This is a genomic window from Streptomyces sp. NBC_01451 (assembly GCF_036227485.1).
Taxonomy (GTDB): Bacteria; Actinomycetota; Actinomycetes; order Streptomycetales; family Streptomycetaceae; genus Streptomyces.
Genome location: NZ_CP109479.1, coordinates 5843491 through 5901161, shown reverse-complemented (window position 1 = coordinate 5901161; position 57671 = coordinate 5843491). Strand labels below are relative to the sequence as shown.

52 protein-coding genes and 1 riboswitch (2 of these 53 only partly in view) are annotated in these 57671 nt (G+C 69.5%); of the genes, 17 read left to right on the top strand and 35 right to left on the bottom strand.

Translation table 11 applies throughout. The features are described from left to right. From OG595_RS25855 to OG595_RS25820, 8 genes are all read right to left on the bottom strand, one after another. Positions 1 to 502 carry the beginning of an NADH-quinone oxidoreductase subunit 5 family protein gene (locus tag OG595_RS25855; RefSeq protein WP_329275998.1) on the bottom strand. It extends 1493 nt beyond the left edge of the window, so the window shows 502 of its 1995 coding nt (coding positions 1–502); the start codon lies at positions 500 to 502; its stop codon lies beyond the left edge, outside the window. Next, positions 499 to 891 carry an NADH-quinone oxidoreductase subunit NuoK gene (gene nuoK, locus OG595_RS25850; RefSeq protein WP_329275995.1) on the bottom strand — a complete coding sequence of 131 codons (393 nt, stop codon included), beginning with the start codon at positions 889 to 891 and terminating at the stop codon, positions 499 to 501. The genes OG595_RS25855 and nuoK (OG595_RS25850) overlap by 4 nt, the downstream gene beginning before the upstream one ends. Then, complete coding sequence (locus OG595_RS25845; RefSeq protein ID WP_329275992.1) at positions 891 to 1493, bottom strand: NADH-quinone oxidoreductase subunit J family protein; 603 nt, start codon at positions 1491 to 1493, stop codon at positions 891 to 893. Before OG595_RS25845 ends, nuoK (OG595_RS25850) begins: the two co-directional genes overlap by 1 nt. Next, positions 1490 to 2065 carry a 4Fe-4S binding protein gene (locus tag OG595_RS25840; RefSeq protein WP_329283202.1) on the bottom strand — a complete coding sequence of 192 codons (576 nt, stop codon included), beginning with the start codon at positions 2063 to 2065 and terminating at the stop codon, positions 1490 to 1492. Before OG595_RS25840 ends, OG595_RS25845 begins: the two co-directional genes overlap by 4 nt. Positions 2066 to 2148: 83 nt before the next feature. After that, positions 2149 to 3117 (bottom strand): complex I subunit 1/NuoH family protein, encoded by a 969-nt coding sequence (locus OG595_RS25835; protein WP_329275990.1) that lies wholly within the window; start codon positions 3115 to 3117, stop codon positions 2149 to 2151. Beyond that, a complete protein-coding gene (locus OG595_RS25830) occupies positions 3114 to 4124 on the bottom strand; it encodes an NADH-quinone oxidoreductase subunit C (RefSeq protein WP_329275988.1) in 1011 nt (336 codons plus the stop codon). Before OG595_RS25830 ends, OG595_RS25835 begins: the two co-directional genes overlap by 4 nt. After that, positions 4121 to 4762, bottom strand: coding sequence for an NADH-quinone oxidoreductase subunit B (locus OG595_RS25825; protein ID WP_329275986.1), 642 nt, complete (start codon positions 4760 to 4762; stop codon positions 4121 to 4123). The genes OG595_RS25830 and OG595_RS25825 overlap by 4 nt, the downstream gene beginning before the upstream one ends. Next, entirely contained in the window at positions 4753 to 5166 is a 414-nt protein-coding gene (locus tag OG595_RS25820) for an NADH-quinone oxidoreductase subunit A (RefSeq protein ID WP_329275984.1), read from the bottom strand. Before OG595_RS25820 ends, OG595_RS25825 begins: the two co-directional genes overlap by 10 nt. A gap of 219 nt (positions 5167 to 5385) precedes the next feature. On the opposite strand from OG595_RS25820, the gene OG595_RS25815 reads away from it, so the two are divergent. The 5 genes from OG595_RS25815 to OG595_RS25795 all read left to right on the top strand — a co-directional run bounded on the left by OG595_RS25815 (position 5386) and on the right by OG595_RS25795 (position 12346). Beyond that, positions 5386 to 6597, top strand: coding sequence for a sensor histidine kinase (locus OG595_RS25815; protein ID WP_329275983.1), 1212 nt, complete (start codon positions 5386 to 5388; stop codon positions 6595 to 6597). A gap of 227 nt (positions 6598 to 6824) precedes the next feature. Next, positions 6825 to 8195 (top strand): sensor histidine kinase, encoded by a 1371-nt coding sequence (locus OG595_RS25810; protein WP_329275981.1) that lies wholly within the window; start codon positions 6825 to 6827, stop codon positions 8193 to 8195. 257 nt (positions 8196 to 8452) lie between these two features. Further along, positions 8453 to 9112 (top strand): response regulator transcription factor, encoded by a 660-nt coding sequence (locus OG595_RS25805; protein WP_329283200.1) that lies wholly within the window; start codon positions 8453 to 8455, stop codon positions 9110 to 9112. Between the two features lie 194 nt (positions 9113 to 9306). Continuing rightward, positions 9307 to 11268, top strand: coding sequence for a 2-oxoacid:acceptor oxidoreductase subunit alpha (locus OG595_RS25800; protein ID WP_329275979.1), 1962 nt, complete (start codon positions 9307 to 9309; stop codon positions 11266 to 11268). Continuing rightward, positions 11261 to 12346: a 2-oxoacid:ferredoxin oxidoreductase subunit beta gene (locus OG595_RS25795; protein WP_329275976.1), complete on the top strand. Its 1086-nt coding sequence runs from the start codon at positions 11261 to 11263 to the stop codon at positions 12344 to 12346. Before OG595_RS25800 ends, OG595_RS25795 begins: the two co-directional genes overlap by 8 nt. A gap of 15 nt (positions 12347 to 12361) precedes the next feature. Here the strand turns inward: OG595_RS25795 and OG595_RS25790 are convergent, their stop codons facing one another. Beyond that, entirely contained in the window at positions 12362 to 12754 is a 393-nt protein-coding gene (locus tag OG595_RS25790) for a winged helix-turn-helix transcriptional regulator (RefSeq protein WP_329275973.1), read from the bottom strand. 90 nt (positions 12755 to 12844) lie between these two features. Between OG595_RS25790 and OG595_RS25785 the strand changes: the two genes are divergently transcribed. The 5 genes from OG595_RS25785 (at position 12845) to OG595_RS25765 (ending at position 18183) form a co-directional block, all read left to right on the top strand. After that, positions 12845 to 13696: an NAD(P)H-binding protein gene (locus OG595_RS25785; protein ID WP_329275971.1), complete on the top strand. Its 852-nt coding sequence runs from the start codon at positions 12845 to 12847 to the stop codon at positions 13694 to 13696. 183 nt (positions 13697 to 13879) lie between these two features. Then, positions 13880 to 14848, top strand: coding sequence for an EamA family transporter RarD (gene rarD, locus OG595_RS25780; RefSeq protein WP_329275968.1), 969 nt, complete (start codon positions 13880 to 13882; stop codon positions 14846 to 14848). A 205-nt stretch (positions 14849 to 15053) separates the two neighbouring features. Next, on the top strand, positions 15054 to 16046 hold the full coding sequence (locus OG595_RS25775) for a M28 family metallopeptidase (RefSeq protein WP_329275965.1): 993 nt from the start codon (positions 15054 to 15056) through the stop codon (positions 16044 to 16046). Between the two features lie 198 nt (positions 16047 to 16244). After that, complete coding sequence (locus OG595_RS25770; protein ID WP_329275963.1) at positions 16245 to 17504, top strand: amidase; 1260 nt, start codon at positions 16245 to 16247, stop codon at positions 17502 to 17504. A 112-nt stretch (positions 17505 to 17616) separates the two neighbouring features. Next, positions 17617 to 18183, top strand: a complete 567-nt coding sequence (locus OG595_RS25765; protein ID WP_329275961.1) for a flavodoxin family protein — start codon at positions 17617 to 17619, stop codon at positions 18181 to 18183. Here the strand turns inward: OG595_RS25765 and OG595_RS25760 are convergent. The 4 genes from OG595_RS25760 to OG595_RS25745 form a co-directional block, all read right to left on the bottom strand. Then, complete coding sequence (locus OG595_RS25760; protein ID WP_329275958.1) at positions 18173 to 19093, bottom strand: ABC transporter permease; 921 nt, start codon at positions 19091 to 19093, stop codon at positions 18173 to 18175. The two genes, OG595_RS25765 and OG595_RS25760, sit on opposite strands and share 11 nt — an antisense overlap. Next, complete coding sequence (locus OG595_RS25755) at positions 19080 to 20078, bottom strand: ABC transporter ATP-binding protein (RefSeq protein WP_329275956.1); 999 nt, start codon at positions 20076 to 20078, stop codon at positions 19080 to 19082. Before OG595_RS25755 ends, OG595_RS25760 begins: the two co-directional genes overlap by 14 nt. Before the next feature lie 46 nt (positions 20079 to 20124). Next, positions 20125 to 21465 carry a DUF2092 domain-containing protein gene (locus OG595_RS25750; RefSeq protein ID WP_329275954.1) on the bottom strand — a complete coding sequence of 447 codons (1341 nt, stop codon included), beginning with the start codon at positions 21463 to 21465 and terminating at the stop codon, positions 20125 to 20127. A gap of 340 nt (positions 21466 to 21805) precedes the next feature. Continuing rightward, positions 21806 to 22816 carry a polyprenyl synthetase family protein gene (locus OG595_RS25745; RefSeq protein ID WP_329275951.1) on the bottom strand — a complete coding sequence of 337 codons (1011 nt, stop codon included), beginning with the start codon at positions 22814 to 22816 and terminating at the stop codon, positions 21806 to 21808. Between the two features lie 646 nt (positions 22817 to 23462). Beyond that, positions 23463 to 23624, top strand: a riboswitch (cyclic di-AMP (ydaO/yuaA leader). A 1-nt stretch (position 23625) separates the two neighbouring features. Here OG595_RS25745 and OG595_RS25740 point away from each other — a divergent pair. Then, positions 23626 to 24117 (top strand): transglycosylase SLT domain-containing protein, encoded by a 492-nt coding sequence (locus tag OG595_RS25740; RefSeq protein ID WP_329275948.1) that lies wholly within the window; start codon positions 23626 to 23628, stop codon positions 24115 to 24117. A 68-nt stretch (positions 24118 to 24185) separates the two neighbouring features. On the opposite strand, the gene OG595_RS25735 is transcribed toward OG595_RS25740, so the two are convergent. The 3 genes from OG595_RS25735 to OG595_RS25725 form a co-directional block, all read right to left on the bottom strand. Continuing rightward, positions 24186 to 25007 carry an HAD family hydrolase gene (locus tag OG595_RS25735; RefSeq protein ID WP_329275945.1) on the bottom strand — a complete coding sequence of 274 codons (822 nt, stop codon included), beginning with the start codon at positions 25005 to 25007 and terminating at the stop codon, positions 24186 to 24188. Positions 25008 to 25189: 182 nt separating this feature from the next. Further along, positions 25190 to 26539, bottom strand: coding sequence for an FAD-dependent oxidoreductase (locus OG595_RS25730; RefSeq protein WP_329275943.1), 1350 nt, complete (start codon positions 26537 to 26539; stop codon positions 25190 to 25192). A 60-nt stretch (positions 26540 to 26599) separates the two neighbouring features. Then, complete coding sequence (locus tag OG595_RS25725) at positions 26600 to 27832, bottom strand: carboxylate--amine ligase (RefSeq protein ID WP_329275941.1); 1233 nt, start codon at positions 27830 to 27832, stop codon at positions 26600 to 26602. A gap of 222 nt (positions 27833 to 28054) precedes the next feature. Here OG595_RS25725 and fahA point away from each other — a divergent pair, with 222 nt between their 5' ends. Further along, on the top strand, positions 28055 to 29269 hold the full coding sequence (fahA, locus tag OG595_RS25720) for a fumarylacetoacetase (protein WP_329275939.1): 1215 nt from the start codon (positions 28055 to 28057) through the stop codon (positions 29267 to 29269). 169 nt (positions 29270 to 29438) lie between these two features. Here fahA and recQ read toward each other — a convergent pair whose 3' ends face one another. Next, entirely contained in the window at positions 29439 to 31517 is a 2079-nt protein-coding gene (gene recQ / locus OG595_RS25715; protein WP_329283197.1) for a DNA helicase RecQ, read from the bottom strand. Positions 31518 to 31826: 309 nt separating this feature from the next. Here recQ and OG595_RS25710 point away from each other — a divergent pair, with 309 nt between their 5' ends. Continuing rightward, entirely contained in the window at positions 31827 to 32471 is a 645-nt protein-coding gene (locus OG595_RS25710; RefSeq protein ID WP_329275937.1) for a hypothetical protein, read from the top strand. A 64-nt stretch (positions 32472 to 32535) separates the two neighbouring features. Here OG595_RS25710 and nuoN read toward each other — a convergent pair whose 3' ends face one another. From nuoN to OG595_RS25640, 14 genes are read right to left on the bottom strand one after another with little or no spacing between them, the layout of a single operon-like run. After that, positions 32536 to 34185 (bottom strand): NADH-quinone oxidoreductase subunit NuoN, encoded by a 1650-nt coding sequence (gene nuoN, locus OG595_RS25705; RefSeq protein ID WP_329275935.1) that lies wholly within the window; start codon positions 34183 to 34185, stop codon positions 32536 to 32538. Continuing rightward, positions 34182 to 35753 (bottom strand): NADH-quinone oxidoreductase subunit M, encoded by a 1572-nt coding sequence (locus OG595_RS25700; RefSeq protein ID WP_329275933.1) that lies wholly within the window; start codon positions 35751 to 35753, stop codon positions 34182 to 34184. Before OG595_RS25700 ends, nuoN begins: the two co-directional genes overlap by 4 nt. Positions 35754 to 35758: 5 nt before the next feature. Continuing rightward, on the bottom strand, positions 35759 to 37660 hold the full coding sequence (nuoL, locus tag OG595_RS25695; protein WP_329275930.1) for an NADH-quinone oxidoreductase subunit L: 1902 nt from the start codon (positions 37658 to 37660) through the stop codon (positions 35759 to 35761). 14 nt (positions 37661 to 37674) lie between these two features. After that, complete coding sequence (gene nuoK, locus OG595_RS25690) at positions 37675 to 37974, bottom strand: NADH-quinone oxidoreductase subunit NuoK (protein ID WP_006382214.1); 300 nt, start codon at positions 37972 to 37974, stop codon at positions 37675 to 37677. Next, positions 37971 to 38825 (bottom strand): NADH-quinone oxidoreductase subunit J, encoded by an 855-nt coding sequence (locus OG595_RS25685; RefSeq protein WP_329275925.1) that lies wholly within the window; start codon positions 38823 to 38825, stop codon positions 37971 to 37973. Before OG595_RS25685 ends, nuoK (OG595_RS25690) begins: the two co-directional genes overlap by 4 nt. After that, positions 38822 to 39460, bottom strand: coding sequence for an NADH-quinone oxidoreductase subunit NuoI (gene nuoI, locus OG595_RS25680; RefSeq protein ID WP_329275921.1), 639 nt, complete (start codon positions 39458 to 39460; stop codon positions 38822 to 38824). Before nuoI ends, OG595_RS25685 begins: the two co-directional genes overlap by 4 nt. After that, positions 39453 to 40817, bottom strand: coding sequence for an NADH-quinone oxidoreductase subunit NuoH (gene nuoH, locus OG595_RS25675; protein ID WP_329275918.1), 1365 nt, complete (start codon positions 40815 to 40817; stop codon positions 39453 to 39455). The genes nuoI and nuoH overlap by 8 nt, the downstream gene beginning before the upstream one ends. Further along, positions 40814 to 43318 carry an NADH-quinone oxidoreductase subunit G gene (locus tag OG595_RS25670; RefSeq protein ID WP_329275916.1) on the bottom strand — a complete coding sequence of 835 codons (2505 nt, stop codon included), beginning with the start codon at positions 43316 to 43318 and terminating at the stop codon, positions 40814 to 40816. Before OG595_RS25670 ends, nuoH begins: the two co-directional genes overlap by 4 nt. After that, positions 43315 to 44664 carry an NADH-quinone oxidoreductase subunit NuoF gene (gene nuoF, locus OG595_RS25665; RefSeq protein ID WP_329275915.1) on the bottom strand — a complete coding sequence of 450 codons (1350 nt, stop codon included), beginning with the start codon at positions 44662 to 44664 and terminating at the stop codon, positions 43315 to 43317. The genes OG595_RS25670 and nuoF overlap by 4 nt, the downstream gene beginning before the upstream one ends. Then, positions 44661 to 45479, bottom strand: a complete 819-nt coding sequence (gene nuoE / locus OG595_RS25660) for an NADH-quinone oxidoreductase subunit NuoE (protein ID WP_329283195.1) — start codon at positions 45477 to 45479, stop codon at positions 44661 to 44663. The genes nuoF and nuoE overlap by 4 nt, the downstream gene beginning before the upstream one ends. Before the next feature lie 29 nt (positions 45480 to 45508). Further along, positions 45509 to 46831 (bottom strand): NADH-quinone oxidoreductase subunit D, encoded by a 1323-nt coding sequence (locus OG595_RS25655; protein ID WP_329275912.1) that lies wholly within the window; start codon positions 46829 to 46831, stop codon positions 45509 to 45511. Beyond that, positions 46828 to 47589: an NADH-quinone oxidoreductase subunit C gene (locus OG595_RS25650; RefSeq protein WP_329275910.1), complete on the bottom strand. Its 762-nt coding sequence runs from the start codon at positions 47587 to 47589 to the stop codon at positions 46828 to 46830. Before OG595_RS25650 ends, OG595_RS25655 begins: the two co-directional genes overlap by 4 nt. After that, positions 47586 to 48140 carry a NuoB/complex I 20 kDa subunit family protein gene (locus tag OG595_RS25645; protein ID WP_006382209.1) on the bottom strand — a complete coding sequence of 185 codons (555 nt, stop codon included), beginning with the start codon at positions 48138 to 48140 and terminating at the stop codon, positions 47586 to 47588. The genes OG595_RS25650 and OG595_RS25645 overlap by 4 nt, the downstream gene beginning before the upstream one ends. A gap of 14 nt (positions 48141 to 48154) precedes the next feature. Continuing rightward, positions 48155 to 48514, bottom strand: coding sequence for an NADH-quinone oxidoreductase subunit A (locus OG595_RS25640; RefSeq protein ID WP_005476348.1), 360 nt, complete (start codon positions 48512 to 48514; stop codon positions 48155 to 48157). A 722-nt stretch (positions 48515 to 49236) separates the two neighbouring features. Between OG595_RS25640 and OG595_RS25635 the strand changes: the two genes are divergently transcribed. Both OG595_RS25635 and def read left to right on the top strand, forming a co-directional pair. Then, positions 49237 to 50091, top strand: a complete 855-nt coding sequence (locus OG595_RS25635; RefSeq protein ID WP_329275907.1) for a C40 family peptidase — start codon at positions 49237 to 49239, stop codon at positions 50089 to 50091. A 280-nt stretch (positions 50092 to 50371) separates the two neighbouring features. Then, positions 50372 to 50998 (top strand): peptide deformylase, encoded by a 627-nt coding sequence (gene def, locus OG595_RS25630; protein ID WP_329275905.1) that lies wholly within the window; start codon positions 50372 to 50374, stop codon positions 50996 to 50998. A 36-nt stretch (positions 50999 to 51034) separates the two neighbouring features. Here the strand turns inward: def and OG595_RS25625 are convergent, their stop codons facing one another. After that, positions 51035 to 52315, bottom strand: a complete 1281-nt coding sequence (locus OG595_RS25625) for a geranylgeranyl reductase family protein (protein ID WP_329275904.1) — start codon at positions 52313 to 52315, stop codon at positions 51035 to 51037. Positions 52316 to 52413: 98 nt separating this feature from the next. Here OG595_RS25625 and OG595_RS25620 point away from each other — a divergent pair, with 98 nt between their 5' ends. Next, positions 52414 to 52920, top strand: a complete 507-nt coding sequence (locus OG595_RS25620) for a GNAT family N-acetyltransferase (protein ID WP_329275902.1) — start codon at positions 52414 to 52416, stop codon at positions 52918 to 52920. A 138-nt stretch (positions 52921 to 53058) separates the two neighbouring features. Then, positions 53059 to 53397 carry a PASTA domain-containing protein gene (locus OG595_RS25615; protein WP_329275899.1) on the top strand — a complete coding sequence of 113 codons (339 nt, stop codon included), beginning with the start codon at positions 53059 to 53061 and terminating at the stop codon, positions 53395 to 53397. 123 nt (positions 53398 to 53520) lie between these two features. On the opposite strand, the gene OG595_RS25610 is transcribed toward OG595_RS25615, so the two are convergent. From OG595_RS25610 to OG595_RS25600, 3 genes are all read right to left on the bottom strand, one after another. Next, a complete protein-coding gene (locus OG595_RS25610) occupies positions 53521 to 54216 on the bottom strand; it encodes a demethylmenaquinone methyltransferase (RefSeq protein ID WP_329275896.1) in 696 nt (231 codons plus the stop codon). Positions 54217 to 54320: 104 nt separating this feature from the next. Continuing rightward, positions 54321 to 55754 (bottom strand): acyltransferase family protein, encoded by a 1434-nt coding sequence (locus OG595_RS25605; RefSeq protein WP_329275894.1) that lies wholly within the window; start codon positions 55752 to 55754, stop codon positions 54321 to 54323. Beyond that, positions 55754 to 57671, bottom strand: the 3' portion of a protein-coding gene (locus tag OG595_RS25600; RefSeq protein ID WP_329275892.1) for a bifunctional polysaccharide deacetylase/glycosyltransferase family 2 protein. It continues 524 nt past the right edge of the window; only the last 1918 of its 2442 coding nucleotides appear in the window; its start codon lies off the right edge, out of view — the gene reads right to left on this strand; the stop codon is at positions 55754 to 55756. The genes OG595_RS25605 and OG595_RS25600 overlap by 1 nt, the downstream gene beginning before the upstream one ends.

Genomic DNA, 57671 nt, shown 5'->3' with positions numbered 1-57671 from the left:
TGAGGGAGGCGGCGCGGGCTTCCGGCGTCTCCCAGTAGTGGCCGACCAGGAAGTACGAGCAGATGCCCATGATCTCCCAGCCGACCAGCAGCACCATCAGGTCGCCGGAGTAGACGACGAGCAGCATCGCGGAGGTGAAGAGGGAGACGAGAGCGGCGTACGAGGGGTAGCGCGGGTCGTCGCGGAGATAGCCCGTCGAGTAGATCTGCACACAGGTCGCGACCAGGGCGACCAGGACGGCGACGAGGGCGGCGAAGCCGTCGATGTGCAGGGCGAGTTCGACGGGGACCGAGCCGGTGGGCGTGAGCTCGGTGGCGGCGTCGACGGCCCGGTCGCCGCCCTGGCGTACGGCGACGACCACGGCGAGGGCGAGCGCCGTGAGCGGCGGCAGTACGGCGAGGGGGCGTACGAAGCCGGGGGCCGTGCGGCCCAGGAGCAGGCCGGCGGCGGCGCCCAGGAACGGGAGGAGGGGGACGAGGACGGCGAGGGTGGTCGTGGTCACGCGGTGGCCTCAGCCTTCTCGTCTTCCGTGGCTTTCGTGGCTTCCGTGACGGTGGCTTCGTCGGGCCCGTGCGGCTCGGCGGTGTCGCGGAGCCTGTCGATGTCCGCGGTGCCGCGGTTGCGGTGGACGGCGAGGACGATCGCCAGGCCGATGCCGATCTCTGCGGCGGCGATGGCGATGGTGAACAGGGTGAGGGCCTGGCCGGAGTGCAGGGTCTCGCGGGCGGTCCTGCTGAGCCAGACGTCGAAGGCGACGAGGTTGAGGTTGACGGCGTTGAGCATCAGCTCGACGGACATCAGGACCAGGATCGCGTTGCGGCGGGCCAGGACGCCGTAGATGCCGGTGCAGAAGAGGAGGGCGGAGAGCACGGCGGGATAGGCGAGGTGCATCAGAGGGCGCCTTCCTTGCCGGCTTCGGCGTCCTTGGCAGAGGTTCCGGCAGCTGTCGCCGTGTTCGCCTTCGCCTTGCGGGACAGGACGATCGCGCCGACCAGGGCGGCGAGGAGGAGGACGGAGAGGGCCTCGAAGGGGAGGACCCAGTTCTGGAAGAGGCTCGCTCCGGTGACGGCGGTGGAGCCCGCGGCGGCGCCGTCCAGGTCGATCCAGGTCGTGCGGAAGGCGTCGACGACGACCCAGACCAGGGCGACGGCGGAGGCCAGCGCCACGGCGAGGGCGGCCCACCGGTTGGCGGAGTCGGCGTCCGGGGAGCGGCCGATGGGGGCCCTGGTGAGCATCAGGCCGAAGAGGAGGAGGACGACGACGGAACCGACGTAGATGAGGACCTGTACCCAGGCGATGAACTCGGCCGTGAGGAGGAGGTATTCGACGGCGAGGCCGCCCAGGGTCACCACGAGCCACAGGGCGGCGTGCACCAGTTGCCGGGTGGTGACGGTGACGAGCGCGGCGCCGAAGGTGACGAGGCCGACGAGGAGGAAGGCGATCTCGACGCCGGTCGGGGAGAGGAAGCCGTGGCTTGCGGCGGCGAGTCTCACGACGTTCCCTCCTGCGGCTCGGCGGGCCCAGTGGGCTCGGTGCGATCGGCGGGCTCGGTGGGCTCGTTCGGCGTGGCCTGGGTGGCCTGCGTGGCCTGCGTGGCCTGCGTGGCTGCCAGTTTCTCCGCCGTCTTGCGGGCGGTGGCGATCTCCTTGGGCTCCTCGGCGGCGGGGTCGAGGGCGGGCGGCGCCGGGACCGTCCACATCCACTCGCGGAGCTTGTCGCGTTCGTGGGTGAGTTCGTGGATGTCGGTCTCGGCGTACTCGAACTCCGGTGACCAGAAGAGGGCGTCGAAGGGGCACACCTCGATGCAGATACCGCAGTACATGCAGAGGGAGAAGTCGATGGCGAAGCGGTCGAGGACGTTGCGGCTGCGCTCGCGGCCACCGGGGGCGGCGGCCGGGACCGTCTCCTTGTGGGAGTCGATGTAGATGCACCAGTCCGGGCACTCGCGGGCGCACAGCATGCAGACCGTGCAGTTCTCCTCGAAGAGGCCGATGACTCCGCGGGAGCGGGGCGGAAGGTCGGGCTGGACGTCCGGGTACTGCGCGGTGACGGTCTTCTTCGTCATCGTGCGGAGGGTGACTGCCAGGCCCTTGGCCAGGCCGATGCCGGGGATGCGGGACCTGGCGGGCGGGAGAGGCTCGGCCGTGGTCACGAGATCACCACCTTCACGATGCCGGTGAGGGCGATCTGGGCGAGGGAGAGGGGGACGAGGAGGGTCCAGGAGAGCTTCTGGAGCTGGTCCTCGCGCAGGCGTGGATAGGTGACGCGCAGCCAGATCACGACGAAGGCCAGCACTGCCGTCTTCAGGAGGGTCCAGACCCAGCCGAGGCCGTCGGTGGCCCAGGGGCCGTGCCAGCCGCCCAGGAAGAGGACGGTGGTCAGGCCGCACAGGACGACGATCCCGGCGTACTCGGCGAGGAGGAAGAGGGCGAAGCGGAGGCCGGTGTACTCGGTGTAGGCGCCGAAGATGATCTCCGAGTCGGCCACCGGCATGTCGAAGGGGGGCCGTTGGAGTTCGGCGAGGCCGGCCACGAAGAAGATGACCGCGCCGGCGATCTGCCAGGGCAGCCACCACCACTCGAAGGCGTCGAGGATGCCGGGGATCGACACCGTTCCCGCAGCCATCGCGACCGAGGCGGCGGTGAGGAGCATCGGGAGTTCGTAGGCGAGGAGTTGGGCGGCGGTGCGCAGGCCGCCGAGGAGGGAGAACTTGTTGGCCGACGCCCAGCCGGCCATGAGCGAGCCGAGGACGCCCACGCCCATGACGGCGAGGACGAAGAAGATGCCCGCGTCGACGGCCTCTCCGACGGCGCCGTCGCCCGGGCCGATCGGGATGGCGAGGAGGACGAGGAGGTACGGGAGGAGGGCCACGGCGGGGGCGAGCTGGAAGATACGGCGGTCGGCTCCGGCCGGGACGATGTCCTCCTTCTGCGCGAACTTCACGCCGTCGGCGACCAGTTGGGCCCAGCCGTGGAAGCCGCCGGCGTACATCGGGCCGAGGCGGCCCTGCATGTGGGCCATCACCTTGTGCTCGGCCTGACCGACGATCAGGGGGAAGGTGAGGAAGACGACGAAGACGATCAGGAGTCGCAGGGCGACGTCGAGCGCGTCGTTCACTCCGAGCCTCCTGGCGGGTTGTCGGGCGCGGGGTTCTCGGGGGTGGGGTTCTCGGGGGTGGGGTTCTCGGGGGTGGGGTTCTCGGGGGTGGGTTCGTCGAAGGCCGGCCGGGCGTGGTGCCAAGGGGCGTCCGGCGTGGGTGGTGGCTGGGTGGCCTCGGTCGCCGGATTCCGCGGTTGCTGCGGTTGCTGCGGTTGCTGCTGCGATGCCGAACCCTGGCTCACGCTGCGCGCCCGGCGAGGTGCGGCCGTCGGGGCCTGGGCAGCGGGCGGAGGCGAAGCCGGCGGGGCCTCCGTGGGAGTGCCCTCCGGTGCCGGGGTCTCGCCTGCCGGGGGCCGGCTTGCCGAGCCGTCCGATGCCGTGCGGGTGCGGCGTACCGGGCGGTCGCCGGTCGCGCGGCCGGCGGCGGCGCGGGCCGGGCGGGTCGGGGCCGGACGGAGCTGGCCCTTCAGGGGGCCCCACTCGTTGGGGTCGGGGACGCCGGGCGGGAGCATCTGGCGGCGCTTGGGCCCGCCGTGTTCCGACTCCCCCGGTTCCTTCGCGCCCGGCCAGGCCTTGGCGACGCGGGCCGCCAGCACGAAGTCCTTGCGGAGGGGGTGGCCCTCGAAGGTCTCCGGGAGGAGGAGGTGGTCGAGGCCCGGGTGGCCCTCGAAACGTACGCCGAACATCTCGTGCGTCTCGCGCTCGTGCCAGGCGGCGCCCGCGTAGACGTTCACCAGGGAGGGCAGTACGGCGGACTCGTGCGGGACCGTCGTCCGTACGAGGAGGCGGCGGACCGGGGAGAGGGCGACCACGTGGGCGGCGACGCGGAAGCCCGTGCCCGGTTCGTCGACCGCGCTGAGCCAGTCGAAGTAGGTGCAGGAGAGGCGGTCGCGTGCGGTCTCCAGCGCGGAGGTCCAGGACGTCGGGGGTACGTCGACGGTCAGGACGTCGTAGGACTCCTCGGCCGTGGCCTCCGTACCGAAGAGTTCCTCGGTGGAGGCGGGCAGCCAGCCGGTGGCCGTCAACTTGCCTCCCCCGCGGTCGGCGGCTGCACCAGGGGGCTCTGGAGCGCGGCCGGTGAGGGACGCGTCGCCGGTCCGGACGCGTAGCGGTCGCCCAGGGACTCCCGGGCGATCTTCTCCTGGAGCTTGAGGATGCCCTGGAGCAGCGCCTCGGGCCGGGGCGGGCACCCGGGGACGTAGACATCGACCGGGATGATCTGGTCGACGCCCTTCGTCACGGAGTAGGAGTCCCAGTACGGGCCGCCGCAGTTGCTGCACGCACCGAAGGAGATGACGTATTTCGGCTCGGGCATCTGTTCGTACAGGCGCCGTACCGCCGGGGCCATCTTGTCCGTGACCGTGCCCGAGACCACCATCAGGTCGGCCTGGCGCGGCCCGGGGGCGAAGGGGATCACGCCGAGGCGGATGAAGTCGTGGCGGGCCATGGACGCGGCGATGAACTCGATCGCGCAGCAGGCGAGGCCGAAGTTGAAGACCCAGAGCGAGTAGCGGCGGCCCCAGTTCAGGACCACCTTCATCGGCTCGGGGGCCAGGCGGGCGAGGGCGCCCAGCCGTTTCGGCTCCGGCAGCAGCACAGGCACAGGCGCCGGAACGGGTGCCGGCACGGGCGCCGGCGAATTCGCTTCTGGCGTCACGTCCATGTCAGGACGCCCTTCTTGTATGCGTAGAGCAGGCCCACGGCCAGGAAGCCGAGGAAGACGAACATCTCGACGAGGGTGGCCGCGCCGTAGCCGGGAGCCGCGAAGACGGTCGCCCAGGGGAACAGGAAGATCGAGTCGACGGCGAAGATGACGTAGAGGAAGGCGTAGACGTAGTAGCGGACCTGGGTGTGGGCCCAGCCCTCGCCGACGGGGTCGACACCGCACTCGTACGTCATGAGCTTCTCGGGGGTCGGGACCACGGGGCGCAGCAGGCGCCCGGCCCCGAAGGCGACCGCGACGAAGAGCACGCCGACGGCGGCGAGCAGTCCGACGACGGAGTAGGACTGGAAGTACTCCGACGCTGCGATGTGCTCCGTCGTGGCTACGGCGGTCGGTGCCGGCATGCCCGTCCCTCGCTCCCTGGCCTCGTGACATCTCGCCCCTGGTCTTCGGCGATCTGTACGGACGGGAGTCTAGGGCCTGCTAAAGAGACCGTAAGCAGCCCGTCACACATGGCCATGTCCGGCTGGTGTGCAAGTGGTGTGCAAGGTGGGGTTTTCCCCCGGGTCGCCGGGCGGTCCGCCTCATGGCGCCGTGGCGCGGCGGCGGGCAGGCTGGCGGGCATGACCGCACGTATCACCGCCACCAGCGCGGAAACCGAGGGCGACCGACTGCCCCCTGTCCGTTTCGCCCTCGAACCGCAGACGTGGAAGGAGATCGCCCACCTCCTGGCCAACCTGCCGATGGCGCTGTTCGGTTTCGTGTACGTGGTGACCGTGGTGAGCACCGGTGCCTTCCTCACGCTCACGGTCGTCGGTCTTCCGATGCTCGCCGCCGGACTGATGGGCGCGCGTCTGCTGGGCCGGTTCGAGCGGGCGCGGGCCAGGGTGCTTCTCGGGGTGCGGGTGGACGAGCCGAGTCCGCTGCCGCTGGGCGGCGGTCGCGGCGCCCGTGGCCGTGAGCTCGGGTTCTTCGGGCAGATGATGCTGGCGCTGAAGGACCCGGTGGGCTGGCGCACCATCCTGTACGACTTCGTCCGGCTGCCCTGGGGCATCCTCACCTTCACCCTGACGCTCGTGTCGCTCTTCGTGCTGTGGCCGGTGCTGCCCTTCCTGGCACGGGGGCTCACGAACGTGGACCGGGCGATGGTGCGCGGGCTGCTGTCGCCCTCCGACGAGCTGGAACGCCGTATCGCCGAACTGGAGTCCGACCGGGGGGTCGTGGTCGACACCGCCGCGGCTGACCTGCGGCGTATCGAGCGCGATCTGCACGACGGGGCGCAGGCCCGGCTCGTGAACCTCGCGATGGGGCTCGGGCTGGCCAAGGAGAAGATCCTGGAGGGCCAGGCCGACGAGCACGTGGCGGCGATGGTCGAGGAGGCGCACGGCGAGGTGAAGCTCGCACTGCAGGAGCTGCGGGATCTGGCGCGCGGGATCCACCCTGCCGTACTGACCGACCGTGGGCTGGACGCGGCGCTGTCCTCGGTGGCCTCGCGGTGCACCGTGCCGGTGAAGGTGACCGCCGACCTGCCGGCCAGGCCGGCCGCCGCCATCGAGGGCATCGCCTACTTCACGGTCTCCGAGCTGCTCCAGAACATCAGCAAGCACAGCGGGGCACGCAACGCGTCCGTCGACGTCTGGCGGACCGACGACCGGCTGCTGATCCAGGTATGGGACGACGGGCGCGGCGGTGCGCGGCTCGACGGCGGTACGGGGATGGTGGGGCTCGCGGACCGGCTGGGCGCGGTGGACGGGCTGTTCGTCATCGACTCGCCCGAGGGCGGCCCCACGACGGTCACGGCCGAGCTGCCCTGGCGGGAACGGGTCGAGGCGTAGGCGCAATCGCCGAGGTGCCGAGGCGTAGGTAGGGAAAACCCCCGGAGGAAGACGCCTACGTGCTCCATGGTCCGGGGCGCCCCCTGCGAGCAGGCTGATGACACACGAGCAGGACACCGGCGGGCAGCCGGACAGACAGCCGGCCATTCGGTTGGCCGGCCGGCCGCCCGGCTGAGCCGACTGAGCTGACTGGCTGATGAGCCGACCTAGTAGAACGGACTGGACCGATGGCCACGGAGTACGGGCAGGGGTACGGGCGACAGGGCGGCCCCGGGGCCGGATTCCACGGCACGGCCGACGGGGGCGCCGGGGAGCGGCGGCATCGGCTGCCGACCGCCTTGCGGGCGCCCGTCGAGGCGCGCAGCCGGCGTGAGTTCGCGTACGTGCTGCTGAGCCTGCCGGTCAGCGTGCTGGTGTTCTCGTACGCCGTCACCCTGGCCTTCACCGGCTCGCTTCTCCTCATCACCTTCCTCGGGATTCCGGTGCTGGCCGTGGGGCTCGCGGGGTGCCGGGGGTTCGGTGTGCTGGAGCGGAAGATGGCGCGCGGGCTGCTCGGGCTGGACGTCGCCGAACCGGAGCCGGCACGGGGGCGCAAGCCCGGGGCGGCGGCCTGGATGGGCGCCGTGCTCAAGAGCGGGACCTCGTGGCGGCATCTGCTGTACTCGGTGCTGCACATGCCGTGGGCGGTGTTCTCGTTCACGGTCTCGGTGATCTTCTGGGTGTACGGGTGGGCACTGCTCACGTATCCGGTGTGGTTCTGGCTCTTCCCGATGTACGGCGGGCAGGACGGCCTCCAGCTGTACGGCGACGAGACGCACAGCATCTACCTCGACAACCCGTTCGAGATCACGGTGACCGCGCTGGTCGGGCTGCTGTTCACCATGGCCACGCCCTGGATCGTGCGGGCGCTGACCTCCGTGGACCGGGTGATGGTGCGGGGGCTGCTCGGGCCGACGCGGCTGGCGACACGCGTGGTCGAGCTGGAGTCCGACCGGGGGGTCGTGGTCGACACCGCCGCGGCTGACCTGCGTCGTATCGAGCGGGATCTGCACGACGGGGCGCAGGCGCGGCTGGTGGCGCTGGCCATGGATCTGGGGCTCGCGAAGGAGAAGCTCGCGGAGGATCCGCAGGCGGCGGCGCGGATGGTGGGCGAGGCGCACGGTGAGGTGAAGACGGCGTTGCAGGAGCTGCGGGATCTGGCGCGCGGGATTCATCCGGCGGTGCTGACGGACCGGGGGCTGGACGCGGCACTGTCCGCGGTGGCCTCGCGGTGTGTGGTGCCGGTACGGGTGGAGGTGGATCTGGTGGAGCGGCCGGCCGCGGCGATCGAGGGGATCGCGTACTTCACGGTGTCGGAGCTGCTACAGAACATCAGCAAGCACGCGCGGGCGACGGGGGCGTCGGTGGATGTTTGGCGGGTGGAGAACCGGCTGATGTTGCAGGTGGTGGATGACGGGGTGGGGGGTGCGGATGCCTCCGGCGGTTCCGGGTTGGCGGGGCTGGCGGGGCGGCTCGATGCGGTGGACGGGATTCTGGTGGTGGATTCGCCGGTGGGTGGGCCCACCCGGGTGACCGCGGAGTTGCCCTGGCGGGGGTGAGGTTGGTGAGGGGCGGGTTTGTTTCGCCCCCGCCGCACCTACCCGTCCCCTCCTGAACCTGGGGGCTGCGCCCCCCAGCCCCCCTTTCGCGCTGAACGCGCTCGTCCTCAAGCGCCGGACGGGCTGAAAAGCGCCGGATCGCCCTGGAAGGGGCTCGGGGAAAACCCATCGACAACAACCCCTTCCTCGTCCGAATACTGGGATGCTTGAGCCTGGTGTTCGGACGGGGTGGGGAGCCGGGAATCGTGGAGGACAGGGTGCGCGTGGTCATCGCCGAGGATTCAGTGCTGCTGAGAGAGGGCCTGACCCGGTTGTTGACCGACCGTGGGCATGATGTCGTCGCCGGTGTGGGTGACGGGGGCGCGCTGATCAAGACCATTACCGAGCTCGCCGCGCAGGACGAGCTCCCGGATGTCGTCGTGGCGGATGTGCGGATGCCGCCCACCCATACCGACGAAGGGGTCCGGGCCGCCGTACAGCTGCGGAAATCGCATCCGGGACTGGGTGTGCTCGTGCTGTCGCAGTACGTCGAGGAGCGGTACGCGACCGAGCTGCTCGCGGGGTCCAGCCGGGGCGTCGGGTATCTGCTGAAGGACCGGGTAGCCGAGGTGCGGGAGTTCGTGGACGCGGTGGTGCGGGTGGCCCAGGGGGGTACCGCGCTCGATCCGGAGGTCGTGGCCCAGTTGCTGGGCCGCAGCCGTAAGCAGGACGTGCTCGCCGGGCTCACTCCCCGGGAGCGCGAGGTGCTGGGGCTCATGGCGGAGGGCCGGACGAATTCGGCCATCGCACGGCAGCTCGTGGTGAGTGACGGGGCCGTCGAGAAGCACGTCAGCAACATATTCCTGAAGCTGGGACTCTCCCCCAGCGACGGCGACCACCGGCGTGTTCTGGCCGTTCTGACCTACCTCAACACCTGACCACTTGACACCTGACACCCTGTCAGTGCCACGGGGCAGGAAATCATGACAAGTCCGGGCGCCACACCGTCTCAAAATGGCGTCCATCATGCGATCAGTCCCGGGAAGGCCACCCTTACCGACGTACTGTTGATCCTGGGAGGGTCCGCGGGAGGGCCGGTCCCAGGCCGCCGCCTCGAAGGAGGTCCAGTTCAGTGACCAGCCAGGTCAGCAGTCCAGCGGAGAGTTCAGCGGAGAAGGCCGGCTCGGACGTCGGAGCCGTCGGAGCCGTCGTGGGAGAGCAGCGCAATCCGGCGGGCGTGAAGGACGTACGCCGCCTCGATCGGGTGATTATTCGGTTCGCGGGGGACTCCGGGGACGGTATGCAGCTCACGGGGGACCGCTTCACCTCCGAGACCGCGTCCTTCGGGAACGATCTGTCCACCCTGCCGAACTTCCCCGCCGAGATCCGGGCGCCCGCAGGAACCCTGCCGGGCGTTTCCTCGTTCCAGCTGCATTTCGCCGACCACGACATCCTCACGCCCGGCGACGCGCCCAATGTGCTCGTCGCGATGAATCCGGCAGCGCTGAAGGCGAACATCGCCGATGTGCCGCGCGGCGCGGAGATCATCGTCAACACGGACGAGTTCACCAAGCGGGCCATGCAGAAGGTGGGGTACGCGGCCTCGCCGTTGGAGGACGGCTCGCTCGACGGGTACAGCCTGCATCCGGTGCCACTGACCACCCTCACGGTGGAGGCACTCAAGGAGTTCGCGCTGACCCGCAAGGAGGCCGAGCGCAGCAAGAACATGTTCGCGCTGGGCCTGTTGAGCTGGATGTACCACCGGCCCACCGAGGGCACCGAGAAGTTCCTGGCCGCGAAGTTCGCCAAGAAGCCCGACATCGCTGCCGCCAACCTGGCCGCGTTCAGGGCCGGTTGGAACTTCGGGGAGACGACCGAGGACTTCGCGGTCAGTTACGAGGTCGCACCGGCCTCCACCGCGTTCCCCACCGGCACCTATCGCAACATCTCGGGGAACCTGGCCCTGTCGTACGGGCTGATCGCGGCCGGTCAACAGGCTGATCTGCCGCTGTACCTGGGGTCCTATCCGATCACGCCGGCCTCCGACATCCTGCACGAGCTGAGCAGGCACAAGAACTTCGGTGTCCGCACCTTCCAGGCCGAGGACGAGATCGCGGGTATCGGGGCCGCGCTGGGCGCCGCCTTCGGCGGGTCGCTGGCCGTCACCACCACCTCGGGGCCCGGCGTGGCCCTGAAGTCCGAGACCATCGGGCTGGCGGTGTCGATGGAACTGCCGTTGCTGGTCATCGACATCCAGCGCGGCGGGCCCTCCACCGGGCTGCCGACCAAGACCGAGCAGGCGGATCTGCTTCAGGCCATGTTCGGCCGCAACGGCGAGGCCCCGGTCCCGATCGTGGCCCCGTGCACACCCGCCGACTGTTTCGACGCCGCCATCGAAGCCGCCCGTATCGCCCTCACCTACCGGACCCCGGTCTTCCTGCTCTCCGACGGGTACCTCGCCAACGGCTCCGAGCCCTGGCGCATCCCCGACGTCGACGAACTCCCGGATCTACGGGTCCAGTTCGCCCAGGGACCCAACCACACCCTCGACGACGGCACCGAGGTCTTCTGGCCCTACAAGCGGGACCCGCAGTCCCTCGCCCGCCCCTGGGCCATTCCCGGCACCCCCGGGCTCGAACACCGCATCGGCGGCATCGAGAAGCAGGACGGCACGGGCAACATCTCCTACGATCCCGCCAACCACGACCTGATGGTGCGTACCCGTCAGGCCAAGATCGACGGCATCGACGTACCGGATCTGGTGGTCGACGAGCCGTCCGGCACGGCCAACGCCCTTGTGCTGGGCTGGGGTTCGACCTACGGGCCGATCACCGCGGCGGTACGCCGGCTGCGGGCGGCGGGCGAGTCGATCGCGCAGGCCCATCTGCGTCACCTCAATCCGTTCCCGAGGAATCTCGGCGAGGTGCTGCGGCGCTACGACAAGGTCGTCATCCCGGAGATGAACCTCGGCCAGCTCGCCACGCTGATCCGGGCGAAGTACCTGGTGGACGCCCACTCGTACAACCAGGTCAACGGTATGCCGTTCAAGGCCGAACAGCTCGCCACGGCTCTCAAGGAGGCCATCGATGGCTGAGACGTCCACGGAAGGCGCCGGTACCGGCTCGATCGAGGCACTCACTCTGGTGCCCAAGGCCGAGGCCAGGCAGTCCATGAAGGACTTCAAGTCCGACCAGGAAGTGCGCTGGTGCCCCGGCTGCGGGGACTACGCGGTCCTCGCCGCCGTGCAGGGCTTCATGCCCGAACTCGGCCTGGCGAAGGAGAACATCGTCTTCGTGTCGGGGATCGGGTGCTCCTCCCGCTTCCCGTACTACATGAACACCTACGGGATGCATTCGATTCACGGGCGGGCACCCGCCATCGCGACCGGCCTCGCCTCCAGTCGGCGCGATCTGTCCGTCTGGGTGGTCACCGGGGACGGAGACGCGCTCTCCATCGGCGGCAACCATCTGATCCACGCCCTGCGGCGCAACGTGAACCTCAAGATCCTGCTGTTCAACAACCGGATCTACGGGCTGACCAAGGGCCAGTACAGCCCGACGTCGGAGGTCGGCAAGATCACCAAGTCGACGCCGATGGGGTCACTGGACGCGCCCTTCAACCCGGTGTCGCTGGCGATCGGCGCGGAGGCCTCCTTCGTCGCCCGGACCGTCGACTCCGACCGCAAGCACCTCACGAGCGTGCTGCGCGAGGCCGCCGCCCACCCCGGGACGGCGCTCGTCGAGATCTACCAGAACTGCAACATCTTCAACGACGGCGCCTTCGAGGTCCTCAAGGACAGGCAGCAGGCCGAGGAGGCGGTGATCCGGCTGGAGCACGGGCAGCCGATCCGGTTCGGGGCCGACGGCGCCAAGGGTGTCGTACGGGACCGGGCGACCGGCGACCTGAAGGTGGTCGCCGTCACCGCCGACAACGAGGGCGAGGTGCTCGTGCACGACGCCCGCTCCGCGTCTCCGACCACCGCGTTCGCGCTCTCCCGGCTAGCCGACCCGGACACCCTGCACCACACGCCCATCGGCGTCTTCCGCTCCGTCGACCGGCCCGTCTACGACACGCAGATGGCCGAGCAGCTCGACACGGCGATCGTCCAGAACGGCAAGGGCGACCTGGGCGCTCTGCTCGCCGGCGGCGACACCTGGACCGTCGTCGGCTGAGCGGTCAGGCGACGCTCACCGGGCCCGGGCCTTGTCGGCCCGGGCCTTGTCGTATGTCCGGCGGGCCTCGTCCACGTCCGGCATGCGCTCCGCCGTCCAGTCGGCCAGAGCCTTGACCTGGGCGGCGGCCTCGCGGCCGAGGTCGGTGAGCGAGTAGTCGACGCGGGGCGGGATGACCGGCTTCGCGTCCCGGTGGACCAGGCCGTCGCGCTCCAGCGTCTGGAGGGTCTGCGTCAGCATCTTCTCGCTGACCCTGCCGATGGCCCGGCGCAGCTCGCTGAAGCGGTACGGGCGCTCCAGCAGCTCCATCAGGACGAGCACACCCCAGCGACTGGTGACGTGCTCCAGGACCAGGCGGTACGGACACATGCCTTCGGCTTCGCCACTCACAGCTGCGCTTACTTCCATGTAAGTACCTTACTTGAAAGTGGGTACTTTCCTGAAGTTAGCGCTTCTCCTATGGTTAGTGCCAGCCCGCACCCCACAAGGAGATTCGCAATGAGCATCGTCGTCACCGGAGCCACCGGCCACCTCGGTCGTCACGTAGTCGAGCAGCTGCTGGAGAAGGTTCCGGCCGACCAGATCACCGCCGTCGTGCGCGACGCGGAGAAGGCGTCCGGCTTCGCGGCCCGCGGTGTGAGGATCGCGGTCGCCAACTACAACGAGCCGGAGACCTTCGACGGTGTCATAGCCGCCGGCGACAAGGTGCTGCTCATCTCCGGCAACGAGTTCGACAAGGGCCGCGTCGGCCAGCACCAGGTCGTCATCGACGCCGCCAAGGCCGCGGGTGCCGCGCTGCTCGCGTACACCAGCGCCCCGGGCTCCCTGACGGCCGCTCTCGCCGACGACCACAAGGGCACCGAGGCCGCCGTCCTCGCCTCCGGCGTCCCGTACTCGCTGCTGCGCAACGGCTGGTACAACGAGAACTACACCGAGCAGCTCGCCGTCGCCCTTGAGCACGGCGTCACCCAGGCCGCCGGTGAAGGCCGGGTCGCCTCCGCCTCACGCGCCGACTACGCCGCCGCCGCTGTCGCGGTGCTGACCGGCGAGGGCCACGAGAACTCGACGTACGAGCTGAGCGGCGACACCAACTGGAGCTTCGCCGAGTACGCGGCCGAGGTGTCCAAGCAGTCCGGCAAGGACGTCGCCTACAACGCCGTCTCCGTCGAGGTCCTGGTCGGCATCCTGACCGGCGTCGGCCTGCCCGAGGGCCTCGCCACGATCCTCGCGGGCGTGGACGCGTCCATCGAGCAGGGCGAGCTGGCCGGCACCCCGGGCGACCTGTCCCGGCTGACCGGCCGCCCGACCACGCCGATCGCCGAGTCGATCGCCGCCGCGCTCAAGGGCTGACCCCCTGGACCCTCCACCCCCATACCCCTCAGGGGCGCGCACTCCCCCGTGGCGCCCCTGAGGACGCCCGCCCCCGCCTGTCATGACCGTATGCCGATACGAACATGACAGCCGGGGGCGCTCGGCGTTACCGTCGTGGACGCACATCCATATGGTCATGTGCTGGTACGAGGGGAGACGCCGGTGGCCGGCAAGCCGAGGGGCGAGCAGCGCACAGGTCTGCTGAACGGCTTCGCGGCATACGGGATGTGGGGCCTCGTCCCGCTCTTCTGGCCCCTGCTGAAGCCGTCCGGGGCGGTCGAGATCCTGGCCCACCGGATGGTGTGGTCCCTCGCCGCCGTCGGCATCGCCCTGCTGGCGATGCGCCGCTGGGCCTGGGCGGGCGAGTTGCTGCGGCAACCGCGCCGGCTGGCGCTGGTCACGGTCGCCGCGGGGTTCATCACGGTCAACTGGGGTGTCTACATCTGGGCCGTGAACACCGGGCACGTGGTCGAGGCCTCGCTCGGCTACTTCATCAACCCGCTCGTCACCATCGCCATGGGTGTGCTCCTGCTGAAGGAACGGCTGCGGCCGGTGCAGTGGACGGCGGTCGGCGTCTGCCTGGCCGCGGTCCTCGTCCTGACGATCGGCTACGGCCGGCCGCCCTGGATCTCCCTCTGTCTGGCCTTCTCCTTCGCCACGTACGGCCTGGTGAAGAAGAAGGTCAACCTGGGCGGGGTGGAGTCGCTGGCCGCCGAGACCGCGGTCCAGTTCCTGCCCGCGCTGGCGTATCTGCTGTGGCTGGGCGGCCGGGGCGAGGCGACCTTCGGCGCGCACGGCGCCGGGCACGCGGCCCTGCTCGCGGCGACCGGGATCGTGACCGCGCTCCCGCTGGTCTGCTTCGGCGCGGCGGCGATAAGGGTGCCTCTGTCGACGCTGGGCCTGCTCCAGTACCTGGCCCCCGTCTTCCAGTTCCTCCTCGGCATCTTCTACTTCCACGAGGCCATGCCGCCGGAGCGCTGGGCCGGGTTCGCGCTGGTGTGGCTGGCCCTGGTCCTGCTGACGTGGGACGCGCTGCGGGCGGCCCGGCGGGGAGCGCGGGTGCTCAGGGCGGCGCCCGATCCGGTCCTCGTTCCGCAGACGGTGGAGGCCGCGCAGGACGTACGCCACTGACAGCGGGCGTGCGGCGGGGCGCTGTCGGCGGGGCGCGTCGTACCGCCTCCGATACCGCGCACACTGGTCATGTCCATGTTCATCCGGTATGCGAACTCCCTGTCCTGATAGCGCTCTTGACGAACCGTTAGCCAGAGCTTCACCATCCAGGCACCTGTCCACTGTGGAATCCCTGTGATTCCCGAAGGAATTCGGAGCCCCCCACATGAAGCTCTCGGTTCCCGGACGCGCCGCAGCCACCGCTGTGGCCGTCACCGTGCTCGCCTCCACCGCGCTCCTCACCACGGGCACGGCGGCCGGCGCGGCCTCCGCTCCCGACACCACGACCTCCACGTCGTCCGCGTCGTCCGTCGGGCTCGCCGCAGCACCCGGCCTGCCCGTGGCCAACGTCAAGGCGCATCTGACCCAGTTGCAGTCCATAGCCACCGCCAACGGCGGCAACCGGGCACACGGCAGAACCGGCTACCGCGCCTCGCTCGACTATGTGAAGGCCAAGCTGGACGCCGCCGGGTTCACCACGACCATCCAGCAGTTCACCGCGTCCAGCCGTACCGGCTACAACCTGATCGCCGACTGGCCCGGTGGCGACACCAACCAGGTGATCATGGCGGGCTCGCACCTCGACAGCGTGACCGCCGGCGCCGGCATCAACGACAACGGCAGTGGCTCGGCGGCCGTCCTGGAGATCGCGCTCGCCGTCTCCCGCGCCCAGTACCAGCCCACCAAGCATCTGAGATTCGGCTGGTGGGGAGCGGAGGAACTGGGCATGGTCGGGTCGAAGTACTACGTCAACAACCTCTCCTCCGCGAACCGTTCACGCGTCAAGGGCTATCTGAACTTCGACATGATCGGCTCGCCGAACCCCGGCTACTTCGTCTACGACGACGACCCGACCATCGAGCAGACCTTCAAGGACTACTACGCGGGCATCGGCGTGGCCACCGAGATCGAGACCGAGGGCGACGGCCGCTCCGACCACGCGCCCTTCAAGAACGTGGGCATACCCGTCGGCGGTCTGTTCAGCGGCGCCGACTACATCAAGACGGCGGCACAGGCGGCCAAGTGGGGCGGCACGTCGGGCCTGGCGTTCGACCGCTGCTACCACTCGTCCTGCGACACCACGGCCAACATCAACGACACCGCCCTCGACCGCAACAGCGACGCGGCAGCGTACGCCGTGTGGGAGCTGTCGGAGTAACCGCGGGCACGCCACCCACAGGCTCCACGGGCACAACGGGTTCAACACGTTCAAGAGGTCCCACGGATCAACGGGTTCAACAGGGGACGGTCAACCGGTCCGCACGTCGGCCGAGTTGGCCGTCCCCGCCGTCCGCCACGGCCAGGGACAGGGACAGGGACGGACACCAGGTCAGGAGCGCGAGCTGGAGAATGCGGTATGACGGATCTCCTGATTTCGGAAATCGCCGCCGCTGTTCGGGCTCGGGAAGTGACGGCCGTCGACGTCGTCACGGCCGCGCTCGCGCGGATCGCCGCCGTGGAGCCGGAGTTGTGCGCGTTCGCGGAGGTGTGGGGCGAGGCGGCGGTACGGCGGGCGCGCGAGGTCGACGTACGGGTCACCGCGGGTGAGTGGTTGCCGCTCGCGGGCGTTCCGGTCGCGGTGAAGGGGCGGTACGGGGAGCGGGCGGCGGACGTGGTACGGCTGACCGGCGCCGGGTGTGTGCCGCTGGGCGCGACGTCCGTACCCGCGCCGGGGGCCGGAACCCCCTGGCAGACATGGGGCCTCGGGGCCGGTGGGCGGACGGTCAACCCGTGGCGGGCGGACCGGGTGCCCGGCGGCTCGTCGGCCGGGGCCGCGGCGGCGGTGGCGGCGGGCCTGGTGCCGCTCGCGACCGGCGCGGACGGGGCCGGGTCCGTCCGTATCCCGGCCGCCTGGTGCGGGGTGTTCGGCCTCAAGTCGACGAACGGGCGCCTGCCGCATCCCGACCGGACGGGACTGAGCGCGGCCGGAGCGGTCGCCCGGCGGGCGGCGGACCTGCGGGCGTACTGGCGGTGCGTGGCCGGAGCCGACGGACACGCGGCGGACGCGCTGGACGCGGTGGGCGGTAGGACCGGCGGTGGCGGACAGGAGTACGCGCGACGCCCTCTCACGGCCGTCTGGTCCGACTCCCTCGGCTTCGCCCGTGCCGATCCCGGACCCGCCCTCGTCGCACACGGCGCCGCGCTGCGACTCGACGCGGCCGGGGTCGTACGGCTGCTGCCGCCGGACGATGTCCCCGTGCACCTCGACGACCCGGGACCGGCCTGGCTGGCACTACGGACGCCGGATACGAATGGGGATGGAGATAGGGATGGGGATGGGGACAGGGGCGGCGGCACAGCGGCGGCGTACCGGCTGCGTTCGGTCAACGACCGGCGGCTGGCGGAACTGTTCAGCCGGGCCGACCTGCTCCTGACCCCCACCACCCCGAACCCGCCGCACGGCCACGAGGGGCCGGGTGACCGGTACTCGACCGCGCTCACCTGGGCTTTCAACCTCAGCGGGCATCCGGCGGCGAGCATCCCCGCGGGCTTCGGCCCGGACGGCTGCCCGGTCGGACTCCAGGTGGTGGCCCGGCACGGTGAGGAGGAGGTACTGCTCCGGGTCATGGCGGAGGCGGAGGAGCGGGCGGGCCTGCGGGCACCTCTGGCCCGGTAGCGGGACTGGCACAACATTAATGCACATGCATACACTGCACACGCATGCAATAGTCGTGCGCGCGCATTCACCGCGCGCCACCCTCCGCACTCCGACGCACAGGGGGCCAACCATGAACCGCAGTTTCCTCTTCCTGCTGGGCAGCAGCCGCAGTGACGGCAACACCGAGACGCTCGCCCGCAGGGCCGCCGAGCAACTGCCCGCCGACGTCGAGCAGCGCTGGCTGAGTCTCGCCGAGCACCCGCTGCCCGACTTCGAGGACCTGCGCCACGACGCCGACCACGTCCGGCCCACCGGGGACAACGCGGCTCTCCTGCTCGACGCCACCCTCGCGGCCACGGACATCGTGATCGTCTCGCCGCTGTACTGGTACTCGGTCTCCGCCTCCGTGAAGCGCTACCTCGACCACTGGTCGGGCTGGCTGCGCACGCCCGGCCTGGACTTCAAGGACACCCTCGCCGGGCGCACCCTGTGGGGCGTCACCGTCCTCGCGGCCACGGAGCAGACGGTCGCGGACCCGCTGGTCGGCATGCTCGGCAACTCGGCCGCGTACATGGAGATGCGGTTCGGCGGAGTGCTGCTCGGCAACGGGAGCAAGCCCGGCGACGTACTGAACGACACCGACGCGCTCACCCGCGCGAAGACGTTCTTCGACCTGGACCCGGCGTTCAGGCCGTGATGTCCTTCGTCGTGAAGCGTGCCCAGGCCGCCGAGCCGAACACCGCCGCGTACAGGGCCTGGATGCCGAGGTTCTTCACCAGGTCGTCCCAGTAGACCGGTTCGCGCATCAGGTCGGCGAAGGACAGCCAGTAGTGGGAGAAGAAGTACGGCTGGATCCCGCTCAGTTGGGGTATCTGGTCGAGGATCTGGACGGTGATGAGCAGCCCGACGGTCGTCGCCATCGCCGCGATGCCACTGCTCGTCAGGGTGGAGATGAACAGGCCGAGCGCCGCCACGCCCATCAGTGACGCGGCGACGACCAGCGCGATCAGCAGCGCCCGCCCGAGGCCCTCCGTGAAGCTGATGCTCGTACCGGAGATCGTCATCAGGTCGCCGAGCGGGAAGAGCAACGCGCCGACCGTGAACGCCGATATCGCCACCACCAGCGTCGCCACCAGGCAGAACGTCAGCGTGGTCGCGTACTTGGTGAGGAGCAGGCGGGTGCGGCCGGCCGGGGCGACCAGCAGATAGCGGAGCGTGCCCGCGCTCGACTCGCCGGCTATCGCGTCGCCCGCGATGACACCGATCGCCATCGGAAGGAAGAAGGGGAGGGTCGCGGCCAGTGCCGTGAACACCAGGAACAGACCGTTGTTGCTGATCTGCGAGATGAACGCGGGGCCGCCTCCGGCGGGGCCGGCCGAGGAACCGTCGTCCGTCTCGATCTTGACCGCTGTGCCGACGAGGATCGGTACCGCCGCCAGTACCCCGAGCAGTGCGAGGGTGCGCCAGCGACGGAACGTGGTGAGAAGTTCGTTGCGGAAGAGGGTGAAGAGAGCGCCGTGGAAGGTCGTTCGGCGGCCAACGGTTGGTTGTGGCTTGTCGCGCGGTTCCCCGCGCCCCTCGGGAGCGCTCGTCTCAGCCCGCGACATCGAAGCCCTCCCCCGTCAGCGCCACGAACGCGTCCTCCAGAGACGCCCGTTCGACACCGAAGCCCCGGACGCGGACCCCCGCACCGACCAACGCGGCATTCAGATCGGCGAGTTCGCGGTCTCCTTCCGGTACCTCGCCGGTCACCCGGTCCCGGTCCTCGGTCACGACCACGTCGCCGACGCCCTGTTCCTTGAGCACGCGGGCCGCGTCCGCCGCGTCGGGCGTCGTCACGACCAGCCGGCCGCGGGCCCCGGCGGCCAGCTCGGCCACCGGGCCCTGGGTGATCAGCCGCCCCTGCGCCATCACGGCCGCGTGCGTACAGACCTGCTCGATCTCGTCGAGGAGGTGGGAGGAGAGGAAGACGGTGGTGCCGTCCAACGCCAACTCCCTTACCAGGGAACGGATTTCACGCATCCCCTGCGGATCGAGTCCGTTGGTCGGCTCGTCGAGGACGAGCAGCCGGCGCGGTTGGAGGAGCGCCGCCGCGAGACCGAGCCGCTGTTTCATGCCCAGCGAGTACGCCTTCGCCTTCTTGCCGGCGGCGGCCGTCAGGCCCACCCGGTCCAGCGCCGCCGCGACGCGCGTACGCCGGGTGCGCGGATCGGCGGTCGGGTCGGCGGCGTCGAACCGTGCGAGGTTGTCACGGCCCGAGAGGAAGCCGTACAGCGCGGGCCCCTCGATGAGCGCGCCGACGTGCGGCAGGACGGCGCGGGTGGCGCGGGGCATCGGTCGCCCCAGCACCCGCGCCGTGCCCGACGTCGGCTCGATCAGGCCCATCAGCATGCGGATGGTCGTCGTCTTGCCGGAGCCGTTGGGCCCGAGGAAACCGAAGACGCTGCCGGCCGGGACGGTGAGGTCGAGAGCGTCGACGGCGAGTTGTCCGCCGCGGTAGCGCTTGGTGAGGGCGTGGGTGACGATGACCGCGTCGTCGTCACCCACGCCCCGGTTCACCTTCGGCGGCTCCGTGGCGGACGGTTCCTCCATGGGCTCCCTCAATCGTCATGCGTGTACGACGGTTCCCCTACGGGAGTTACTGGGCCGCGTTGGCCGCCTTGACCAGGGCGTCCTTCGTGACGGCGCCGACGTAGAGCTTGCCGTCGTCCGTCATCAGGGCGTTGATCAGGCGGGTCTTGAAGACCGTGCCGGAGCCGAAGTCGCCGGAGACCTTGTCGCCGAAGGAGTCCAGGAACCCGCCGAACGCACCGGCGTCGGGCGAGCTGCCGGCCGACGGCAGACCGCCGCCCTCGGTCCCCGAGTCGAACGTGGCGATGGCGTTCCAGCCCTCACCGATGACCTTGACGCCGTCGTCCTCGAGCCCGTCCGGCGTGCCCTGGTGGCCTTCGAGACCCTTGAGGTCCCCCTCCAGCTTGTTGCCGAACTGCTCGTCGAACTTCTTGTCGAATTCCGGCCCGCCCTTGTCAACGTCGCGCGGGACCTCCGTCCCGTCCTCCTCGGTGACCTTCGTCCCCTTGGGCGGGGTGAAGTCGAAGGTCGAGGCGGCGGGCTTGCCGAAGTCGACGTCCACGAAGCCGACGTCCACGACGGCGGCACCGCCGCTCGCCGGGGTGAGGGTGAACTTCAGGGGTGTCCCGGTCTTCGAGTCGACCGCGACACTGATCGCCCCGACCGTGGACCCGGACGCCTTCGGCTTGATGACCAGCTTGTAAGCGTCCCGGCCGGCGACCTGGGCGGTGCCGTCGACGGTCACGGAGGTCGTGTCGTCGACCGCCTTCAGGGCCTCCTCGGCGAGCTGACCGGGTGTGGCGTCCGTCTCGTCGCCAGGCAGGATCCGGTCCTTGCCCTCGCCCTTGTCCTTACCGCTCTCGGAAGCGGGGGCCGTCGCGTGGTACGCCTCGTTCGACGCGCTGTCGTACGCCCACACCTCGTCGCCGTTGTGGATGACGCTGTACTCGGCGGCCTTCTCCAGCAGCGACACCTTCTGCTTGTCGGGGCCGTCGACGGCGACCCGCACGGTGTGCGTGCCGGTGGCCAGCTCAAGGAGCTTGGCGCTCGGATCGGCGGCCGATCCCGAGTCGCCGGAACCCCCTCCGAGTCCGCCGGACAGGAGTCCGCTCTCCAGACCGCCGAGGTCCGGCAGCCCCAGATCCGTACTGATCTTCACCGTGCCGGACAGCTGCTGTACGTCCGACGCGGCGATCTTCTCGATGAGTTCCTGCGCACTGATCTTCGGCAGATCGGGGTCTCCGGAACCGGCGAACGCCGGTACCAGCCCGATCGTCGCGACCGTCAGACCGATCACCACGGCCGGGGCGGCGTACCGCGCGGCCTTGCGGCGCCGGGACGGCACGTCCTCGGCCTCGATCTCGGCCTCGATCCGGTTCCCGGCCTTGGCCTCTTCGTACGGTGCCATGTGTGCCTTACCTCCGTCGTCGGCGGCGGCTGTCCGTCCCACACTTGTCCACCCCGAGCCGCCATTCTCACCCGAACCGGTGAGGAGTGGTGGTTTCCATCTCACCAAATCGGCGAGGACGAATCGTCAGACCGTGGGCTCAACTCCGTGTACTGCTACGGGATGACATGAGGAGCCCCAACCTCCCCTGACCCGTAGGGGTCACACCCCGACATTTCAGCCCGTCTGGGGGTCCCCCTCTGGGGGAGTTTCAGGACGAGGCCCCTTCAGGGCCGAAGCGGGGGTCTGGGGGCGCAGCCCCCAGGAACGGGAAGGGACGGGCACGGGCGGCGGCGAACCCTCACCCCGCCCGATGCACCACCGCATCGCACATCTCCCGCAGCGCGGCCTTCGCATCGCACTCCGCCAACGGCACCAGCGCGGCCCGAGCCTCCTCCGCGTACCGCACCGTGTCCCGCCGCGCCTGCTCCAACGCCGGATGCACCCGCAGCCGGGCCAGCGCCTCCGCGTGCCGGGCGTCGTCGCTCAGGTCGGAGTCCAGCAGCTCGCACAACGCGACGTCCTCGGCCAGCCCCAGCCGGGCCACCCGCTCCCGCAGCCGGAGCACGGGCATCGTGGGAATGCCCTCCCGCAGATCCGTCCCCGGCGTCTTTCCCGACTCGTGGGAGTCGGACGCGATGTCCAGTACATCGTCGGCGAGCTGGAAGGCGACCCCGAGCCGCTCCCCGTACTGGGTGAGCACGTCCACGACGCTGTCGTCCGCCCCGGACATCATCGCCCCGAACCGGCAGGCCACGGCCACCAGGGACCCGGTCTTCCCGCCCAGCACGTCCAGATAGTGCTCGACGGGATCCCGCCCGTCCGACGGCCCCGCCGTCTCCAGGATCTGCCCGGTCACCAGCCGCTCGAACGCCTCCGCCTGCACCCGGACCGCCTCGGGCCCGAGGTCGGCGAGGATGTGCGAGGCGCGCGCGAACAGGAAGTCCCCGGTGAGGACCGCGACGGAGTTGCCCCAGCGCGTGTTGGCACTGGGCACCCCGCGCCGCACCTCGGCCTCGTCCATGACGTCGTCGTGATACAGCGTCGCGAGGTGGGTCAGCTCCACCACCACCGCGGACGGCACGATCCCCGGCGCATGCCGGTCCCCGAACTGTGCAGCGAGCATTACGAGCAGTGGCCGGAACCGCTTCCCGCCGGCCCGTACGAGATGCTGCGCGGCCTCCGTAATGAAGGGGACCTCGCTCTTGGTGGCTTCGAGCAACCCTTCCTCGACAGCCGCCAATCCGGCCTGGACATCGGCTTCGAGAGCCTGGTCCCGCACGCTCAGCCCGAACGGCCCGACGACGGTCACGAGGGATCTCCTGTCTGCTGGTGTCTACTGGCGGTCACACGGTGTGTCGATAGATCGTTGCCATCACTCAAGTCAGCGTATCCGGTCACGTTTCGATCACCGCGAGCGCCCGCCCGTCCAGCCCAGGCGGTATCGGATCACGACCGGAATGTTTTTGATCAGTCCAAAGCATGGACATTTATAAACATCCCGCATCCGGCACCTGAGCCCACACGCACATACGCCACCTCACCCCCACGCCTTTCCCACCCATCGCCACCCCTCGCCGCGACCGTCACCGGGACAACGTCGCGCATCGCACAGCAGGTTCCACTCCCACAACGGACATGCGCGTCCATTGATCAGCAAAAACCTCAAAATGCCCGCTCACGCCACCCGGATCACGACTACCCCCACTCCGTGATTCGAGTCACGCCCACAAGCAACCCCCACGACCCCCACTCCGCAAACTCCCCCTTCACAAAAGGCAAGTTGCCCTCCACGCGCCCTTTACTTTTTGACCGTTTTATCCCCAATGGGCGTCCCAAATAGGCAAGTCCTGCATTTCCGCCCCTTGTTCCATCCGTGTGCTCTCGCATACGTTTCGCGCCACACCGGGCGGCCCGCCGAATCCTGCCACCGCCCGCAGAGCAGACAACCCACCCACACATGACTCACGCAGGCAGGAGCGGGGGACCCAGGCAAGCCGCCGGTCCGGGCATTCACGCCGGAGCGGCTAGGGGTGAAGCCGTGCGCCGACAACGCGCCCGGCCGGGCATCTCCCGCCCGAACCCGACAGCTCACCTCGCAGGCGCCGGAGAGGACACACCATGCCCGTACGAGGTCGGCACCACCACGCGAGAACCTCCCGCCGCCCGCTCGCGCTCACGCGCACACTCGCCATCACCGGGACGGCCGCCGCAGCCCTGGCCATCCCCTTCCTGACCGCGACAACGGCATCAGCGGCACCGTCCGTCACGTCATCGACCACGACGTACTACGCGAACAACCTGGACGGCTGGATCCGCGAATCGCTCGACATCATGGCGCAGAACGGAATCCCCGGAACGTACGACGGCATCTACCGCAACGTCATCCGCGAGTCGTCGGGCAACCCGTACGCCATCAACAACTGGGACTCGAACGCCGCAGCCGGCACCCCCTCCAAGGGCCTCCTCCAGGTCATCGACCCGACCTTCGCCGCCTACCACGTCGCAGGCACCTCGTACGACCCCTACGACCCGATCGCGAACATCACCGCGGCCTGCAACTACGCGGCGGCGCGCTACGGATCGATAGACAACGTGTACGGGGCCTACTAGGCAGCCCCGGGCGGCAGGCAGCCCGGGGCAGCCGGCCCAGGTCTACCGGGCCGGCCGGCCCTGGTCCGCTACCGGCCCGCTCCGGCCCCGAACAGCCGCTCCAGCACCACCGCGATCCCGTCGTCCTCGTTCGAGAGGGTGACCTCGTCCGCCACGGCCTTGAGCTCGGGATGGGCGTTGGCCATGGCGACACCGTGGGCCGCCCAGTCGAACATCGGGATGTCGTTGGGCATGTCACCGAAGGCGATCGTGGCGGACGCGGTCAGCCCGAGATACTCGGCGGCCAGCGCGAGCCCCGTCGCCTTGGTGATGCCGCATGGCTGGAGTTCGACAGTGCCCGGCCCCGACATGGTGACCGTCGCGAGGGAACCGACCGCTCCGCGCGCCGCCGACGCCAACTCGTCGTCGGACAGGGACGGGTGACGCAGCAGCACCTTGCTGATGGGCGCGGTCCACAGATCGTCCCGGTGGGGCACCTGTACGGCCGGCAGCGTCGGGTGCGGCATCAGGTACCCGGGTTCGATGAGCGTGAGCCCGTCGACACCGTCCTGGTCGACGGCGGCGTACACCTGACCGACCTCGGCCTCGATCTTGCCGAGCGCGGTCTCCGCCAGCTCCCGGTCCAGGGTCACCGACCACAGCAGACGGTCCGCGCCGGCGTCGTACACCTGCGCCCCCTGCCCGCACACCGCGAGCCCCCCGGCGCCCAGGTCGTCGAGCAGTGGCCGGACTCTCGGAGCCGGCCGTCCGGTCACGACCAGATGCCGGACGCCCGCGGCCGTGACACGCGCAAGCGCGGCCCGGGACCGGTCGGAGAGCGTGTCGTCGGCACGCAGGAGCGTTCCGTCCAGGTCCGTGGCGATAAGTGCGTATGCGGTGGGTGCGGCCATGATCCAGAGAATACGGATCGTTCGGCCCATCGGTCTCCGTTCGAACCGGACGACGTTCGTTCTCCCGGCGGCAACAGCCCCGGCACCCGCACCGGTTCCCGCCGAAGGGACCGCTCGGGACGAACCGGAACTCGTGCCCTGCCTCCGCCCTGCCCGCGCCCCTCGCGCACGCCACCCGCGCCCTACCCGTGCGCCGCCGCCAGATGTCCCGCCAGCCGCGGTGACGCGAACTCCGTACCGCACACGAACCGCATCACCGGCCCGTACGAAGCAGCCGCAGGCAACCCCGTGAAGTACAACCCGGGTACGGAGGAGGCGTATCCGGCACCGAGCCTCGGCGTCCCCCGGCTCACCGCCAGCTCCGTACGCAGTTCATGCCCGAGGAAGTCCATCGCGGCGATGTCGACGCGGTAGCCGGTCGCGGCTATGACATGGTCGGCCGACAACTCCCCTACCCGGCCGCCGAGTTCCCGTACGGTCAGCACCGGCCGCCCGTGGGCGGAGCCCACCCCGCTCCCCGAACAGTGCGCCTCCGGCGCGCCGTTGGCGCCCTTCGCACTCCGCGCCTCGGCCGCCCTCGGAGCCGCCATGCCCCCCGCAGCCCCAGCGACCTCCGCCCGGACGATCCGCGCGACCTCACTCACCTCCACCTTCCCCTCGAACCGGTCGCGCAGCCACCACGCCCCGAGCGGTCCGAGAACCCGGCGGACCAGGTAGTGGCGGGCCTGGGCCGGGAGGTAGCGGTAGGGCTGCGGGTAGTAGGAGAGGGCCCAGAGCGACCACGCGTTGCCGAACGGCGACGCGGGCCGCAGCCTGGGCTGCTGCCAGGGGGGTGCGCCGAAGGCGACGCGACCGCTCCCCCGCGACACCACCCGTACCTTCGCCCCTGCCTCCGCCGCCAGTGCCGCCGTCTCCAGCGCGGACTGGCCCGCGCCGACGACGATCAGTTCTCCGCCCGCGAACCGGCTCAGGTCGTGGTGCTGCGAACTGTGGGACACCGGTCCCGTGGGCGAGGGCCCGTCCGGCGCGGCGCCGGCCAGCTCCGGGGGCAGATGTGCGAGCCCCGACAGCCCCGTCGCCACCACGACCGCCCGCGCGGTGAACAACTCACCCGAGTCCAGCTTGAGTTCGAAGCCATCACCGCTGCCGTGCCTGCTCGTGCCATGGCTGCCGGTGCTCCTGTGCCGCCGGTCCACGGACACCACCCGCACCTGCTCCAGCTCGGGCACCAGCCGCTGCTGGAACCACTCGCCGTACGCGATGAAGGTCTCCACCGGGATGATGTCCTCGTCCGCGACCAGCCGGGGCACCCCCACCGCATCGCAGTAGTCCGCGAGGGTGTGACCACTCTGCGGGGCATCGATGCTGGACGCCGCCGGCGTCGACTTCAGGAGCATCCCGGCGGGCATGTGGTCCCGCCAGCTCACCATGGGCTCGCCGAACACCCTCACCGGAATGCCCCGCGCCCGCAGATGCGCGGCGGTGGACAGACCGAACGGTCCCGCGCCGATAACCGCTACCGGATGATTCACGAAGTCCCTCCCCAGGACGCTGCTTCGCCACTTCGTGCTGCTCTGGTTGTTTCCCTGTCGTCAGCCGCCGCCACGACGGCTGGTCCGCCACAGCTGGTACAGATGCTTCGCGCCCGGCCGCACGAACCGGGCGAGCATCGTGAGGAACGGCAGCGGGTCGTCACCCGCGAGCCAGGCCAGTTCCGTCCCGCTCGCCCGGGTCGGCGCGTGCGGCGTCGTGTAGCCGCTGCGCCGATAGGCGAGGAGGGCGGGCAGGTCGATGTTCTCCACGATGTACCGGTGCCCGGCGCGCTGTTCCCCCTCCGGAACGGTGCGTCCGGTCAGATCGAGATGCATGGCCCGCACGACGTCCACCCCCGACTCGCTCTCGAAGAGCCGGAACTGGGCGCCCATCCGCGGGTTGAAGTCGAGGAGCTTGTACTGTCCGTCGCGCCGGTCGAAGCGCAGGTCGAGGTCGATGATTCCGGTGAAGCCGATCTGTTTGATGAAACGTGCGGCGATGTCCGCGAGTTCCGGATTGTCGACGACATATGCATTTGCTGTCATTCCCGCGTGCGGCGGCCAGGAACGGACCTTCACGCCCGTGAACAACGCGCGCGGGTTCGAGTCCGCGTCGAAGTAGGCGTGCACGATCCAGTCCTCGGCCTCCTCCCGGGGCAGGTACTCCTGGAGGATCACGCCGGGACACTCACCCCAGTCGCGCGCCAGGGAAAGCAGCGCCTCCCGACTCCCGATCCGGGTGGTGCCGTTGACCGCGGGCCGGGCACGCCGCACGAACGCCTCCCGGTTCTTGGCCACCACCGGGAACCGTGCGGTCCGCGCGAACCGCTCGATGTCGTCGTACGACTGCGGAAAGGCGGCGACCGGAGTCGGTATGCCGTGCTCCACGCACAACTCGTGCAGCCCCTGCTTGCTGGCGAGCCGGCGCGGCAGTCCCGCCTCCACGCGCGGGAAGAGAAACGCGTCGCCGAGTTCCTTCTGCCGCTCGGCGATCAGTACGGCCGCCTCCTCGTCCGTGGGAACGAGGACAGCGGGACGCCCGATCCGCTTCCCGATCCGCAGCAGCCCTTCGACGAGCCGTTCCGGTTCCTCGGTCCCGGTGGTCGGCCAGACGAACGCGCGCCGCAGATAGCGCGACGAGGCCGCGGGCGTGTAAGGGTCCTCGGTGATCGCGTACATCGGAACGCCCAGCCGCCCCAGGCTGCGGATGGCCCCGACACCTCCGTGGTGCAGCGGATAGTCGCCGAACTTCACGATCAGCGCCGGCACGGCATGGTCGGCCGAAAACGGCACACTGCTGTTCCTGGCCACGGGTCCCCCCACGTGTCCCCCCTACGGACCGGCCCCACCCCGTCCATGTCCCCCAAAGGACGCTAAGCCGGAATCGCCCACTCCGGACAAGGCTTATCCGGACATTACGAACTCTTTAGACACTGGGAACACTGCCCTGAGCCCACAACTCACCCGTAACCTGTGGCGCGACCACATGGCCACACGAGAGCGAGGCAGCACCCCATGCCCCCCTTCGATGTCCCCGAGGGCGACCCCTTCGGTCCGCACAACCTCCCCTACGGTGTGTTCTCGCCGGCCGGCTCCACGGACCGCCGGGTCGGCGTCCGTCTCGGCGACCACGTCCTGGACGCGGGCGCGGCAGCCGCCGCACTCGGCTCGCCCTACGTCTCCGTACTGGCCCGCCCGACCCTCAACCCCCTTCTCGCCGCGGGCCGCACGACCTGGTCCGACATCCGACGCGCCCTCACCGCCTGGGTCACCGTCCCGTCCCACCAGGACACCGTCGCCCCGCTCCTGCACCCCCTCTCCTCGGTGACGCTGCACCTTCCCTTCGAGGTCGCGGACTACGTCGACTTCTACGCCTCCGAGAACCACGCCCGGAACGTCGGCCAGATCTTCCGCCCCGACGCCGCGGACTCCCTGACCCCCAACTGGAAGCACCTGCCGATCGGCTACCACGGCCGCTCGGGCACGGTCGTGGTCTCCGGCACGGAGGTCGTACGCCCGTCGGGCCAGCGCAAGGCCCCCACCGACCCTGCCCCGATCTTCGGCCCGTCGGTCCGCCTGGACATCGAGGCTGAGGTCGGCTTCGTGGTGGGCACACCGTCGTCCATGGGCAGTCCCGTTCCCCTGTCCGCTTTCCGGGACCACGTCTTCGGCCTCTGCCTCCTGAACGACTGGTCCGCCCGCGACATCCAGGCCTGGGAGTACGTCCCGCTGGGCCCGTTCCTCGGCAAGTCCTTCGCCACGTCCGTCTCGGCGTGGATCACCCCGCTGGACGCCCTGGAGGATGCCCGGATCGCCCCGCCCGCCCGCACCCACCCCCTGCTTCCCTACCTCGACGACGCCGAGGAGGAGCCCGGCGGCTACGAACTGCGTATCTCCGTCGCCGTGAACGGCCACACGATCTCCGGGCCCCCCTTCTCCACCATGTACTGGACGGCCGCGCAGCAACTCGCCCACATGACCGTCAACGGTGCCTCCCTGCGCACCGGCGACCTCTACGGCTCGGGCACGGTCAGCGGCCCCACCGAACGGGAACGCGGCTCGCTCCTCGAACTCACCTGGAACGGCACCGCCCCCCTCGACCTCCCCACCGGCAAGCGCACCTTCCTGGAGGACGGCGACGAGGTCACCCTGACCGCCTGGGCCCCGGGTCCGAACGGCACCCGCGTAGGCCTGGGCGAGGTGACGGGCACAATCGCTCCGTCGAGCTGAGCGAGGCGCCGGGGAGCAGCGGGGAGAGCAGCAACGGGGAGAGCTGCGGGAGCGGGCGGGGCAGTCGATCCGACGTCGGCGGAGAGAGCCGACCGGGAGAGCCGGTCGGGAGAAACGGACGCGCCCCCTCCCTCCCCCGCGCTCCCGCTCGCCTCCGGCCCTCCACTCCCTACATCCAGTCCTCCGGCTCGGGCTCCATCTCCATCTCGGGCCAGTCGTCCGGCCCCGTCCGGTCCGGCCCCGTCCGGTCCGCTCCCGGTCCATCCGGTCCCGGCCCGGATTTCGCACCCGCGCCGTCACCGCTCGTGGCGCCTGGCGCTGTCCCCGTCCCGGGCACCGGCGCCCCGCCCAGCGCCGCGAGGGCCTTCAGCACACCCTCCCCGTAGGTGGCGAGCTTCTTCTCGCCCACCCCGCTGATTCCGCCCAGCTCGGCGACCGATCCGGGCCAGACGCTGACGATCTCCCTGAGCGTGGCGTCGTGGAAGATGACGTACGCCGGAACCCCCTGCTCACGGGCCTGTTCACCCCGCCAGGTCCGCAGTGCCTCGAACGCCGGCTGCAGTTCCGCGGGCAGCTCGGCAGCCGCCGCCGCTGCCTTCGCCTTCCGCTCGCCCCGGCCGCCGCCACCGGCCGACTTCGCGGTCGCCGCCTTCTTCGGTTCCTTCCGCATCGGTACGTCCCGCTCGCGCCGCAGCACCGACCCGCTCTCCTCGGTCAGCACCAGCGTCCCGTACTCCCCCTCGACCGCGAGGAGTCCCTGCGCCAGCATCTGCCGTACGACTCCGCGCCATTCGCCCTCGGCCAGCTCCTCGCCGATGCCGAACACGGAGAGCTGGTCGTGGTCGAACTGGATCACCTTCGCGGTCCGCCGGCCCAGCAGGATGTCCACGATCTGCACCGCGCCGAACTTCTGGCGCCGCTCGCGCTCCAGCCGCCACACCGTCGACAGCACCTTCTGCGCGACGACCGTGCCGTCCCATGTGTCCGGCGGCACCAGGCACGTGTCGCAGTTGCCGCAGCCGCCCGGCTCCGGGTCCTGACCGAAGTAGGCGAGCAGCTGACTGCGTCGGCACTGCACCGTCTCGCACAGTGCCAGCATCGCGTCCAGGTGCGCGGCGGACCGGCGCCGGTGCGCCTCGTCGCCCTCACCGCTCTGGATCATCTTGCGCTGCTGTATGACGTCGTTCAGGCCGTACGCCATCCAGGCCGTGGACGGCAGTCCGTCGCGCCCCGCGCGGCCCGTCTCCTGGTAGTAGCCCTCGACGGACTTGGGCAGGTCGTAGTGGGCGACGAACCGGACGTCGGGTTTGTCGATGCCCATCCCGAAGGCGATCGTCGCCACGATGACGAGACCGTCCTCCCGCAGGAAGCGCGACTGGTGCGCCGCGCGCGTGCCCGCGTCGAGTCCCGCGTGGTACGGCACCGCCCGCACACCGTTGGCGGACAGGAACTCCGCCGTGCGCTCGACGGAGTTGCGCGAGAGGCAGTAGACGATGCCGGCGTCGCCCGCGTGCTCCTCCTTCAGGAAGGACAGCAGTTGCTTCTTGGGGTCGGCCTTGGGCACGATCCGGTACTGGATGTTGGGCCGGTCGAAGCTCGCGACGAAGTGGCGGGCGTCCGGCATGCCCAGTCGCTGGGTGATCTCCTGGTGTGTCGCGCGCGTGGCCGTCGCCGTGAGCGCGATCCGCGGGACGTCCGGCCAGCGCTCACCCAGCAGCGACAGCGCCAGGTAGTCGGGCCGGAAGTCGTGCCCCCACTGTGAGACGCAGTGCGCCTCGTCGATGGCGAAGACGGCGATCTTCCCGCGCGAGAGGAGGTCCAGGGACGACTCCAGACGCAGTCGCTCCGGAGCCAGGTACAGGAGGTCCAGCTCGCCCGCCAGGAACTCGGCCTCCACCACCCGCCGCTCGTCGAAGTCCTGCGTGGAGTTCATGAACCCGGCCCGCACACCGAGCGCCCGCAGCGCGTCCACCTGGTCCTGCATCAGCGCGATGAGCGGCGAGACGACGATCCCCGTACCCGGTCTGACCAGGGAGGGAATCTGGTAGCAGAGCGACTTGCCGCCACCGGTCGGCATGAGCACGACCGCGTCGCCCCCCGCCACCACGTGCTCGATGACGGCTGCCTGCTCGCCGCGGAAGGAGTCGTACCCGAAAACCCGGTGCAGCGTGGCCAGCGCCTCGCTGTCCGCCGCCCCGACCGCTCCCGGACCCTCGCCGGCTTCCGTCATCACACCCGACCCGCCCATCACGCTCATCGCGCTCATCGTCGTGTCCCCCGTACGTCGCGCCTCGACCACTGCGTCCACCATAGGGGCCCGCACCGACAGCCCCGGAGTTATCCACAGGCAGCCCCGCCCCACCTCCGTCCCGTGGCACCGGCCCCCTCCTCCGGACCGGGGTGTTCAGCCCAATGGGCCCTTCACATGGCACCCCCCGAAGCCCCGGGACATGCTGCTCGGGCGGGACGAGGGGAGGCCCGCCCAACGGACCGGCGCCCCGCGCGCCTCTCGGACCGGTGCCCTTCCGGGCGCCTCTCCCGCTCAAGGAGTCCCCGCATGCCCCGCCGCCAGCTCAAGGTCACCGTCGCCCTCGCCACGGCCGCCGTCGCGTCCCTCTCCCTGACCGTCGCCCCCGCGCACTCCGCGCCCGGCGACCCCGTCGACCCCACGGTCTGGACCCAGCTGGCCGGGACACTCGAAGGCACGGCGAAGTACCAGTACGCCCCGTTCGCGGTCACGGCCGGCTACGAGCCCTCCTTCTGCGGAGTCCACCCGCCGGACGGCGGGATGGGCTTCCACTACATCAACAAGAGCCTCTACGGTTCACTCGATCCAGCGAAGCCGGCCGCTCTCCTGTACGAGGACCGGACCAACGAGGACTGGATGGACGAGGCGTCCGACGCGAGCCGGGTCGACAACCTCGACGCGCTGGACGGCGACGCCTCCGCTGTCACCGCCCCGAGTGCCACCACCGGGTCGCGCAGGCTCGTCGCCGCGGAGTGGATCGTGGTCGACAAGGACCAGGACGTGAAGACCGACGACGACCGCCCCAGCCTGTTCGGCATGCCCTTCGACGGTCCGATGCCAGGCCACGTGGAAGGCATGCCGGTCCACTACGACCTGCACGTCTGGCTCTGGAAGAAGAACCCCAAGGGCACGTTCGCCCGCTGGAACCCCACGGTGACGTGCCCGGCGCCGTGAAAACGCGCTGGGCCCCGGTCCCACGAGGGGACCGGGGCCCAGCGCAATCCGCGGAGCTCGCTGCTCAGCGCACGAAGACGCCCGCCTGGTTCGCCAGGTCGAGGAAGTACTGCGGCGCCACACCCAGCACCACGGTGACCGCCACCCCCACCCCGATCGCCGTCATGGTCAGCGGCGACGGCACGGCGACGGTGGGTCCGTCCGGCCGCGGCTCGCTGAAGAACATCAGCACGATCACCCGGATGTAGAAGAACGCGGCGATCGCCGACGAGATCACACCGACCACGACCAGTGATCCCGCGCCGCCCTCGGCCGCCGCCTTGAACACGGCGAACTTCCCGGCGAATCCGGAGGTCAGCGGAATGCCGGCGAAGGCCAGCAGGAACACCGCGAACACGGCGGCCACCAGCGGCGAACGGCGTCCCAGCCCCGCCCACTTGGACAGGTGGGTCGCCTCGCCCCCGGCGTCCCGCACCAGGGTGACCACGGCGAACGCGCCGATCGTCACGAACGAGTACGCGCCCAGGTAGAACAGGACGGACGAGATCCCGTCCGGTGTCATCGCGATGACACCGGCCAGGATGAACCCGGCGTGCGCGATGGACGAGTAGGCCAGCAGTCGCTTGATGTCGGTCTGGGTGATCGCGACGATCGCGCCGCCCAGCATGGTGATGACCGCGACGCCCATCATGACCGGCCGCCAGTCCCAGCGCAGGCCCGGCAGCACGACGTACAGCAGGCGCAGCAGCGCGCCGAAGGCCGCGACCTTCGTCGCCGCGGCCATGAAGCCCGTCACCGGGGTGGGGGCGCCCTGGTACACGTCCGGCGTCCACATGTGGAACGGCACGGCGCCGACCTTGAAGAGCAGTCCCATGACGATCATCGCGGCGCCGATGAGCAGCAGCACGTCGTTGCCCATGGTGTCGGCGAGCGCCGGGTCGACGTTCTTGACGGTGCCGTCGACGACCTGGGCGATCGTCCCGTACGACACCGAGCCCGCGTAGCCGTACAGCAGGGCGATGCCGAACAGGGTGAACGCGGAGGCGAAGGCGCCGAGCAGGAAGTACTTGACCGCTGCCTCCTGCGACACGAGCCGCTTGCGGCGGGCCAGGGCGCACAGCAGGTACAGCGGGAGCGAGAAGACTTCCAGGGCCACGAACAGGGTCAGCAGGTCGTTGGCCGAGGGGAAGATCAGCATGCCGCCGACCGCGAACAGCAGCAGCGGGAACACCTCGGTGGTGGTGAACCCGGCCTTCACCGCGGCCTGTTCGCTGTCGCTGCCCGGCACGGACGCCGCCTGCGCGACGAACGAGTCGACGCGGTTGCCGTGGGCCTCGGGGTCGAGACGCCGTTCGGCGAAGGTGAACAGTCCGACGAGTCCCGCGAGCAGGATCGTGCCCTGGAGGAACAGTGCGGGTCCGTCGACGGCGATCGCGCCCATGGCCGCGATACCGGCCTTGGTGGTGCCGTATCCGCTCGCCGCGAGCCCGACGACCGCGGCGAAGGCCGCGGTGAGGGCGACGACGGACACGAACAGCTGTACGTAGTAACGGGATTTGCGGGGCACGAACGCCTCGACCAGGATCCCGACGATCGCCGCACCGATGACGATGAGGGTGGGCGACAATTGCCCGTATTCGATCTTCGGCGCGTCGATCTTGGAAATCGGATCGGCCGCCGTTGTCCACAGGCTGTGGACGGCTGCTGCGCTCACTTGGCCGCCTCCACCTCGGGCTGGGGGTCCTTCTTCTGGACGTCGGACATGGTGTGCTTGACCGCCGGATCGACGATGTCCGTCAAGGGCTTCGGATAGACACCGAGGAAGATCAGCAGCACGATCAGCGGCGTCACCACCACGAGTTCACGCACCCTGAGGTCCGGCATCTCGGCGACTTCCGCCTTCACCGGGCCAGTCATCGTCCTCTGGTAGAGGACGAGGGTGTAGAGCGCGGCGAGGACGATGCCGAAGGTGGCGATGATGCCGACCACCGGATAGCGGGCGAACGTGCCTACCAGGACCAGGAACTCGCTCACGAAGGGCGCGAGGCCCGGGAGCGACAGGGTCGCGAGCCCACCGATCAGGAACGTGCCGGCGAGCACCGGGGCGACCTTCTGGACGCCTCCGTAGTCGGCGATGAGCCGCGAGCCGCGCCGCGAGATCAGGAAGCCGGCCACCAGCATCAGCGCGGCCGTGGAGATCCCGTGGTTGACCATGTACAGCGTCGCGCCCGACTGGCCCTGGCTGGTCATCGCGAAGATGCCCAGGATGATGAACCCGAAGTGCGAGATCGACGCGTACGCGACCAGCCGCTTGATGTCCCGCTGCCCGACCGCGAGCAGCGCCCCGTAGATGATGCTGATCAGCGCCAGTACGAGGATGACGGGCGTCGCCCACTTCGACGCCTCCGGGAACAGCTGGAGGCAGAAGCGGAGCATCGCGAAGGTGCCCACCTTGTCGACGACCGCCGTGATCAGCACGGCGACCGGCGTGGTGGCCTCCCCCATGGCGTTGGGCAGCCAGGTGTGCAGCGGCCACAGCGGCGCCTTCACCGCGAAGGCGAAGAAGAAGCCCAGGAACAGCCAGCGTTCGGTGTTCGTCGCCATGTCCAGCGAACCGTTGGCCCGCGCGGCGGCGATCTCCGTGAGCGAGAAGTTCCCGGCCACCACATAGAGGCCGATCACGGCCGCCAGCATGATCAGGCCGCCGACGAGGTTGTAGAGGAGGAACTTCACCGCCGCGTACGAGCGTTGGGTGGACGCCGTTTCCTCACCGTGCTCGTGGGCACGGTCGCCGAAGCCGCCGATGAGGAAGTACATCGGGATGAGCATGGCTTCGAAGAAGATGTAGAAGAGGAAGACGTCGGTGGCCTCGAAGGAGATGATCACCATCGCCTCGACGGCCAGGATCAGCGCGAAGAAGCCCTGGGTGGGCCGCCACCGCGTGTTTCCTGTCTCCAGGGGGTCGGCGTCGTGCCAGCCGGCCAGGATCACGAACGGGATCAGCAGCGCGGTCAGCGCGATGAGCGCCACGGCGATGCCGTCCACACCCAGTTCGTACCGCACCCCGAAGTCCTTGATCCAGGCACGGGATTCGGTGAGCTGGTAGCGGTCTCCGCCCGGGTCGAAGCGCACCAGGACGACCGCCGCGAGTACCAGCGTGGCGAGCGAGACGATCAGCGCCAGCCACTTGGCGGCGGTGCGCCGCGCGGCCGGTACGGCCGCCGTGGCGATCGCCCCGAGGGCCGGGAGCGCCGCCGTCGCTGTCAGGAGGGGAAAGGACATCGGTATCAGACCGCCCTCATCAGCAGGGTCGCGGCGATGAGGATCGCCGCACCGCCGAACATCGAGACCGCGTACGAGCGCGCGTACCCGTTCTGCAGCTTGCGGAGCCGTCCGGAGAGGCCGCCCATGGAGGCCGCCGTACCGTTGACGACCCCGTCGACCAGGGTGTGGTCGACGTACACGAGGGAGCGGGTGAGGTGCTCTCCGCCGCGTACGAGGACGACGTGGTTGAAGTCGTCCTGGAGGAGGTCGCGCCGGGCGGCCCGGGTGAGCAGCGAGCCGCGCGGGGCGACCACCGGGATGGCGCGGCGCCCGTACTGGGCGTACGCGGTGCCGACGCCGATGACGAGCACGACCATGGTGGACAGCGTGACCGTGAGGGCGCTGACCGGCGGGTGTCCGTGCGCGTGCTCGGTGACGGGCTCCAGCCAGTGCAGGAAGCGGTCGCCGATGCCGAAGATCCCGCCCGCGAAGACCGACCCGAAGGCGAGCACGATCATGGGGATCGTCATGGACTTCGGGGACTCGTGCGGGTGCGGCTCGTTGCCGTTCTCGTCGGGCTGCCAGCGCTTCTCGCCGAAGAACGTCATCAGCATCACGCGCGTCATGTAGTACGCGGTGATGGCCGCGCCGAGCAGGGCCACGCCGCCGAGGATCCAGCCCTCGGTGCCGCCCTTGGCGAACGCCGCCTCGATGATCTTGTCCTTGGAGAAGAAGCCGGACAGGCCCGGGAAGCCGATGATGGCGAGGTATCCGAGGCCGAAGGTCACGAAGGTGACGGGCATGTGCTTGCGGAGGCCGCCGTACTTGCGCATGTCGACCTCGTCGTTCATGCCGTGCATGACCGAGCCGGCGCCGAGGAACAGTCCGGCCTTGAAGAAGCCGTGGGTCACCAGGTGCATGATCGCGAAGACGTAGCCGATGGGGCCGAGGCCGGCCGCGAGGATCATGTAGCCGATCTGCGACATGGTCGAGCCGGCCAGCGCCTTCTTGATGTCGTCCTTCGCGCAACCGACGATCGCACCGAAGAGGAGCGTGACGGCACCGACCACGGTGACCACCAACTGGGCGTCGGGCGCCGCGTTGAAGATCTCCCCGGAGCGGACGATCAGGTACACGCCGGCGGTCACCATCGTCGCCGCGTGGATGAGGGCCGAGACCGGGGTCGGGCCCTCCATCGCGTCCCCGAGCCAGGACTGCAGCGGCACCTGGGCGGACTTGCCGCAGGCCGCGAGCAGCAGCATCAGGGCGATGGCGGTGAGCTTGCCCTCACCGGTCTCACCGGTGGCTTCGAGGACGGGCCCGAAGGTGAAGGTCCCGAAGGTGGTGAACATCAGCATGATGGCGATCGACAGGCCCATGTCGCCGACGCGGTTGACCAGGAAGGCCTTCTTCGCGGCGGTCGCGGCACTGGGCTTGTGCTGCCAGAAGCCGATCAGGAGGTACGAGGCGAGACCGACGCCCTCCCAGCCGACGTACAGCAGCAGGTAGTTGTCGGCGAGGACGAGGAGCAGCATCGCCGCCAGGAACAGGTTCAGATAGCCGAAGAAACGGCGGCGGCGCTCGTCGTGCTCCATGTACCCGATCGAGTACACGTGGATCAGCGAGCCGACGCCGGTGATCAGCAGGACGAACGTCATCGACAGCTGGTCGAGCTGGAAGGCGACGTCGGCCTGGAAGCCCTCGACGGGGATCCAGCTGAACAGGTGCTGCATCAGGGCGCGGTGCTCGGCGTCCTTGCCCAGCATGTCGGCGAAGAGGATGACGCCGATCACGAAGGAGGAGGCAGCGAGGGCCGTGCCGATCCAGTGGCCGACGGCGTCCAGCCGCCGGCCACCGCACAGCAGTACGGCCGCTCCGAGCAGGGGCGCCGCCACCAGCAGCGCAATCAGATTCTCAGCGTTCACGGTTCAGCGACCCCTTACAGCTTCATCAGGCTGGCGTCGTCGACCGAGGCCGAGTGGCGGGAACGGAACAGGGACACGATGATCGCGAGCCCGACGACGACCTCCGCGGCGGCGACGACCATCGTGAAGAAGGCGATGACCTGGCCGTCGAGATTGCCGTGCATCCGGGAGAAGGTGACGAACGCGAGGTTGCAGGCGTTGAGCATCAGCTCGACGCACATGAAGACGACGATCGCGTTGCGCCTGATCAGGACGCCGGTGGCGCCGATCGTGAACAACAGGGCGGCGAGATAGAGGTAGTTGACCGGGTTCACTTCGACGCCTCCCCACTGTCCGAGCGGCCGTTCGAGCCGATGTTGGTGCGCTCCAGACGGTCCTCGGACCGCTGCTCGATGGCCTTGAGGTCGTTGATGGCCCCCGCGGACACATCCCTGATCTGGCCGCGCTGACGCAGCGTCTGCATGACCGACAGCTCGGACGGGGTGCCGTCGGGCAGCAGGCCCGCGACGTCCACCGCGTTGTGCCGGGCGTACACACCCGGGGCGGGCAGCGGCGGCAGGTGCTTGCCCCGCACGCGCTCCTCGGCCATCTCGCGCTGGGTCTTGGCGCGCTCGGCGCGCTCGCGGTGCGTGAGCACCATGGCACCGACGGCGGCCGTGATCAGCAGGGCACCGGTGATCTCGAAGGCGAACACGTACTTCGTGAAGATGAGGGCGGCCAGGCCCTCCACGTTGCCGTTCGCGTTGGCCTGGCCGAGGCCGGCGAACTCCTTCAGGGAGGCGTTCCCGATGCCCGCGACCAGGAGGATGCCGAAGCCGAGCCCGCACAGCAGGGCCAGCCAGCGCTGGCCCTTGATGGTCTCCTTGAGGGAGTCCGCGGCGGTGACACCGACGAGCATGACCACGAAGAGGAACAGCATCATGATCGCGCCGGTGTAGACGACGATCTGGACGACGCCCAGGAAGTAGGCGCCGTTGGCGAGGTAGAACACCGCCAGGATGATCATGGTTCCGGCGAGACAGAGCGCACTGTGCACGGCCCGCCTCATGAAGACGGTGCACAGGGCTCCGGCCACGGCGACGGTGCCGAGGATCCAGAACTGGAACGCCTCGCCCGTGGAGGTGCCGGCGGAAAGAGTGGCCGCGGCGGCGAGCTGCGCGCTCACGCTCCCACCCCCTCTTCTTCGGCCGCACCCGAAGGGTCCGCCGTTGGATGCAGCTCGCCCCTGGAGACAGCGACCTGACGCACCGTGCCGGGCGCGGCCTCGGTGACCAGCCCCTGGTAGTAGTCCTGTTCGTCGGTGCCCGGGAAGATCGAGTGGGGCGATTCGACCATGCCCTCGTCGAGTCCGGCGAGCAGCTGTTCCTTGGTGTAGATGAGGTTGGCGCGGCTGCTGTCGGCCAGCTCGAACTCGTTCGTCATCGTCAACGCGCGCGTGGGGCACGCCTCGATGCACAGCCCGCACAGGATGCAGCGGGCGTAGTTGATCTGGTAGACCGCGCCGTACCGCTCGCCCGGCGAGTAGCGCTCCTCGTCGGTGTTGTCGGCGCCTTCCACATAGATGGCGTCCGCGGGGCAGGCCCAGGCGCACAGTTCGCAGCCGACGCACTTCTCCAGGCCGTCCGGATGGCGGTTGAGCTGGTGCCGTCCATGGAACCGGGGAGCGGTGGTCTTCTCCTGCTCGGGGTACTGCTCGGTCAGCCGCTTCTTGAACATGGCCTTGAAGGTCACGCCGAAGCCGGCCACGGGGTTCTGGAAGCCGGGCTTCGTCTGCCCGGTCTCCTTTGGCTCCTCAGCCATCGGACGCCTCCTTTCCATCCAGAGATCCGTCACTGCCAGTATCCGGTCCACCACTGACAATCAACTCGCGCTCCCGGCGCGGGCGCCTGCGCGGTACCGGCGGCGCCTCCTGTCCCGGCAGTGGCGGTACGGGGAACCCGCCCGCCATCGGGTCGAAGGCGACGGGCTCGGCGGCGGCCGTCTCCCGCGCCCTGCCCCGGTCGCGGAAGATGTCGACCACGAAGGACAGCAGGAGCAGGGTGATGACACCGCCGCCGACGTAGAGGGCGATGTCGGCGAAGTCGTAGTTCTCGTTGCGCAGGGTCCGTACGGTCGCGACGAGCATCAGCCAGACCAGCGAGACCGGGATGAGGACCTTCCAGCCGAGCTTCATCAGCTGGTCGTAGCGCACGCGCGGGAGGGTGCCGCGCAGCCAGATGAAGAAGAACAGCAGCAACTGCACCTTGATGACGAACCAGAGCATCGGCCACCAGCCGTGGTTGGCGCCCTCCCAGAAGGTGCTGATGGGATAAGGGGCCCGCCAGCCGCCCAGGAAGAGCGTCACCGACACGGCCGAGACGGTCACCATGTTGACGTACTCGGCGAGCATGAACAGCGCGAACTTGATCGACGAGTACTCGGTGTTGAAACCGCCGACCAGGTCGCCCTCGGACTCAGGCATGTCGAAGGGGGCGCGGTTGGTCTCGCCGATCATCGTCACGACGTAGATGACGAAGGAGACCGGCAGCAGGACGACGTACCAGCGGTCGTGCTGCTGCTCGACGATGGTCGAGGTCGACATCGAACCGGAGTAGAGGAACACCGAGGCGAAGGCCGCGCCCATGGCGATCTCGTACGAGATCATCTGCGCGCAGGACCGCAGGCCGCCCAGCAGGGGGTAGGTGGATCCGGAGCTCCAGCCCGCGAGGACGATGCCGTAGATGCCGACCGAGGCGACCGCGAGGATGTAGAGCATCGCGATCGGCAGGTCGGTGAGCTGCATCGTCGTACGGGTGCCGAAGATCGAGACCTCGTTGCCGGCCGGTCCGAAGGGGATGACCGCGATCGCCATGAAGGCCGGGATGGCCGCGATGACCGGCGCGAGGATGTAGACCACCTTGTCCGCGCGCTTGACGATCAGGTCTTCCTTGAGCATCAGTTTCACGCCGTCGGCGAGCGACTGGAGCATGCCCCAGGGACCGTGCCGGTTGGGGCCGATGCGCAGCTGCATCCAGGCGACGACCTTGCGCTCCCACACGATGGAGAACAGCACGGTGATCATCAGGAAGGCGAAGCAGAAGACCGCCTTGACGACGACCAGCCACCACGGGTCGGTGCCGAACATGGAGAGGTCTTCAGCGGCGAGGTACGGGCTCATGCCTCCACCTCCTTGGGAGCGTCGGGGGCGAGGGTCGCCGGACCGATGCGGACGAGTGCGCCGGGCAGCGCCCCGGTGTCGGAGGCGACGCCGCCTCCGGTGGAGTTCAGCGGCAGCCAGACCACACGGTCGGGCATCTCGGTGACCTTGAGGGGGAGTTCGACCGTCCCGGTGGCACCGGTCACGGCGAGCAGATCGCCTTCCTTGACACCGGCTTCGGCGGCCGTGGCGGCCGACACGCGCGCGTGGGCGGCGTGCCGCGTCCCGGCGAGCGCGTCGTCGCCCTCCTGGAGACGCCCCTGGTCGAGCAGCAGCCGGTGCCCGGCGAGCACCGCTTCCCCGGCGGCCGGACGCGGCAACTGGGCACCGATCTCCAGCGGGTTGGTGGCCCGCGTCCCGTCCCAGGTCCCGAGCCGGTCCAGTTCCGCCCGCGCCGTCCGCAGATCCGGGAGCCCCAGGTGTACGTCCATGGCGTCGGCCAGCATCTGGAGCACACGGGCGTCCGGCGGCGCCAGACGCCGGGTCATCTGGTCGGGCTTGAGCGCGGCCTCGAAGGGGCGGCCCCGGCCCTCCCAGTTGAGGAAGGTGCCCGCCTTCTCGGCGACCGCGGCCACGGGGAGTACGACGTCGGCGTGCTCGGTGACCTCGCTGGGCCGCAGTTCCAGCGACACCAGGAAGCCCACTTCGCGCAGGGCCTCACGCGCGCGTGCCGGGTCGGGCAGGTCGGCGACCTCCACACCGGCGACGACCAGGGCCTGCAACTCGCCCCCGGCGGCGGCCTCGACGATCTGGCCGGTGTCGCGGCCGAAGCGGTGCGGAAGCTCGGCCACGCCCCAGGCGGCGGCGACCTCGTCCCGCGCGCGCGGGTCGGTCGCCGGACGGCCGCCCGGCAGCAGCGACGGCAGCGCGCCGACCTCGACGGCACCGCGCTCCCCCGCCCGGCGCGGGATCCACACCAGCTGTGCGCCGGTCGTGGACGCCGCCCGTACGGCGGCGGTCAGCCCGCCCGCCACGGCGGCGAGCCGCTCTCCCACGACGATCACCGCGCCCTCGGTGCGCAGTGCCTCGGCGGCCTTCGCCCCGTTCTCCTCCAGCCCGAATCCGCTCCCGAGCGCGTCCAGCCACTCGGTCTCGGTGCCGGGGGCGGCGGGCAGCAGCGTGCCGCCGGCCTTCTCCAGACCGCGCGTCGCGTGCGTGGCGAGGGAGAAGACCTTCTGTCCGTGTCCCCGCCACGCCTTGCGCAGCCGCAGGAAGACGCCGGGCGCCTCCTCCTCGGACTCGAACCCGACCAGCAGGACCGCGGGCGCCTTCTCCAGGGAGGTGTACGTGACACCCGTACCGTCGAGGTCGCGTCCGCGTCCGCCGACCCGGGCGGCCAGGAAGTCGGCCTCCTCGGCGCTGTGCACGCGCGCGCGGAAGTCGATGTCGTTGGTGTCGAGGGCCACGCGTGCGAACTTGCTGTACGCGTAGGCGTCCTCGACGGTGAGCCGGCCGCCGGTGAGAACTCCCGTACGGCTACGGGCCGCGAGGAGTCCCTGTGCCGCCGCCTCCAGCGCCTCGGGCCAGGAGGCGGTCTCCAGGACACCGTCGGCGTTGCGGACGAGGGGCGTCCGGAGCCGATCGGGCTTCTGCGCGTAGCGGAAGCCGAAGCGTCCCTTGTCGCAGATCCACTCCTCGTTGACCTCGGGCTCGTTGGCCGCGAGGCGCCGCATGACCTTGCCGCGCCGGTGGTCGGTGCGGGTGGCGCAGCCGCCGGAGCAGTGCTCGCACACCGAGGGCGAGGAGACGAGGTCGAAGGGGCGGGAGCGGAAGCGATACGCCGCCGAGGTCAGCGCGCCGACCGGGCAGATCTGGATGGTGTTCCCGGAGAAGTACGACTCGAAGGGGTCGCCCTCACCGGTGCCGACCTGCTGGAGCGCGCCGCGCTCGATCAGCTCGATCATCGGGTCGCCGGCGATCTGGTTGGAGAAGCGGGTGCAGCGGGCGCACAGCACGCACCGCTCGCGGTCGAGCAGCACCTGTGTGGAGATCGGCACGGGCTTCTCGTAGGTCCGCTTGCTGCCCTCGAAGCGGGACTCCGCCTGGCCGTGCGACATGGCCTGGTTCTGCAGGGGGCACTCGCCGCCCTTGTCGCAGACCGGGCAGTCGAGCGGGTGGTTGATGAGCAGCAGCTCCATCACACCGTGCTGGGCCTTTTCGGCCACGGGCGAGGTGAGGTGAGTCTTCACCACCATCCCGTCCGTACAGGTGATCGTGCAGGACGCCATGGGCTTGCGCTGGCCCTCGACCTCGACGATGCACTGGCGGCAGGCGCCGACCGGGTCGAGGAGGGGGTGGTCGCAGAAGCGCGGGATCTCGACGCCGAGCTGTTCGGCGGCTCGGATCACCAGGGTGCCCTTGGGCACGCTGATGTCGATGCCGTCGATCTTCAGCGAGACGAGATCTTCCGGCGGGACCGCCGCGTCGCTCCCTCCGGAGGAAGCGCTCGTGGTCACCGTCATGCGTTCACCTCCGTGCGGTCGGCCCAGGCCGTGGACTTGGCCGGGTCGAAGGGGCAGCCCCGGCCCGTGATGTGGTCCTCGTACTCCTCGCGGAAGTACTTGAGGGAGGAGAAGATCGGCGAGGCGGCGCCGTCGCCGAGGGCGCAGAAGGACTTGCCGTTGATGTTGTCGGCGATGTCGTTCAGCTTGTCGAGGTCGGACATAGCGCCCTTGCCGGCCTCGATGTCGCGCAGCAACTGCACGAGCCAGTAGGTGCCTTCACGGCAGGGCGTGCACTTGCCGCAGGACTCGTGGGCGTAGAACTCGGTCCACCGGGTGACCGCACGGACGACGCAGGTGGTCTCGTCGAAGCACTGGAGTGCTTTTGTGCCGAGCATGGAACCCGCGGCGCCCACTCCTTCGTAGTCAAGAGGGACGTCGAGGTGTTCGTCGGTGAACATCGGTGTCGAGGAACCGCCCGGTGTCCAGAACTTCAGCCGGTGGCCGGCGCGCATACCGCCGCTCATGTCGAGGAGCTGGCGGAGCGTGATGCCGAGCGGGGCCTCGTACTGGCCCGGATTGGTGACATGGCCGCTGAGGGAGTAGAGCGTGAAGCCCGGGGACTTCTCGCTTCCCATCGACCGGAACCATTCTTTGCCCTTTTGCAGAATCGCGGGAACTGACGCGATCGACTCGACGTTATTTACAACAGTCGGGCACGCATAGAGCCCTGCGACGGCAGGAAAGGGGGGACGGAGCCGCGGTTGACCCCGGCGGCCTTCGAGCGAGTCGAGCAGTGCGGTCTCTTCACCACAGATGTACGCGCCCGCGCCCGCGTGCACGGTGAGTTCGAGGTCGAGTCCGCTGCCGAGCACGTCCTTGCCGAGGTAGCCCGCCGCGTAGGCCTCACGTACGGCCTCGTGCAACCGCCGCAGCACTGGCACGACTTCACCGCGCAGATAGATGAACGCATGCGAAGACCTGATGGCATAACACGCGATCACAATGCCCTCGATGAGGCTGTGCGGGTTCGCGAAGAGGAGCGGGATGTCCTTGCAGGTTCCCGGCTCCGATTCGTCGGCGTTGACAACTAGATAGTGTGGCTTTCCATCGCCCTGAGGAATGAACTGCCATTTCATTCCCGTAGGGAATCCCGCACCGCCGCGGCCACGCAGACCGGATTCCTTGACGTACGCGATGAGGTCGTCCGGGGTCATCGCGAGGGCCTTGCGGAGTCCCTCGTACCCTTCGTGCCTCCGGTAGACGTCGAGGCTCCAGGACCGGTCCTCGTCCCAGAAGGCCGACAGCACGGGTGCGAGCAGCTTCTCGGGGCTGGTGTCGTTGATCTCGGGTGCCAATGTCATCACTCCCCCTCCTCGGTGACGGGCCCCGCCGGGTGGGAGGGGTCGGAAGCCGCCGTGTCCTGCGGCGCGTCGTGCGAACTGAGGTGCTCGGCGTGCGACGGGTCGTGCGGCGGCGTGGTCCGGGAGGCGCCGCCCCTGGGGTGCACCACACGCGCGGGGCTCTCGCCCTTGGCCAGCCGGAGCCCGATCAGTGAGGCGGGGCCCGAGCTGCCGCTCGCCTCGACGGCCCCGTCCCGGGTGTCGGGGAAGCCCGCCAGGATGCGGGCGGTGTCCTTGAAGGTGCACAAGGGGGCACCGCGCGTGGGTTCGACCTGGACGCCCGCGCGCAGGTCGTCGACGAGACGCTTGGCGCTGGCCGGGGTCTGGTTGTCGAAGAACTCCCAGTTGACCATCACGACGGGTGCGAAGTCGCAGGCCGCGTTGCACTCGATGTGCTCCAGGGTGACCTTGCCGTCCTCGGTGGTACCGCCGTTGGCGACACCGAGGTGCTCCTGGAGGGTCTCGAAGATGGCGTCGCCGCCCATCACCGCACACAGGGTGTTGGTGCAGACGCCCACCTGGTAGTCGCCGGAGGGGCCCCGGCGGTACATGGAGTAGAAGGTGGCGACCGCGGTGACCTCGGCCGTGGTCAGGCCCAGGATGTCCGCGCAGAACCGCATCCCGGTGCGCGTGACATGGCCCTCCTCCGACTGCACGAGATGCAGCAACGGCAGGAGAGCGGACCGGGAGTCCGGGTAGCGGGCGATGACCTCGCGGGAGTCCGCTTCGAGCCGGGCTCGAACGTCGTCCGGGTATGCGGGCGCGGGCAGTTGGGGCATGCCCAGGCTGACGCCCTCGGGGGTGGTGGTCACCGGTCGACGCCTCCCATCACGGGGTCGATGGACGCGACAGCGACGATGACGTCGGCGACCTGGCCGCCCTCGCACATCGCCGCCATGGCCTGCAGGTTGGTGAAGGACGGGTCCCGGAAGTGGACCCGGTAGGGGCGGGTGCCTCCGTCGGAGACGGCGTGCACCCCGAGTTCGCCCTTGGGTGACTCGACGGCCGCGTACGCCTGTCCCGGCGGGACGCGGAAACCCTCGGTCACCAGCTTGAAGTGGTGGATCAGGGCCTCCATGGAGGTGCCCATGATCTGCTTGATGTGGTCCAGGGAGTTCCCCAGACCGTCCGGTCCCAGGGCGAGCTGCGCGGGCCAGGCGATCTTCTTGTCGGTGACCATGACCGGGCCCGGCTGGAGCCGGTCCAGGCACTGTTCGACGATCCTGAGCGACTGGCGCATCTCCTCCAGGCGGATCAGGAAGCGGCCGTAGGAGTCGCAGGTGTCGGCGGTGGGGACGTCGAAGTCGAACGTCTCGTAGCCGCAGTACGGCTGGGACTTGCGCAGGTCGTGCGGGAGGCCGGTGGAGCGCAGGACCGGGCCGGTGGCACCGAGGGCCATGCAGCCGGCCAGGTCGAGGTAACCGACGTCCTGCATACGGGCCTTGAAGATGGGGTTCCCGGTGGCGAGCTTGTCGTACTCGGGAAGGTTCTTCTTCATCTTCTTCACGAACTCGCGGATGTGGTCCACCGCGCCGGGCGGCAGGTCCTGGGCGAGTCCGCCGGGGCGGATGTACGCGTGGTTCATCCGCAGGCCCGTGATGAGCTCGTAGATGTCGAGAATCATTTCACGATCACGGAATCCGTAGATCATGATCGTGGTGGCGCCGAGTTCCATACCGCCGGTGGCGATGCACACGAGGTGCGAGGACAGCCGGTTGAGCTCCATGAGGAGCACACGGATCAGGGTGGCGCGTTCGGAGATCTGGTCCTCGATGCCGAGGAGCTTCTCGACGGCGAGGCAGTAGGCGGTCTCGTTGAAGAAGGACGTCAGGTAGTCCATGCGCGTGACGAAGGTCGTGCCCTGCGTCCACGTGCGGAACTCGAGGTTCTTCTCGATGCCGGTGTGCAGATAGCCGATGCCGCAGCGGGCCTCGGTGACCGTCTCGCCGTCGATCTCCAGGATCAGGCGGAGCACGCCGTGCGTGGACGGGTGCTGCGGGCCCATGTTGACGACGATGCGCTCGTCGTCGGCACGGGCCGCGGACTGGACGACCTCGTCCCAGTCGCCACCGGTGACCGTGTAGACGGTGCCCTCGGTGGTCTCGCGCGGAGTTGCGTGCTGCGTGCTCATGAGTACGACCTCCGCTGGTCCGGAGCCGGGATCTGGGCGCCCTTGTACTCGACGGGGATGCCGCCGAGGGGATAGTCCTTGCGCTGCGGGTGGCCCGGCCAGTCGTCCGGCATCATGATCCGCGTGAGGGCCGGGTGGCCGTCGAAGACGATCCCGAAGAAGTCGTACGTCTCGCGCTCGTGCCAGTCGTTCGTCGGATAGACGGAGACCAGGGACGGGACGTGCGGGTCGCTGTCCGGGGCGCTGACTTCGAGGCGGATCAGCCTGTTGTGGGTGATCGAGCGCAGGTGGTAGACGGCGTGCAGCTCGCGGCCCTTGTCCTGCGGGTAGTGGACTCCGCTCACGCCCGTGCAGAGTTCGAAGCGCAGGGCGGGGTCGTCGCGCAGGGTCTGGGCGACGCCGAGCAGGTACGCGCGTTCGACGTGGAACGTCAGCTCGTCGCGGTCGACGACCGTCTTCTCGATCACGTTCTCGGGGACCAGACCCTGTTCCTCCAGGGCGCCCTCGAGTTCGTCGGCGACCTCGTCGAACCAGCCGCCGTACGGCCGCGCCGAGGCTCCCGGGAGCCGGACGGAGCGGACCAGGCCGCCGTAACCGGAGGTGTCGCCACCGTTGTTGGCGCCGAACATGCCGCGCTGGACGCGGATCTCCTCGCCGCCGTCGCCGCGCTGGCCGGGGAGGTTGGAGGCGGCGAGGTCCTTCTCGGGGTTGACCCCGTTCGTCGCCCCGCCCGCTCCGGTGCCGTTCGCGTCGCTCATCGCAGCAGCCCCTTCATCTCGATCGTGGGGAGTGCCTTGAGCGCGGCCTCCTCCGCCTCGCGGGCCGCCTCCTCGGCGTTCACGCCGAGCTTGGAGCTCTGGATCTTCTGGTGGAGCTTGAGGATCGCGTCGATCAGCATCTCGGGCCGTGGCGGGCAACCGGGCAGATAGATGTCGACCGGGACGATGTGGTCGACGCCCTGCACGATGGCGTAGTTGTTGAACATGCCGCCCGAGGAGGCGCAGACCCCCATGGAGATCACCCACTTGGGGTTGGGCATCTGGTCGTAGACCTGCCGCAGCACCGGCGCCATCTTCTGGCTGACCCGGCCGGCCACGATCATCAGGTCCGCCTGGCGGGGTGAGCCGCGGAAGACCTCCATGCCGAAGCGCGCCAGGTCGTAGCGGCCGGCGCCGGTGGTCATCATCTCGATGGCACAGCAGGCGAGTCCGAACGTGGCGGGGAAGACGGACGCCTTGCGCACCCAGCCCGCGGCCTGCTCGACGGTGGTCAGCAGGAATCCGCTCGGCAGTTTTTCTTCGAGTCCCATGTCTTAGAGGCCCCTCAGTCCCATTCCAGGCCGCCGCGCCGCCATACGTACGCGTACGCCACGAAGACGGTGAGCACGAAGAGCAACATCTCCACGAGCCCGAAAACACCCAGGGCGTCAAAGGTGACGGCCCAGGGGTAGAGGAAGACGATCTCGATGTCGAAGACGATGAAGAGCATCGCCGTCAGGTAGTACTTGATGGGGAATCGCCCACCGCCGGCCGGCGTGGGTGTCGGCTCGATCCCGCATTCATAAGCTTCGAGTTTGGCCCGGTTGTACCGCTTCGGGCCGATGAGCGAAGCCATGATCACGGAGAAGATCGCAAAGCCTGCCCCGAGGGCTCCCAGTACGAGGATGGGCGCATACGCGTTCACCGCTCCTCGCTCCTCTCAGTCGGCACTGACTGCTGGCGATTGCATGGGTCCGGCGCCGCCCCGTCCGCCCGCCAACCCCGCCCGTCCCGGCGAAGATCGCGAACATGTGAAGCAGGTCACAAGCCCAACTGCCCCGCATCCTATGCCCGGCGGTCTGTGATCTGCGACACGGGGTATTGCCGAACCTTTGTGATCTCCACCACCCGACGAAGGATCATGAAGTCGGATGAGCGGTGATCTTCACACCCGAAGCGTCCACGTGATCACCAGAGGTGACATCCTCACGGGTCACCGCTGGTCACAGGCGGCATCTCAATATCAAGAGACTTCTCTTGCATGCAAATTGGAGATGGACGGGGCCGCTTGATAGAGGAGCGCGTTCACACATCGGAGGGAGCCGAGTGGCGAATGTGGACGCACCGGCGTGCGTGCACGCGTTCACGAGCGGCGGCGATCGACGAATCCCACGCGGGACGCACCCCGGCCGGTGACCGTTCCGTGACCTGTGCCACACCCGTGAAGGCCTGTGAAGATCGGGGGTTGGCCACGGACCGCAACCGATGGTAGGCGGCGGGCAATTGGGGCGTATCCATGAAAGTGCATGATCACAGGCATGATCACCCGTGTCCGCAATGCCCGTTACGGCGTCAATAAAGAGTGACAGTCCGGGAATTTGGGGGCCCCATTGAACAACTGTGGCGCACCACACGTTTCTTGAAGGTATGGAGGAGTCGCTGGTACCGCTAGTACCCATGTCCCACACCGCTACCGCTCACATACGAAGCCACCGGAAGCCCCGGCGTGCCGGCAACTCGTCGCTGGCGATGCGCGCCGGAGTCGCCGGTGGCGTTCTCAGCACCCTGGCAGTGGCGGGTGCGTCCAGCGCGGCGAACGCCGCCGAGTCCGTGACGCAGACCATCGAACTGCCCACCCTCACGGCCGACCTGGCCACCCAGATCGCCGAGTCCGCGGACGCCACGCAGCTGGCCGCAGCGAACTACGAGCTCGCGGCCGAGCGTGACGCCGCAGCCGCCAAGGCGGCTCAGGAGGCCAGGAAGGACCTCGCGGAGGCGAAGCAGAAGGCGGAGGCCAAGGAGAAGGCCGAGGCCGCTCGCAAGGCCGCCGCGGAGGCCGCTGTCTCCCGCTCCGCCGAGCGCGCCACGCTGGCGGCCTCCGACACCGGCTCCAGCTCGGCGGCGTCGCAGGTGACCGCCCCCGCGAGCGGCAGTGTCGCGACCGTCATCGACTTCCTCAAGGCCCAGCTGGGCGACGCCTACGTCATGGGCGCCACCGGCCCCAACGCGTGGGACTGCTCCTCCCTGGTCCAGGCCGCGTTCAAGCAGGTCGGCGTGGACCTCCCCCGGGTCTCGCAGGACCAGTCGATGCAGGGCACCGAGGTCTCCCTGTCGAACATCCAGGTCGGCGACATCCTGTACTGGGGTGCGAAGGGTTCGGCGTACCACGTCGCGGTGTACGTGGGGAACGGCCAGTACCTGGACGCGGCCAACCCGTCCAAGGGCGTCGTCATCCAGGACCTGTCCGGCTACCCGGCGTCGGGTGCGGTGCGCGTGCTCTGAGCCGACGGCCGGGAATTCGGCGTGTGAGGGTCGTTGCCGTTGGCGGGCAGCGACCCTCGACCCGTCTCCGCCGTGCCCGTCCCTGCGCGCCTCCTGGGCCTCCCTGAGCCCCTCCCGGGCCATTCCTGGGCCCTCCCTGAGCCCCTCCCGGGCCCTTCCTGGGCCCTTCCTGGGCGCTTCCGGCTCCCCTTCTCCGCTCTCCGCCCCTGCGGGGGACGGCTGTGTGAGGCTGAAGCCTCAGTGCCAGTCGGCACTCCACACAGCAGAAGGAGAGACAGCGATGCCTCGTGTCTTCGTACAGGGCAGGCCCGTCGACTCGTATCCGCGGCTCACGCCCGAGGCGCGGCGTGGGACCGTGCGACGGATCACCGAAGTGGGCGAAGAGGTCCTGCACAAGCCGTGCCGGGACGTGACCGAGTTCGGGCCCGAACTCGCCGCGCTCATCGACGACATGTTCCTGACGATGTATGTGGCCGACGGAGCCGGGCTCGCGGCCAACCAGGTCGGCGTCGGTCTGCGGCTGTTCGTCTACGACTGCACGGACGACGACGGTGTCCGACATGTCGGACACATCGTCAATCCGGTGCTGGAGCCGCTCGACGCCGGCGACCGGCGCCTCCTCGACGAGGGCGAGGGATGCCTTTCCGTGCCGGGGGCCGTGATGGCCGTACCGCGTCCTGATCGTGCCGTGGTGCGCGGGTTCGATCAGGACGGGAACGCTCTTGTCGTCGAGGGGACGGGGTACTTCGCCCGGTGTCTGGAGCACGAGACCGACCATGTGAACGGGCACGTGTATCTGGACCGGCTCTCGAAGCGGGAGCGGAAGGACGCGCTGCGGCAGGTGGCGGACCGTCGCGAGGCGGTGTTCGCGCGACGGTCCGCCAAGGAGGAGGCCCTCGCCTCCTGAGGTGCCCTCACCCTCTGAGGCGGAGCCCTCCGCCGGTCACGCCTTCGGGGCCACCTTGCTCAGGCCGTTGATGATCCGGTCCATCGCGTCACCGCCCGTGGGGTCGGTCAGGTTGGCCAGCATCTTGAGGGTGAACTTCATCAACAAGGGGTGGGTCAGGCCGCGTTCGGCAGCGATCTTCATGACCTTCGGGTTGCCGATGAGCTTCACGAAGGCGCGGCCGAGCGTGTAGTAGCCGCCGTAGGTGTCCTTGAGCACGCGCGGGTAGCGCTGGAGCGCGATCTCCCGCTGGGCCGGTGTGGCCCGCGCGTGGGCCTGGACGATGACGTCGGCGGCGATCTGGCCGGATTCCATCGCGTAGGCGATGCCCTCGCCGTTGAAGGGGTTCACCAGGCCGCCGGCGTCGCCGACCAACAACAGCCCCTTCGTGTAGTGGGGCTGCCGGTTGAAGGCCATGGGGAGGGCCGCGCCGCGGATCGGGCCGGTCATGTTGTCGGGGGTGTAGCCCCAGTCCTCCGGCATGGACGCGCACCAGGCCTTCAGCACCTCGCGCCAGTCCAGTTCCTTGAAGGAGTCCGAGGTGTTGAGCACGCCGAGGCCGACGTTGGACGTTCCGTCGCCCATGCCGAAGATCCAGCCGTAGCCGGGGAGCAGGCGGTCCTCGGCGCCTCGCCGGTCCCAGAGTTCCAGCCAGGACTCCAGGTAGTCGTCCTCGTGGCGCGGCGAGGTGAAGTACGTACGGACCGCGACGCCCATCGGGCGGTCCTCGCGGCGGTGCAGGCCCATCGCCAGGGACAGGCGGGTGGAGTTGCCGTCGGCGGCGACCACCAGCGGGGCGTGGAAGGTGACCTCGCGCTTGTCCTCACCGAGTTTCGCGTGCACGCCCGTGATGCGGCCGGTGCGGTCGGTGATGGGGGCGCCGACGTTGCAGCGCTCGTACAGGCGCGCGCCCGCCTTCTGGGCCTGGCGGGCGAGCTGTTCGTCGAAGTCGTCGCGCTTGCGGACGAGTCCGTAGTCGGGGAAGGAGGCGAGTTCCGGCCAGTCGAGCTGGAGGCGGACGCCGCCGCCGATGATGCGGAGGCCCTTGTTCCGGAGCCAGCCGGCCTCCTCGGAGATGTCGATGCCCATCGCGACGAGTTGCTTGGTCGCCCGGGGCGTGAGGCCGTCGCCGCAGACCTTTTCGCGCGGGAAGCTGGTCTTCTCCAGCAGCAGTACGTCGAGTCCGGCCTTCGCCAGGTAGTAGGCGGTGGTGGAACCGGCTGGCCCGGCCCCGACGACGATCACATCGGCGGTGTTTTCGGAGAGGGGCTCGGTCACGACGGGTTCTCCCCAAGACTCTCAAATCTGCGTGCCGACCGGCACTGGACATGGGCAGTCTATTCAGCAGTACCGATCACCGGCTGAAGGGCTGCCCCGTGAACCGAGCGCTCCCCGTAGTACGCCTGCGTGTTCCCACCGACGAGGACGCCTTCGCGTGGCACCGGGTCTTCGACGACCCCGACGTCATGGAGTTCCACGGGGGCAGATCGGCGGAGCTGTCCGTCTACGAGGAGCTGACCGCCCGCCAGCGTCGGCACGACGCCGAGCACGGGTTCTGTTTCTGGACCATGCTCGACGAGTCGGACCAGGTCATCGGCTTCACGGGCGCCCAGCCGTGGCCGCGGGACTGGGGGCCCAAGGGCGAGATCGAGATCGGCTGGCGGCTCGGACGGGCCCACTGGGGGCAGGGGTACGTCACGGCGGCGGCCGGGTTGACCCTGGAGCGGGTGCGCGCGGCGGGTGTGTCCGGCGTGGTCGCGATGGTCGACGCCCGCAACGAGCGGTCCATCGCGGTCACCCGACGGCTGGGCATGCGGCTCACCGATGTCTTCACGACGCCGACACTGAAGCAGGAAGGGCACTGCTACCGGCTTGATCTGTGAGCGGCTCGGTGTGTGATCGGCCTGGTCTGCGACCACAGACGGTTACAGAGGGTAGTAATTTGGCGCGGATAAACACTTAGAGCTTCCGGGCGGTGCGTGGTCGGGGTTACTCTGCCCGTACCGCTGGGGGTGACGTCTGTGCACAGAACACCCGACGCACCCGATGTGCGCGTACCCAAGCTCGTCGGCCTGATGGCCATGGACGCACGGGAGAGAGCCAGGGCACACGGGGTGCTCCTGGCCGCCGCCGACCGGCCCGAGTTCCAGCTCACCTTCGTCGACCACGTCGTACGGCAGTATCCGCCGCCCGGCGTGGCGATACCGCGCGGCGCCGTCGTCACCGTGTGGTTCGACTTCGGGGAGGGCGAGGGAGGCGGGGGCGCGGGGGTGCGCGAGCCGCGGGTGCCGAAGCCGCCCAGGGGCGGGCTGGAACGCGAACTGGACCGTCCCGGGGACGCGTTCGAGGTGATCAGGTGACCTGCTGACCTGCTGACCTGCTGACCTGCTGACCTGCTGACCAGACGATCGAGTGATCCGGTGGCCTACCGGGAACTGGGAACCAGGAAACAGGAACCGGCGGCAGGGAGCGGGCAGCGACAACTACGGCTGCTTGAAGCCTCGGTGCAGTGCCACGACGCCGCCCGTGAGGTTGCGCCAGGCCGTGTTCGACCAGCCCGCCTCGCGCAGCAGCTCGGCCAGGGCCGGCTGGTCGGGCCAGGCGCGGATGGACTCGGCGAGGTAGACGTACGCGTCGGGGTTCGAGGAGACCGCGCGGGCGACCGGGGGCAGGGCGCGCATCAGGTACTCCGTGTACACCGTGCGGAAGGGCGCCCAGGTCGGGTGCGAGAACTCGCAGATCACGACCCGTCCGCCGGGGCGCGTGACCCGGTACAGCTCGCGCAGCGCGGCGCCCGTGTCCTGGACGTTGCGCAGCCCGAAGGAGATCGTGACCGCGTCGAAGGTGTCGTCCTTGAAGGGCAGCTTCGTGGCGTCGCCCGCCGTGAAGGGCAGCCAGGGGTGGTTCCGCTTGCCGACCCTGAGCATGCCGAGGGAGAAGTCGCAGGGGACGACGTACGCACCCGTGCGGGCGAAGGGGAGGGAGGACGTGGCCGTGCCGGCGGCCAGGTCGAGGATCTTCTGCGCCGGGCGGGCGTCGACCGCCTTCGCGACCTCCTTGCGCCACACGCGGTCCTGGCCGAGCGACAGTACGTCGTTCGTGAGGTCGTACCGTTCCGCCACGTCGTCGAACATCGAGGCGACTTCGTGCGGCTGCTTGTTCAGGGATGCGCGGGTCACGTGCCCATTGTGGCAGTACGTACGTCATGGCCTCCCGGCGGCACGGGTGCGGGCCGGGCGTACCCGAAGCGCCCGGCCCCTCGCCGCACCAGTAGGTCGGCCGCCTACGGCAGCAGTTTCGGCTTCTTCCTCGCGGCGACGTCCTCCACCCAGCCGCACAGCGCGATGAACACGGCGATCAGGATCCAGCCGACGCCGAACATGAACCACTGGCTCTCCAGCGGGAGGTACTTCTCGAAGGCGGGGACGTTCCAGAACTGGTCGATCAGCGGGACGGCCAGGATCAGCGCGATCTCGTGCCAGAGGTAGAGCGTGACGGCGCGCGCGTTGAAGATCGTCACGATCCGGTCGAGCCGCTTGTGGCGGGTGAGCCCCGCGAAGTCGATCTCGAAGTGCGCCTTCGCGTACATCAGCAGCGTCACGAAACCCGCCGACCAGAACGCCTGCGCGAGCGGGATGTCGTCGAGGTCGTAGGAACCGGTCTCGGCCTGGTGGGTGAAGGCGTACCAGCCGCCGAAGCCGATGGCGGCCAGGGAGAGGAGGACCACCAGCGCCGGCTTGAGGCGTTGCAGGACGCCCTCGCGGTGTGCGAAACCGAGGACCCAGCAGAAGAGGAAGGTGGCCAGGTCGGTGAGGCCGTTGCCGAAGCGGTTGTCCGGGGGCTCCCAGAGGTAGTGGAACACCACGATCGGGGCCAGGGAGAGGAGCAGTACGGCCACCGGGGCCAGCCGGAACGTCCTCAGGAGCAGCGGGGACAGCAGGACGAACCAGAGGTAGGTGCGCAGGTACCAGAGGATCTCCCAGGCCTGCTGGCCCCAGGCGTTGCCCGGTGGGTCGCCGAGCGGGACGACCCAGAAGACGATCTGCCAGCCCGGCATCCAGTCGTGGACCATCATCGCGACGACCACGAAGAAGCCCCAGAACCAGAAGGGCGGCAGGAGCCGGCGGACCCGGCTCCTGATCACCTTGACGGCGGGGCGCTCCAGGGACTTCGCCATCAGCGTGCCGGCGAGGGCGAACATGATCCCCATGGAGGGGAACACCATGCCGGCCCAGGCCCAGCCGAAGGTGTGGTAGGTCACTACGCGGACGAGGGCGACGGCCCGGAGGGTGTCGAAGTAGCGGTCGCGGCCCCCCGGTTTCCGTGTCTTCGGTCCGGCTCCGGGCTCGGCTCCAGGTTCGGCTTCGTGCTCGGCTTCGGGCGTGGTCTCCGGGGCGGACTCGCGAAGAGCCGTCTCCGGAAGTTCCGGTCCCAGAGGTTCCGGCCCCGGAAGTTCCGTCTCCTTGGTGTCGTCGACGTCGGGGGTCACGTACCCCTGTTCGCCATAGCCGACTTGCCCGTAGCCGACTTGCCCGTAGCCGACCTGGCCGTAGCCGACCTGGCCTTGTTCGGCGTACTGCTGGGGGTACGGCTCCTGCGGATACGGCTGTTGCCCGTATCCGTATCCGTACCCGTAGTCGTTGCCATGGCCATGGTTCTGGCCGTAGTTCTGGCCGTAGTTCTGGCCGTAGCCCTGCTGATCCGTCCCCCAGCTCATCAGCTTGCCCCCGCCGGGGTGCCGACCTCGCCCGTGCGCTTCAGTTTCTGCCAGCGCAGGCGACCGCCGGTGAGAGCGGTGATGCATGAGTGGATGAGGACGAGGTACATCATCTGGCGGTAGGCGAGTTGCTGGAGCGGCATCATCAGCAGGTAGCGGTACTTCTCGCGGTCCAGGCGGAACGCGTAGGCGGCGCAGACGAGTTGGATGCCCAGGACCGCGAGCCACGCCAGCAGGGCGGCCTGGAAGTCGATGAAGATCATCGAGTAGGCCGTGAAGACGTCGATCAGCGGGGCGAAGACCGGCGTGATGATCTGGAAGATGACCACCAACGGCATGCCCACGCGGCCGAAGCGGCCCGAAGGTCCCTTGTCCGTCAGGGACTTGCGGTGCTTCCAGAGGGCCTGCATGGTGCCGTAGGACCAGCGGTAGCGCTGCGACCACAGCTGCTTGAGCGAGGCGGGCGCCTCCGTCCAGGCCCTGGCGTGCTCCTGGTAGACGACCCGCCAGCCCGCACGGTGGAACGCGATGGTGATGTCGGTGTCCTCGGCGAGCGTGTCCTCGCTCATGCCGCCGACCTCAAGGACCGCGTCGCGGCGGAACGCGCCGATCGCGCCGGGGATGGTGGGCATGCAGCGCAGCAGGTCGTACATGCGGCGGTCGAGGTTGAAGCCCATCACGTACTCGATGTGCTGCCAGGCGCCGATGATCGTGTTGCGGTTGCCGACCTTGGCGTTGCCCGCGACCGCGCCGACCTCGGGGTCGGCGAAGGGCTGGACGAGCTGGTGCACGGCGTCCGGTTCGAAGACGGTGTCGCCGTCCATCATCACGACGATGTCGTAACTGGCGCTGCGCACACCGTTGTTGAGGGCGGCCGGCTTGCCCGCGTTCTCCTGGCGGATGACCCGGACGTTCGTCATGCCGAAGGAGTAGGCGGCGTCGCGGGCGATCTGGGACGTGTTGTCGTCCGAGCCGTCGTCGACGACGATGATCTCGATCGGGTGGGTGCTCTTCGCCAGCGACTCAAGGGTGTTGGCGATGCACTCCTTCTCGTTGTACGCGGGCACGATCACGGTCACCGGCCGGGTGACCGTCGGTCCCCAGCTGAACTTCCCGCCCTTGCCGCGTTTCCGGTTGCGCTGCCGGTAGTGGCGGCGGGCGAGGATCAGCATCATCCCGAACCGGCCCATGACGGCGAAGCCGACCACCGCCAGCCCTGTTGCCAGCCCCGGTACTGCCCATTCGGCGACCGCGACGGCGGCGATGAGGGCCTTGCCCTCGTAGAGGGTCGCGCCGGTGGCGGTGCGGTGGGCGGCCTGGAGGCTCGACGTCCCCGTGCCTCCGGGGCCGTTGCCCGCCTGTCCAGTGCCTGACTGACCAGTGCCCGCCTGCCCGTTGCCGAACTGACCGTTGCCCTGTTGCCCGTTGCCCTGCTGGCCGTTGCCCTGCTGGCCGGTCGGCGCGCCCCCGGGCTGCTGACCCTCGGCGGTGCCCGCACCCGTACCGGTCGCCGTACCGGCACCCGTACCCGTACCGGTGGCCGTCTGTTGCGCGCTCGACGCCTGCTGCTGGATCGCGCCGCTGATGGTGGTGAAGGTGTAGCCCGCCGCCTTCATCTTCTTGATGTACGTCGGCAGCGCCTTGATCGTCTGTGAGCGCTCGCCGCCGGCGTCGTGGAAGAGCACCGAAGCGCCCTTGCCGTCCTCCGGCGTGGCCCACTTGATGATCTTCGAGACGCCGGGCCGCTTCCAGTCGTCGCTGTCGGTGTCGACGAAGACGCTGGTGTAGCCCTCCTCACCGAGCTTCTTGTAGACGGGCCAGCTGTAGTTGTCGATGGCGTCCGCCTCCGACGAGTACGGCGCCCGGAACAGCGTCGTCGTGATGCCGGCCGCGCCCGCCAGCGCGAGCTGCGTCTGC

Coding starts and splice junctions, on each gene's coding strand:
- nuoK (WP_329275995.1), bottom strand. CDS start 891: ATGCACCTCGCCTATCCCGCCGTGCTCTCCGCCCTCCTCTTCTGCACC.
- OG595_RS25840 (WP_329283202.1), bottom strand. CDS start 2,065: ATGACGAAGAAGACCGTCACCGCGCAGTACCCGGACGTCCAGCCCGAC.
- OG595_RS25825 (WP_329275986.1), bottom strand. CDS start 4,762: ATGGACGTGACGCCAGAAGCGAATTCGCCGGCGCCCGTGCCGGCACCC.
- OG595_RS25820 (WP_329275984.1), bottom strand. CDS start 5,166: ATGCCGGCACCGACCGCCGTAGCCACGACGGAGCACATCGCAGCGTCG.
- OG595_RS25815 (WP_329275983.1), top strand. CDS start 5,386: ATGACCGCACGTATCACCGCCACCAGCGCGGAAACCGAGGGCGACCGA.
- OG595_RS25810 (WP_329275981.1), top strand. CDS start 6,825: ATGGCCACGGAGTACGGGCAGGGGTACGGGCGACAGGGCGGCCCCGGG.
- OG595_RS25795 (WP_329275976.1), top strand. CDS start 11,261: ATGGCTGAGACGTCCACGGAAGGCGCCGGTACCGGCTCGATCGAGGCA.
- OG595_RS25790 (WP_329275973.1), bottom strand. CDS start 12,754: ATGGAAGTAAGCGCAGCTGTGAGTGGCGAAGCCGAAGGCATGTGTCCG.
- OG595_RS25785 (WP_329275971.1), top strand. CDS start 12,845: ATGAGCATCGTCGTCACCGGAGCCACCGGCCACCTCGGTCGTCACGTA.
- OG595_RS25775 (WP_329275965.1), top strand. CDS start 15,054: ATGAAGCTCTCGGTTCCCGGACGCGCCGCAGCCACCGCTGTGGCCGTC.
- OG595_RS25770 (WP_329275963.1), top strand. CDS start 16,245: ATGACGGATCTCCTGATTTCGGAAATCGCCGCCGCTGTTCGGGCTCGG.
- OG595_RS25765 (WP_329275961.1), top strand. CDS start 17,617: ATGAACCGCAGTTTCCTCTTCCTGCTGGGCAGCAGCCGCAGTGACGGC.
- OG595_RS25760 (WP_329275958.1), bottom strand. CDS start 19,093: ATGTCGCGGGCTGAGACGAGCGCTCCCGAGGGGCGCGGGGAACCGCGC.
- OG595_RS25755 (WP_329275956.1), bottom strand. CDS start 20,078: ATGGAGGAACCGTCCGCCACGGAGCCGCCGAAGGTGAACCGGGGCGTG.
- OG595_RS25750 (WP_329275954.1), bottom strand. CDS start 21,465: ATGGCACCGTACGAAGAGGCCAAGGCCGGGAACCGGATCGAGGCCGAG.
- OG595_RS25740 (WP_329275948.1), top strand. CDS start 23,626: ATGCCCGTACGAGGTCGGCACCACCACGCGAGAACCTCCCGCCGCCCG.
- OG595_RS25735 (WP_329275945.1), bottom strand. CDS start 25,007: ATGGCCGCACCCACCGCATACGCACTTATCGCCACGGACCTGGACGGA.
- fahA (WP_329275939.1), top strand. CDS start 28,055: ATGCCCCCCTTCGATGTCCCCGAGGGCGACCCCTTCGGTCCGCACAAC.
- recQ (WP_329283197.1), bottom strand. CDS start 31,517: ATGGGCGGGTCGGGTGTGATGACGGAAGCCGGCGAGGGTCCGGGAGCG.
- OG595_RS25710 (WP_329275937.1), top strand. CDS start 31,827: ATGCCCCGCCGCCAGCTCAAGGTCACCGTCGCCCTCGCCACGGCCGCC.
- OG595_RS25700 (WP_329275933.1), bottom strand. CDS start 35,753: ATGTCCTTTCCCCTCCTGACAGCGACGGCGGCGCTCCCGGCCCTCGGG.
- nuoI (WP_329275921.1), bottom strand. CDS start 39,460: ATGGCTGAGGAGCCAAAGGAGACCGGGCAGACGAAGCCCGGCTTCCAG.
- nuoH (WP_329275918.1), bottom strand. CDS start 40,817: ATGAGCCCGTACCTCGCCGCTGAAGACCTCTCCATGTTCGGCACCGAC.
- OG595_RS25670 (WP_329275916.1), bottom strand. CDS start 43,318: ATGACGGTGACCACGAGCGCTTCCTCCGGAGGGAGCGACGCGGCGGTC.
- nuoE (WP_329283195.1), bottom strand. CDS start 45,479: ATGCCCCAACTGCCCGCGCCCGCATACCCGGACGACGTTCGAGCCCGG.
- OG595_RS25655 (WP_329275912.1), bottom strand. CDS start 46,831: ATGAGCACGCAGCACGCAACTCCGCGCGAGACCACCGAGGGCACCGTC.
- OG595_RS25650 (WP_329275910.1), bottom strand. CDS start 47,589: ATGAGCGACGCGAACGGCACCGGAGCGGGCGGGGCGACGAACGGGGTC.
- OG595_RS25645 (WP_006382209.1), bottom strand. CDS start 48,140: ATGGGACTCGAAGAAAAACTGCCGAGCGGATTCCTGCTGACCACCGTC.
- OG595_RS25635 (WP_329275907.1), top strand. CDS start 49,237: ATGGAGGAGTCGCTGGTACCGCTAGTACCCATGTCCCACACCGCTACC.
- def (WP_329275905.1), top strand. CDS start 50,372: ATGCCTCGTGTCTTCGTACAGGGCAGGCCCGTCGACTCGTATCCGCGG.
- OG595_RS25605 (WP_329275894.1), bottom strand. CDS start 55,754: ATGAGCTGGGGGACGGATCAGCAGGGCTACGGCCAGAACTACGGCCAG.